This is a genomic window from Mucilaginibacter gossypiicola (assembly GCF_900110105.1).
Lineage (GTDB): Bacteria > Bacteroidota > Bacteroidia > Sphingobacteriales > Sphingobacteriaceae > Mucilaginibacter > Mucilaginibacter gossypiicola.
In genome coordinates this window covers 865,074-922,388 of record NZ_FOCL01000001.1, presented here as the reverse complement: position 1 = coordinate 922,388, position 57,315 = coordinate 865,074, and the positions used below count along the sequence as shown (strand labels likewise).

The 57,315-nt window shown below is 41.9% G+C and carries 62 protein-coding genes (2 of these 62 running past the window's edge); 34 read left to right on the top strand and 28 right to left on the bottom strand.

Annotation, left to right across the window (positions count from 1 at the left end; genetic code table 11):
* Nucleotides 1–1,540: the beginning of a SusC/RagA family TonB-linked outer membrane protein gene (locus BMX50_RS03920; RefSeq protein WP_091207906.1), read on the bottom strand. It extends 1,652 nt beyond the left edge of the window; 1,540 of the gene's 3,192 nt are visible here — the first part of the coding sequence; it begins with the start codon at nt 1,538–1,540; its stop codon lies off the left edge, out of view.
* 1,056 nt (nt 1,541–2,596) lie between these two features.
* Between BMX50_RS03920 and BMX50_RS03915 the strand changes: the two genes are divergently transcribed.
* The 4 genes from BMX50_RS03915 to BMX50_RS03900 all read left to right on the top strand — a co-directional run bounded on the left by BMX50_RS03915 (nt 2,597) and on the right by BMX50_RS03900 (nt 11,397).
* Nucleotides 2,597–5,443, top strand: a complete 2,847-nt coding sequence (locus tag BMX50_RS03915) for a TIM-barrel domain-containing protein (RefSeq protein ID WP_091208603.1) — start codon at nt 2,597–2,599, stop codon at nt 5,441–5,443.
* 89 nt (nt 5,444–5,532) lie between these two features.
* A complete protein-coding gene (locus BMX50_RS03910) occupies nt 5,533–7,122 on the top strand; it encodes a GH39 family glycosyl hydrolase (RefSeq protein WP_091207903.1) in 1,590 nt (529 codons plus the stop codon).
* Between the two features lie 159 nt (nt 7,123–7,281).
* Nucleotides 7,282–8,829 carry a carboxylesterase/lipase family protein gene (locus BMX50_RS03905; RefSeq protein ID WP_091207901.1) on the top strand — a complete coding sequence of 516 codons (1,548 nt, stop codon included), beginning with the start codon at nt 7,282–7,284 and terminating at the stop codon, nt 8,827–8,829.
* An 867-nt stretch (nt 8,830–9,696) separates the two neighbouring features.
* Nucleotides 9,697–11,397: a cellulase family glycosylhydrolase gene (locus tag BMX50_RS03900; protein ID WP_091207898.1), complete on the top strand. Its 1,701-nt coding sequence runs from the start codon at nt 9,697–9,699 to the stop codon at nt 11,395–11,397.
* A 184-nt stretch (nt 11,398–11,581) separates the two neighbouring features.
* Here the strand turns inward: BMX50_RS03900 and BMX50_RS34720 are convergent, their stop codons facing one another.
* Nucleotides 11,582–11,746 carry a hypothetical protein gene (locus BMX50_RS34720; protein WP_208864634.1) on the bottom strand — a complete coding sequence of 55 codons (165 nt, stop codon included), beginning with the start codon at nt 11,744–11,746 and terminating at the stop codon, nt 11,582–11,584.
* A 664-nt stretch (nt 11,747–12,410) separates the two neighbouring features.
* Nucleotides 12,411–13,781: an alpha-L-fucosidase gene (locus tag BMX50_RS03890; protein WP_208864633.1), complete on the bottom strand. Its 1,371-nt coding sequence runs from the start codon at nt 13,779–13,781 to the stop codon at nt 12,411–12,413.
* A 1,531-nt stretch (nt 13,782–15,312) separates the two neighbouring features.
* Here BMX50_RS03890 and BMX50_RS03875 point away from each other — a divergent pair.
* The 7 genes from BMX50_RS03875 to BMX50_RS03850 all read left to right on the top strand — a co-directional run bounded on the left by BMX50_RS03875 (nt 15,313) and on the right by BMX50_RS03850 (nt 19,757).
* Complete coding sequence (locus BMX50_RS03875; RefSeq protein WP_091207888.1) at nt 15,313–15,507, top strand: cold-shock protein; 195 nt, start codon at nt 15,313–15,315, stop codon at nt 15,505–15,507.
* 174 nt (nt 15,508–15,681) lie between these two features.
* Nucleotides 15,682–15,819: a hypothetical protein gene (locus BMX50_RS34420; protein WP_167443317.1), complete on the top strand. Its 138-nt coding sequence runs from the start codon at nt 15,682–15,684 to the stop codon at nt 15,817–15,819.
* On the top strand, nt 15,816–16,133 hold the full coding sequence (locus BMX50_RS03870; RefSeq protein WP_091207886.1) for a hypothetical protein: 318 nt from the start codon (nt 15,816–15,818) through the stop codon (nt 16,131–16,133). The genes BMX50_RS34420 and BMX50_RS03870 overlap by 4 nt, the downstream gene beginning before the upstream one ends.
* A gap of 365 nt (nt 16,134–16,498) precedes the next feature.
* The gene (locus tag BMX50_RS03865; protein WP_091207883.1) at nt 16,499–16,888 is read left to right on the top strand and encodes a hypothetical protein; all 390 of its coding nucleotides are present in this window, start codon (nt 16,499–16,501) and stop codon (nt 16,886–16,888) included.
* Nucleotides 16,889–16,936: 48 nt separating this feature from the next.
* On the top strand, nt 16,937–18,643 hold the full coding sequence (locus tag BMX50_RS03860) for an FAD/NAD(P)-binding protein (protein WP_091207881.1): 1,707 nt from the start codon (nt 16,937–16,939) through the stop codon (nt 18,641–18,643).
* Nucleotides 18,640–19,197, top strand: coding sequence for a DUF1543 domain-containing protein (locus BMX50_RS03855; RefSeq protein ID WP_091207878.1), 558 nt, complete (start codon nt 18,640–18,642; stop codon nt 19,195–19,197). Before BMX50_RS03860 ends, BMX50_RS03855 begins: the two co-directional genes overlap by 4 nt.
* On the top strand, nt 19,194–19,757 hold the full coding sequence (locus BMX50_RS03850) for a hypothetical protein (RefSeq protein ID WP_091207875.1): 564 nt from the start codon (nt 19,194–19,196) through the stop codon (nt 19,755–19,757). Before BMX50_RS03855 ends, BMX50_RS03850 begins: the two co-directional genes overlap by 4 nt.
* 52 nt (nt 19,758–19,809) lie before the next feature.
* Here BMX50_RS03850 and BMX50_RS03845 read toward each other — a convergent pair whose 3' ends face one another.
* Complete coding sequence (locus BMX50_RS03845) at nt 19,810–20,262, bottom strand: low affinity iron permease family protein (RefSeq protein WP_091207872.1); 453 nt, start codon at nt 20,260–20,262, stop codon at nt 19,810–19,812.
* A gap of 124 nt (nt 20,263–20,386) precedes the next feature.
* Between BMX50_RS03845 and BMX50_RS03840 the strand changes: the two genes are divergently transcribed.
* The 4 genes from BMX50_RS03840 to BMX50_RS03820 all read left to right on the top strand — a co-directional run bounded on the left by BMX50_RS03840 (nt 20,387) and on the right by BMX50_RS03820 (nt 22,476).
* On the top strand, nt 20,387–20,542 hold the full coding sequence (locus BMX50_RS03840; RefSeq protein WP_114940841.1) for a lmo0937 family membrane protein: 156 nt from the start codon (nt 20,387–20,389) through the stop codon (nt 20,540–20,542).
* A gap of 45 nt (nt 20,543–20,587) precedes the next feature.
* Entirely contained in the window at nt 20,588–21,256 is a 669-nt protein-coding gene (locus tag BMX50_RS03835) for a flavodoxin family protein (protein WP_091207867.1), read from the top strand.
* 615 nt (nt 21,257–21,871) lie between these two features.
* Nucleotides 21,872–22,255: a TraR/DksA family transcriptional regulator gene (locus BMX50_RS03825; protein WP_091207861.1), complete on the top strand. Its 384-nt coding sequence runs from the start codon at nt 21,872–21,874 to the stop codon at nt 22,253–22,255.
* A complete protein-coding gene (locus BMX50_RS03820; RefSeq protein WP_091207859.1) occupies nt 22,252–22,476 on the top strand; it encodes a hypothetical protein in 225 nt (74 codons plus the stop codon). The genes BMX50_RS03825 and BMX50_RS03820 overlap by 4 nt, the downstream gene beginning before the upstream one ends.
* Before the next feature lie 33 nt (nt 22,477–22,509).
* On the opposite strand, the gene BMX50_RS03815 is transcribed toward BMX50_RS03820, so the two are convergent.
* The 8 genes from BMX50_RS03815 to BMX50_RS03780 form a co-directional block, all read right to left on the bottom strand.
* Nucleotides 22,510–23,676: a bromodomain-containing protein gene (locus BMX50_RS03815; protein WP_091207856.1), complete on the bottom strand. Its 1,167-nt coding sequence runs from the start codon at nt 23,674–23,676 to the stop codon at nt 22,510–22,512.
* 174 nt (nt 23,677–23,850) lie between these two features.
* Nucleotides 23,851–25,077 carry a DUF2252 domain-containing protein gene (locus tag BMX50_RS03810; protein WP_091207853.1) on the bottom strand — a complete coding sequence of 409 codons (1,227 nt, stop codon included), beginning with the start codon at nt 25,075–25,077 and terminating at the stop codon, nt 23,851–23,853.
* Nucleotides 25,078–25,211: 134 nt separating this feature from the next.
* Nucleotides 25,212–26,411 carry an ATP-binding protein gene (locus tag BMX50_RS03805; protein WP_091207850.1) on the bottom strand — a complete coding sequence of 400 codons (1,200 nt, stop codon included), beginning with the start codon at nt 26,409–26,411 and terminating at the stop codon, nt 25,212–25,214.
* Between the two features lies 1 nt (nt 26,412).
* Complete coding sequence (locus BMX50_RS03800) at nt 26,413–27,423, bottom strand: ATP-binding protein (RefSeq protein WP_091207847.1); 1,011 nt, start codon at nt 27,421–27,423, stop codon at nt 26,413–26,415.
* Complete coding sequence (locus BMX50_RS03795) at nt 27,416–27,832, bottom strand: anti-sigma regulatory factor (protein WP_244280841.1); 417 nt, start codon at nt 27,830–27,832, stop codon at nt 27,416–27,418. Before BMX50_RS03795 ends, BMX50_RS03800 begins: the two co-directional genes overlap by 8 nt.
* Entirely contained in the window at nt 27,810–28,220 is a 411-nt protein-coding gene (locus BMX50_RS03790) for an STAS domain-containing protein (RefSeq protein WP_091207842.1), read from the bottom strand. The genes BMX50_RS03795 and BMX50_RS03790 overlap by 23 nt, the downstream gene beginning before the upstream one ends.
* 12 nt (nt 28,221–28,232) lie before the next feature.
* Nucleotides 28,233–29,096: an STAS domain-containing protein gene (locus BMX50_RS03785; protein WP_091207839.1), complete on the bottom strand. Its 864-nt coding sequence runs from the start codon at nt 29,094–29,096 to the stop codon at nt 28,233–28,235.
* A gap of 212 nt (nt 29,097–29,308) precedes the next feature.
* Nucleotides 29,309–29,503 (bottom strand): hypothetical protein, encoded by a 195-nt coding sequence (locus BMX50_RS03780; RefSeq protein WP_091207837.1) that lies wholly within the window; start codon nt 29,501–29,503, stop codon nt 29,309–29,311.
* A 625-nt stretch (nt 29,504–30,128) separates the two neighbouring features.
* Here BMX50_RS03780 and BMX50_RS03775 point away from each other — a divergent pair.
* Together BMX50_RS03775 and BMX50_RS03770 are read left to right on the top strand one after the other, a co-directional pair.
* A complete protein-coding gene (locus BMX50_RS03775; RefSeq protein ID WP_143065079.1) occupies nt 30,129–30,449 on the top strand; it encodes a DUF6799 domain-containing protein in 321 nt (106 codons plus the stop codon).
* Nucleotides 30,450–30,584: 135 nt separating this feature from the next.
* Nucleotides 30,585–30,821 (top strand): helix-turn-helix domain-containing protein, encoded by a 237-nt coding sequence (locus BMX50_RS03770; RefSeq protein ID WP_091208596.1) that lies wholly within the window; start codon nt 30,585–30,587, stop codon nt 30,819–30,821.
* Nucleotides 30,822–30,828: 7 nt separating this feature from the next.
* Here the strand turns inward: BMX50_RS03770 and BMX50_RS03765 are convergent, their stop codons facing one another.
* Nucleotides 30,829–31,404, bottom strand: coding sequence for an RNA polymerase sigma factor (locus BMX50_RS03765; RefSeq protein ID WP_091207831.1), 576 nt, complete (start codon nt 31,402–31,404; stop codon nt 30,829–30,831).
* Nucleotides 31,404–31,583 carry a twin-arginine translocase TatA/TatE family subunit gene (gene tatA / locus BMX50_RS03760; RefSeq protein WP_091207829.1) on the bottom strand — a complete coding sequence of 60 codons (180 nt, stop codon included), beginning with the start codon at nt 31,581–31,583 and terminating at the stop codon, nt 31,404–31,406. The genes BMX50_RS03765 and tatA (BMX50_RS03760) overlap by 1 nt, the downstream gene beginning before the upstream one ends.
* Nucleotides 31,584–32,224: 641 nt before the next feature.
* Here tatA (BMX50_RS03760) and BMX50_RS03755 point away from each other — a divergent pair.
* The 3 genes from BMX50_RS03755 to BMX50_RS03745 all read left to right on the top strand — a co-directional run bounded on the left by BMX50_RS03755 (nt 32,225) and on the right by BMX50_RS03745 (nt 33,909).
* Complete coding sequence (locus BMX50_RS03755; protein ID WP_091207826.1) at nt 32,225–32,596, top strand: response regulator; 372 nt, start codon at nt 32,225–32,227, stop codon at nt 32,594–32,596.
* A complete protein-coding gene (locus BMX50_RS03750) occupies nt 32,556–33,275 on the top strand; it encodes an MBL fold metallo-hydrolase (protein WP_208864632.1) in 720 nt (239 codons plus the stop codon). Before BMX50_RS03755 ends, BMX50_RS03750 begins: the two co-directional genes overlap by 41 nt.
* 64 nt (nt 33,276–33,339) lie before the next feature.
* On the top strand, nt 33,340–33,909 hold the full coding sequence (locus tag BMX50_RS03745; RefSeq protein ID WP_091207820.1) for a DUF4142 domain-containing protein: 570 nt from the start codon (nt 33,340–33,342) through the stop codon (nt 33,907–33,909).
* Between the two features lie 94 nt (nt 33,910–34,003).
* Here BMX50_RS03745 and BMX50_RS03740 read toward each other — a convergent pair whose 3' ends face one another.
* The 3 genes from BMX50_RS03740 to BMX50_RS03730 form a co-directional block, all read right to left on the bottom strand.
* Nucleotides 34,004–34,582, bottom strand: a complete 579-nt coding sequence (locus BMX50_RS03740; RefSeq protein ID WP_091207818.1) for an RNA polymerase sigma factor — start codon at nt 34,580–34,582, stop codon at nt 34,004–34,006.
* Nucleotides 34,583–34,703: 121 nt separating this feature from the next.
* A complete protein-coding gene (locus BMX50_RS03735; protein ID WP_091207815.1) occupies nt 34,704–35,246 on the bottom strand; it encodes a hypothetical protein in 543 nt (180 codons plus the stop codon).
* A gap of 190 nt (nt 35,247–35,436) precedes the next feature.
* Nucleotides 35,437–35,622, bottom strand: a complete 186-nt coding sequence (locus BMX50_RS03730) for a hypothetical protein (protein WP_091207813.1) — start codon at nt 35,620–35,622, stop codon at nt 35,437–35,439.
* A gap of 115 nt (nt 35,623–35,737) precedes the next feature.
* Between BMX50_RS03730 and BMX50_RS03725 the strand changes: the two genes are divergently transcribed.
* From BMX50_RS03725 to BMX50_RS03685, 9 genes are all read left to right on the top strand, one after another.
* On the top strand, nt 35,738–36,853 hold the full coding sequence (locus BMX50_RS03725) for a hypothetical protein (protein ID WP_143065078.1): 1,116 nt from the start codon (nt 35,738–35,740) through the stop codon (nt 36,851–36,853).
* Nucleotides 36,854–36,971: 118 nt separating this feature from the next.
* The gene (locus BMX50_RS03720; protein WP_143065077.1) at nt 36,972–37,259 is read left to right on the top strand and encodes a hypothetical protein; all 288 of its coding nucleotides are present in this window, start codon (nt 36,972–36,974) and stop codon (nt 37,257–37,259) included.
* Between the two features lie 115 nt (nt 37,260–37,374).
* Complete coding sequence (locus BMX50_RS03715) at nt 37,375–38,136, top strand: hypothetical protein (protein ID WP_091207806.1); 762 nt, start codon at nt 37,375–37,377, stop codon at nt 38,134–38,136.
* A gap of 173 nt (nt 38,137–38,309) precedes the next feature.
* Nucleotides 38,310–38,579, top strand: a complete 270-nt coding sequence (locus tag BMX50_RS03710) for a helix-turn-helix transcriptional regulator (RefSeq protein WP_091207803.1) — start codon at nt 38,310–38,312, stop codon at nt 38,577–38,579.
* A 14-nt stretch (nt 38,580–38,593) separates the two neighbouring features.
* Nucleotides 38,594–38,857 (top strand): helix-turn-helix domain-containing protein, encoded by a 264-nt coding sequence (locus tag BMX50_RS03705; protein ID WP_091207801.1) that lies wholly within the window; start codon nt 38,594–38,596, stop codon nt 38,855–38,857.
* Nucleotides 38,854–39,171: a hypothetical protein gene (locus BMX50_RS03700; RefSeq protein ID WP_244280839.1), complete on the top strand. Its 318-nt coding sequence runs from the start codon at nt 38,854–38,856 to the stop codon at nt 39,169–39,171. The genes BMX50_RS03705 and BMX50_RS03700 overlap by 4 nt, the downstream gene beginning before the upstream one ends.
* Nucleotides 39,172–39,395: 224 nt before the next feature.
* Entirely contained in the window at nt 39,396–39,773 is a 378-nt protein-coding gene (locus BMX50_RS03695; protein ID WP_091207798.1) for a plasmid mobilization protein, read from the top strand.
* Nucleotides 39,763–40,743: a relaxase/mobilization nuclease domain-containing protein gene (locus BMX50_RS03690; RefSeq protein WP_091207795.1), complete on the top strand. Its 981-nt coding sequence runs from the start codon at nt 39,763–39,765 to the stop codon at nt 40,741–40,743. The genes BMX50_RS03695 and BMX50_RS03690 overlap by 11 nt, the downstream gene beginning before the upstream one ends.
* Nucleotides 40,744–40,786: 43 nt before the next feature.
* Complete coding sequence (locus BMX50_RS03685) at nt 40,787–41,389, top strand: hypothetical protein (protein WP_091207793.1); 603 nt, start codon at nt 40,787–40,789, stop codon at nt 41,387–41,389.
* A 357-nt stretch (nt 41,390–41,746) separates the two neighbouring features.
* Here BMX50_RS03685 and BMX50_RS03680 read toward each other — a convergent pair whose 3' ends face one another.
* Complete coding sequence (locus BMX50_RS03680; protein WP_091207790.1) at nt 41,747–42,010, bottom strand: hypothetical protein; 264 nt, start codon at nt 42,008–42,010, stop codon at nt 41,747–41,749.
* The gene (locus BMX50_RS03675; RefSeq protein ID WP_091207788.1) at nt 42,010–42,438 is read right to left on the bottom strand and encodes a helix-turn-helix transcriptional regulator; all 429 of its coding nucleotides are present in this window, start codon (nt 42,436–42,438) and stop codon (nt 42,010–42,012) included. The genes BMX50_RS03680 and BMX50_RS03675 overlap by 1 nt, the downstream gene beginning before the upstream one ends.
* 181 nt (nt 42,439–42,619) lie before the next feature.
* Between BMX50_RS03675 and BMX50_RS03670 the strand changes: the two genes are divergently transcribed.
* Nucleotides 42,620–44,146 carry a hypothetical protein gene (locus tag BMX50_RS03670; protein ID WP_091207786.1) on the top strand — a complete coding sequence of 509 codons (1,527 nt, stop codon included), beginning with the start codon at nt 42,620–42,622 and terminating at the stop codon, nt 44,144–44,146.
* Nucleotides 44,147–44,579: 433 nt separating this feature from the next.
* Nucleotides 44,580–46,016 (top strand): TolC family protein, encoded by a 1,437-nt coding sequence (locus BMX50_RS03665; RefSeq protein WP_091207783.1) that lies wholly within the window; start codon nt 44,580–44,582, stop codon nt 46,014–46,016.
* On the opposite strand, the gene BMX50_RS03660 is transcribed toward BMX50_RS03665, so the two are convergent.
* The 5 genes from BMX50_RS03660 to BMX50_RS03640 form a co-directional block, all read right to left on the bottom strand.
* Nucleotides 46,013–48,352, bottom strand: coding sequence for a peptidase domain-containing ABC transporter (locus BMX50_RS03660; protein ID WP_091207781.1), 2,340 nt, complete (start codon nt 48,350–48,352; stop codon nt 46,013–46,015). The two genes, BMX50_RS03665 and BMX50_RS03660, sit on opposite strands and share 4 nt — an antisense overlap.
* A 3-nt stretch (nt 48,353–48,355) precedes the next feature.
* Nucleotides 48,356–49,552, bottom strand: a complete 1,197-nt coding sequence (locus BMX50_RS03655; RefSeq protein ID WP_091207778.1) for an HlyD family secretion protein — start codon at nt 49,550–49,552, stop codon at nt 48,356–48,358.
* Between the two features lie 124 nt (nt 49,553–49,676).
* Nucleotides 49,677–49,907, bottom strand: coding sequence for a hypothetical protein (locus BMX50_RS03650; protein WP_091207775.1), 231 nt, complete (start codon nt 49,905–49,907; stop codon nt 49,677–49,679).
* A gap of 76 nt (nt 49,908–49,983) precedes the next feature.
* The gene (locus BMX50_RS03645) at nt 49,984–50,232 is read right to left on the bottom strand and encodes a hypothetical protein (RefSeq protein WP_091207773.1); all 249 of its coding nucleotides are present in this window, start codon (nt 50,230–50,232) and stop codon (nt 49,984–49,986) included.
* A 104-nt stretch (nt 50,233–50,336) separates the two neighbouring features.
* Entirely contained in the window at nt 50,337–50,585 is a 249-nt protein-coding gene (locus BMX50_RS03640; protein WP_091207770.1) for a hypothetical protein, read from the bottom strand.
* A 532-nt stretch (nt 50,586–51,117) separates the two neighbouring features.
* Here BMX50_RS03640 and tatA (BMX50_RS03635) point away from each other — a divergent pair.
* Together tatA (BMX50_RS03635) and BMX50_RS03630 are read left to right on the top strand one after the other, a co-directional pair.
* Nucleotides 51,118–51,294, top strand: coding sequence for a twin-arginine translocase TatA/TatE family subunit (gene tatA, locus BMX50_RS03635; RefSeq protein ID WP_091207768.1), 177 nt, complete (start codon nt 51,118–51,120; stop codon nt 51,292–51,294).
* Nucleotides 51,295–51,304: 10 nt separating this feature from the next.
* Complete coding sequence (locus BMX50_RS03630) at nt 51,305–51,880, top strand: RNA polymerase sigma factor (protein WP_091207766.1); 576 nt, start codon at nt 51,305–51,307, stop codon at nt 51,878–51,880.
* A gap of 517 nt (nt 51,881–52,397) precedes the next feature.
* Here the strand turns inward: BMX50_RS03630 and BMX50_RS03625 are convergent.
* Together BMX50_RS03625 and BMX50_RS03620 are read right to left on the bottom strand one after the other, a co-directional pair.
* Complete coding sequence (locus BMX50_RS03625) at nt 52,398–52,916, bottom strand: ORF6N domain-containing protein (RefSeq protein ID WP_091207762.1); 519 nt, start codon at nt 52,914–52,916, stop codon at nt 52,398–52,400.
* Between the two features lie 45 nt (nt 52,917–52,961).
* On the bottom strand, nt 52,962–54,179 hold the full coding sequence (locus BMX50_RS03620) for a site-specific integrase (protein WP_091207760.1): 1,218 nt from the start codon (nt 54,177–54,179) through the stop codon (nt 52,962–52,964).
* A gap of 539 nt (nt 54,180–54,718) precedes the next feature.
* On the opposite strand from BMX50_RS03620, the gene BMX50_RS03615 reads away from it, so the two are divergent.
* The gene (locus BMX50_RS03615; RefSeq protein ID WP_091207758.1) at nt 54,719–55,672 is read left to right on the top strand and encodes a hypothetical protein; all 954 of its coding nucleotides are present in this window, start codon (nt 54,719–54,721) and stop codon (nt 55,670–55,672) included.
* A gap of 335 nt (nt 55,673–56,007) precedes the next feature.
* Here BMX50_RS03615 and BMX50_RS03610 read toward each other — a convergent pair whose 3' ends face one another.
* Both BMX50_RS03610 and BMX50_RS03605 read right to left on the bottom strand, forming a co-directional pair.
* Complete coding sequence (locus tag BMX50_RS03610; RefSeq protein ID WP_091207755.1) at nt 56,008–56,898, bottom strand: bestrophin family protein; 891 nt, start codon at nt 56,896–56,898, stop codon at nt 56,008–56,010.
* 44 nt (nt 56,899–56,942) lie between these two features.
* Nucleotides 56,943–57,315: the 3' portion of a D-sedoheptulose 7-phosphate isomerase gene (locus BMX50_RS03605; protein WP_208864631.1), read on the bottom strand. 215 nt of this gene lie beyond the right edge of the window; only the last 373 of its 588 coding nucleotides appear in the window; the start codon falls outside the window, past its right edge; it ends in the stop codon at nt 56,943–56,945.

The window sequence follows — 57,315 nt, the reverse complement described above, 5'->3', positions numbered from 1 at the left end:
TATTGAAATTATGGTTGTAAGTTAAAAAATTGCGTATTACAATATAGAAATTTTGGCCGGCGGAAGAGGAACCGCTGTTAGGACTGGGAGTGCCTTTACCAAAACTATAAGTTGGCGAAAACTTATCTTCCGTATTAAAATCGAAGTTACCGGATAATTCATTTCGCAGCGACAGATCTTTAGTGAACTGTATTTCAGCATACACATTGCCGAATATTTGATTCCTCCTTTTTAGGTCTTTGACAATGCTCGCTAATGCCACCGGGTTGGCAACAGGTTGTACCCAACCGTTGGTGTTTGTAACACCACCCCAGGAGCCGTCACTGTTGGTTACCGGAACATCCGGGGTAAGGCTTAATGCGGTGCTGATTACATTGCTGGCAGTTGAATTTACATTTTCATTAATATGCGCCAATTGAAGGCTGGTTCCTATTTTTAGCCAACTAGTGGTTTTGTTATCTAAATTCAGCCTTAAGGAGTATCTTTTAAAATCAGATCCAAGAGCTATCCCTTCCTGGTTAAAATACGAGGTTGATAGTAAATATTGGGTTCTGGCATCCCCGCCGCTTACAGTAAGTGTATGATTCATCATCGGCGCTTTCCGGAATAATTCTTTTTGCCAGTCGGTACCGGGACCTAAATATTGGGGATTGGCAAATTCGGGCCTGGCATCGAAGCCCCAAACAGCGGCCCGGGCATTAATAAAAGTGGCAAGCTGTGGCAAATCTACTGTTGGGAGCCGCTTGGCTATTTCCTGGTAACCGGTATAAAAATCATAAGTTATCCGCGGCGGTCCGGCTTTGCCCCTTTTTGTAGTGATAACTACTACGCCATTGGTTGCCTGCGAACCGTATATGGCTGTCGCCGAAGCATCTTTCAACACATCTATTGATTCAATTTCGGCAGGATTGATGCTATTTAATGGATTAGAACCGTTACCGGGGTCGGAAACCGGAGGGATAATAATACCATCTATTACGTACAGTGGCGAATTAGAGCCGCTTATTGACGACACACCACGTATTTGAATAGATACACCGCCTCCAGGCTGGCCCGACACTTGTTGAACCACAACCCCTGCAACCTTACCCTGCAGGGCCTGGTCAAAAGTAGTTGGTTGCGTTTGGCGCAAATCGGCTCCCGATATTGAACTTATAGAACCTGTAACGTCTTTTCTTCGTGCCTTAGCATAACCGATAACAACAACCTCGTTTAAATTGCTGGATGTTGAATTGAGCCTAACGTTAATTGCACCTGTTTGTTTAACCGTTATTTCCTGCGGCGAAAACCCTAAGAAGCTAAATACAAGTGTTTTGCCAGGTGCAGCTGCTATCGAATAATTACCGTCTGCGCCGGATGCAGCACTATAGCTTGTTCCCTTAATTTTAATAGTTGCTCCTGGTATCGGTTGGCCGTCGTCTGCACTTGTTACTTTACCCGTAATATTAACGGTTTGTGCGTGAGCGGAAAGACAGAAGAATATGCCCGCCACAATTAATGAAATCTTATATTTCACTCTCTTTTGTAAAATTTTATCCATCTGATAATAGGATTTTAAGGGTTGATAATTGGTTCATTGTTGTTTTGTTAGTAATTAATTTGCTTTTCTCCATTCATAATTATTTGTCATACTTTTTTATACCGACGAGCTCTTTTTGAAACTATCTGATGTTCTGGATGAAAATGATTACCAGGATAATCACATAGATATTGGAATACTGAATGCTTTTATGAAATACAGAGCTGATGGGTGAGTATCTTACTTAAGCGGTATTAAGTGGCTCATAACAGTTTTTCGTAACTGTACGGCAGGAAAATAGCGCAGGTGCTTATAAGTACGCGTTTGGGCATAATGCTTAGTTTAAATTAGGTTACTATTAAAATTGGTTATCTCGTCTTAACCATTGTGTTGGTATCAGACAGGCGGCAGTGATATAGAACAAATGACGCTTTGTAGAAGATAAAATTAGAGGGCTCGACGCAATCGATTGTTTACAAATAGGGATACAAATGTTAATCTTGGTTAGTTTATTGATTTTCAGTTATTTAAACTAATTATGCGTTGGGGTTCAGAAGAAAACAAGCCAAAATGATTAACAAAATGGGCAAAAAAAGGAGCAGGAATTCAATATTGACTTGAGTAAATGGGAACTTTATTGGTAGTGATTTGCCATGAAAGACAATAAATTTATTATGAAAATATGGTACAGGCAGCCCTTGTATCATATTAGAAGATACAGTTAACTCTGACTTTTAGATAATTGACAGAGCCGTTAAGCAGATAGGATGATAAATTGACCGGAAATTTATGCAGATAAAATTAATCTTGTCAGTCGTTTGGTTTAATGCGAACTTACTTCAGGACGCTTTAAGCATTATATTCTTTGTATTGCTTGTTGCTATATATTAGGCTATCTAAATGTTAATGCATCTCTGGTGATTAATTAACATTTGTGTCCCTATTTGTAAACAATCGATTGCGTAACCGCTTTTTACCTTTAGCCCATCGAAAAACGAGAAGATTTTGTAATCGTCTTGTGCTATTATGAACCTGTTTATTGGTGTAATCAATATTATAACCTATTTAATTAATACTATGCTAAAGCGTATACTACTGTGTACTTGTACTTTTTTTTCAGCTGCTTCATTTACGCCTGCTGTTGCCCAAAATGTTTATAAAAAAGTAACCGATGGAATTATTGTTAAACTGTCTAAAAAATCAGCGCAGGATGCCGGCCTGCTCAGGTTGCAGGTTATTTCTGATAAAATTATTCATGTAACGGCAACTCCCGAAAGCTCCTTTTCAACAAGTAAAAGCTTAATGGCAATTGACGGTGCCAAATCTCCTGTTTCCTGGAGTGTTGTTCAAAAAGGTAATCAGTTATTGCTTTCAACATCATCGGTTATCGCACACGTTTTGTTGCCTCAGGGTACGGTGAGCTTTACCGATAAGGCAAATAAGCTTATTTTAGGTGAAAGCGCCGACCGGACATTTGTTCCTGTATCAAATAATGGCGAAAGCTCATATCATATTGTTCAAAGCTTTAACAGTCCGGCCGATGAAGCCATCTATGGTTTAGGTCAGCATCAAAATGGAATCGTAAACTTTAAAAACCAGCATCTGGAACTGTTCCAGAACAATACAGAGGTAGCTGTACCTTTCCTGGTTTCAAGTAAAAATTATGGTATCCTGTGGGATAATTACTCCTTAACTAAGTTTGGTGATAGCCGCGATTATCAGTCTATTTCGGAGTTGAAGCTATTTGCCGCAGATGGGAGTGAAGGTTGGCTAACTGCTACTTATGCTAAAAAGACAGATTCTGCTGCTGTTTTTGTGCAACGGCCGGAATCTAATATCGATTATTCCTTTTTGGAGGATATGAAAAATTTCCCCCAAGGCTATAAATTGGGAGAAGGAAAAGTGAGCTGGACAGGCTCTATTGCATCAGCATATACCGGAAGCCACCAGTTTTGGCTTAAATATGCAGGTTATGTAAAGATATGGATTGATGGTAAGTTACTGGCCGACCGCTGGAGGCAGGGCTGGAACCCAGGCACTGCGGTATTAAATGTCGATCTGATCAAAGACAAAAAATACCCCATTAAAATTGAATGGCTGCCCGATGCAGATGAATCATTCATCGCATTAAAGTGGTTAAGTCCACTAAGTCGGGAGCAGCAAAATAAATATGCATTCGACTCAGAATCGGGCAATCAGCTCAATTACTATTTTGTATATGGAAAAAATGCCGATGACATTATCAGCGGGTATCGTACCATTACCGGCAAAGCTGTAATCATGCCTAAATGGGCAATGGGCTTATGGCAAAGCCGTGAGCGTTATAAAACCCAGGATGAAGTATTGAATACTGTAAAGGAGTTCAGGCGCAGACAAATACCGCTGGATAATATTGTTGAAGACTGGTCATACTGGAAGGAAGACCAATGGGGAAGCCAGGAATTTGACGAAAGCCGGTTTCCTGATCCTGCCGGAATGATCAGCACACTACATGATGAGTACCACACTCATTTTATGATCTCTGTATGGGCTAAATTTTATGAAGGGATTGAAAGTTATAAATACTTTGATAAAAATGGCTGGCTGTATAAGCGAAATATAGCAAACCGTCAGCGGGATTGGATAGGTAAAGGGTATTTCTCCACCTTTTATGACGCTTACAACCCGAAAGCAAGAGAGGCCTTCTGGGGGCTGATGAATAAAAAGTTGTATACCAAAGGCGTAGACGCATGGTGGATGGATGCTTCAGAACCGGATATAACCTCGAACCTGAATATACAAAGCCGCAAAGATTTTATGAACCCTACTTATTTAGGATCATCAACACAATATTTTAACGCATTTCCGCTTCAAAATGCAAAGGGCATTTATGAGGGACAACGCGGAACCAATCCAAATGAGCGTGTATTTCTGTTAACCCGCTCGGCCTATGGAGGCTTACAGCGCTATGCGGCAGCTACCTGGAGCGGCGACATTGCTGCCCGTTGGGACGATATGAAAAACCAGATCCCGGCCGGGATCAATTTTGCCTTGTCGGGTATACCTTACTGGACTATGGACATAGGTGGTTTTGCAGTTGAACATCGCTACGAGCAACCAAACGAAAAAGATTTGGCCGAATGGCGCGAGCAAATAACACGCTGGTACCAGTTTGGCTCATTCGTGCCTTTATTTAGGGTGCATGGCCAGTTTCCGTACCGCGAAATTTATAATGTAGCTCCCGAAAACCATCCTGCTTATCAGAGTATGCTTTATTATGATAAGCTACGCTATCGCTTAATGCCTTATATCTACAGTTTGGCAGGCATGGCATACCATCATGATTATACCCTAATGCGTGGTTTAATAATGGATTACGGGCAGGATGAAAACGTGAAAAATATAGCCGATGAGTATCTTTTTGGTACGGCTTTGCTTATTAATCCGGTTTACAAATATCACGCAACCAACAGGAGTATTTATTTACCAAAGGGGAACGGCTGGTATAATTTATACGATGGTGAATACACAGCCGGAGGGCAAACTATAACGGCAGATGCACCTTATGATCGGATCCCTGTATACGTAAAAGAAGGTTCAATTATCCCTTTTGGTCCTGAAATACAATATACCGGCGAAAAACCGGCCGATCCGGTCACCTTATATGTATACACGGGTAAAGACGCGGAATTTACCATTTATGAGGACGAAGGCATCAACTATAACTATGAAAAAGGCGCCTTTAGTACGATACAATTGACTTATAATGAGGCAAAAAAAACGTTAACCATTGGCGATAGGAAAGGCAGCTTTGCCAATATGATAAGCAGCAAAAAGTTCAAGGTGGTATGGGTTAGCAAAAATAAAGCTGTTCCGCTGCAATTTGAATTGAATAATAAGCAGCAGGTAAAATATGACGGGAAAAAAGTAATACTGAAATTTTAACCTTTAAATCATTTGTCAATCAGCTTAAAACGGAAATAAAGATCTAACAATCAGTTACCTCCTGGTATGGGGAGTATTCAACGATCAATATGAAAAAGAAAATTTTACCAATTATTTTAGGTAGCCTGCTTTTTAGCAATGTTTTTGCCCAAAATAACAATCTAAATAAAACGCCTAACGCAAAAAGGGTAATCAGCCTTGATTTTAAAAAAGAAAAAGGAAGTTTTAATACCTCGTTTAAAGAATGTGTAGGGGCGGGGCGTGCAAATGAGGGTTTACGGGCCGATTGGCAGCAACAGCTGGCTACTGTAAGAAATGAATGCGGTTTCAAATATATCAGGATGCACGGTTTGCTGACGGATGATATGGCTGTTTACCGCGAGGACCGGAATGGAAACCCGGAATATAACTATCAATATGTAGATGCCCTGTACGATTATATTTTGAGTATAGGCATGAAGCCTTTTGTTGAGTTAGGGTTTATGCCTGGCGCGCTTGCGAGTGGTAACAAAACCATTTTTTGGTGGAGAGGGAATGTAACACCGCCCAAAGACTATAAGAAATGGGAAGGCCTGATCAGAAACCTCACTCAGCATTTTACCGAACGCTATGGAACTGATGAGGTTAAAACATGGTATTTTGAAGTTTGGAATGAACCCAACCTGAAAGATGGCTTTTGGACAGGTTCGCAGGATGATTATTTAAAACTTTATCAATACAGTGCGCATGCCATTAAAAGTGTAAACCAGGCCTATAGAGTTGGCGGGCCGGCTACTGCTGGCGCAGCGTGGGTACCCGAAATGATAAATTTCTGTAGCAAAAATTCGGTGCCTATTGATTTTGTCAGCACACATGCCTACGGCGTTAATCAGGGCTTTTTGGATGAATATGGATCAACCGGCACTGTACTTGCTAAAAATAAAGAAAGCGTTAGCGGCGACGTTTGGAATTCACGCAAACAAATAAAAGAATCTGCAATTCCGGGGCTGGAGCTACATTATACAGAATGGAGTTCATCATATACACCAGCCGACCCGATACATGATAGTTATCATGAAGCTGCATACATACTTGAGAAGCTTAAACAAACAGGTGCAGCAGCCAACTCCATGTCGTACTGGACTTTTAGCGACATTTTTGAAGAAGCAGGGCCAAGATTTACACCATTTCATGGTGGATTTGGCTTGATGAACACGCAGGGAATAAAAAAATCTGCTTTTTTTGCTTATTCGTTTTTAAATAAATTGGGTGAAACCGAGATAGCTAACCAGGACAGTTCATCCTGGGCCTGTAAAAACAAAAAAGGTGATGTTCAGGTGCTGCTATGGGATTATACTTATACTTTACCCGATTCTGTTAATAATCAATCTTATTACATCCGTGATCTGCCCGCCAAATCAAAAGGAGAAGTTGAATTGGCTATAGCCGGCATGCCCGGTGGAAAATACAGGTTAGAGGTTTACCAAACAGGGTACAAAGTAAATGATCCTTACACCAGCTATCTTTCGTTTAACAAGCCCGACCAGCTTAGCAAAGCACAGGTAGCGATGCTTAAAAAGCAGAATAATGGTGCTGCAATTCTGAAAGAGAATATCACTGTAAGTAGTTCAGGCATATTTTCAAAAAAACTTCAGATCAGGGAAAATGATGTTTTCCTGATCAATATGATCAAGCTTTGACAGCTATTCAATTCACCGGGTTTCGTATTTACATGAAGCTCATGGTTGATGCTTTTATCGCCGGTGCTGAACATTATTTCACGAAACTATACAACCTTAGTTCAGATAGTTGTGAATCAAAAGGGCTTAAATTAGTTTTAGTCAGTCAACTATGATTTTATGAGACATTTGATTTGTTCATTTACTTTAGTACTTGCTATTACAGTTGTTAATGCGCAACCCGCCCTGGTTAAGGTGAAAGAAGGGTTGCTACAGGGAACAGCTAAAAATGGCCTTTCAATTTATAAAGGTATTCCGTTTGCTGCGCCGCCGGTTGGCGAGTTACGCTGGCGTGCCCCACAGCCCGCTGCAAAATGGGACGGCATCCGTATGGCCGATAAATTTGCGCCGGAACCCATACAGGGAGCAGCCCCTTTTTCAGGAAAAAGTGAAGATTGCCTGTACCTGAATGTTTGGTCGCCGGCTAAGTCGCCGGGCGACAAAATTCCGGTACTTGTATGGATCTACGGTGGGGCTTTTAATTGGGGTGGCACTGCCGAACCTGGTTATAATGGCGAAAAGCTGGCGAAAAAGGGTGTAGTGCTGGTAAGTATCGCTTATCGCGTAGGCCAGCTCGGATTTTTGGCACATCCCGAATTAAGTGCCGAAAATCCGAACCACGTATCGGGCAACTACGGCCTGCTCGATATGATATCTGCTCTTAAATGGATTAAGGAAAACATAACGGCTTTTGGTGGCGACCCTGGCAGGGTTACTATTTTCGGTGAATCGGCAGGGGGGATCGCAGTTAGCATGCTATGTGCAAGTCCGTTAGCTAAAGGATTATTTGTGGGCGCTATTTCCGAAAGCGGTGGCTCATTTGGCCCTACACGCATCACAACTTATCCGGGCGAAAATATGAAAACCCTGCATGATGCGGAAGCTGCAGGTGAGGCCTATGTTAAAGGTGCCGGGGTTTCGTCAATAGCCGATTTGCGAAAAGTGGATGCTGATAAGCTTCCGGGAGTACGCGGGCTGGCATGGCCTATTGTTGATGGCTGGGTAATTCCCGATGATCAGCATAAACTTTATGAGGCTGGCAAGTATAACGATACGCCTGTATTGATAGGCTACAACTCTGACGAAGGCGCCAGTTTCTCGCCGCCTAAAACCCCCGAAGATTATATTACCGCCGTACGGAACCGCTATGGAAAGTTTGCCGATGAACTAATTAAGACTTATCCTTCCGGCACCGGTACGGTTGCGAAAACAGCCCGCGATCTGACTCGTGATGCGGCATTTGGCTGGCAAACATGGAGCTGGGCTACCTTACAGGCAAGTAGAGGCAAATCGAAGGTTTTTTATTATTATTTCGATCAACACCCTGAATATCCCGTAGGTTCCCCTCAAGAGGGTTACGGATCGCCGCATGCACAGGAAGTTGCTTATGTGTTCGGAACGCTTGACGCTTCAAATCCGCAAACAAGTAAAACAGATCTGAATATCTCGGATGCGATGAGTACTTATTGGACAAACTTTGCGAAGTATAGTGATCCCAATGGGCCCGGCTCAGCTAATTGGCCGGCATTTAGCGCTACTCAACCCACGGTTATGTACTTTTCCCAAACTGCGCATACCGGCCCAGTTCCGGACGCGGGGGCGTTAAAGGTATTGGACACTTATTTTAAATGGAGGCGTTCGCCCGATGGTAAAACCGGCGTTCAATAAAGTATAAAATCCAGTTAAAAAGCGGCTGATCATGATTATGGTTAGCCGCTTTTTTTGTAATTTATTTCCTCTGGGTGTGCTGGTAAATGTGTTCACTATCAGTGTGTTTGCCTTAGTTAATAGGCCCTTTATTCAAGCTGCACAAACAAAACACCTGCGTTATGTTAAGCTAAACTACGCTATCTCTAATCCTAACAGATGAAGAAATGTTGCATAAGTAAAATAAAAGCTCCCGAAATCATCTATACTAAAGCGTATCCTACCGTCCGATTTGACAAATCAAGAAAAAGAGCTTTCATAATTAATAAGATTACTCCTTTTTTAGGAAGAAAAGGGTATTTCTGAAGAAAAAAGGCCTGCAAATGCTGTTTTTTGCAAATGGAAACATTCTGCACCCTATTTTTTAACTTTTGTGCTCCGGTAGCAACTTAATTTTAGTACCAAATTAATAAACCAGGGTACTAATTAAAAATATAGCCATTATTCTAAAGGCTGTGATTTGAAGATTTAGCATCTGTTTTTTATTAATTATCCTTTGCCTTTAGGATAATAAATTAACCAATTAAACCGGTTCAAACCTGTTTTTATTCTTGTCTGTGAAAATGAAATTAACGTTAGCCTCTGCTTTGCGCAGAATAGCAACTGCATTATTGATTTTTTTAATAAATGCAGTTGCTGCAAAAAATGGTACTTACACATTGTGCAAGCGGTTAAATGGTTTCTTGTTTACAACCACTCCTAACATCATCTATATAAGCCTGTATGTTAATAGAATACATCTCCTCCTTTTAACCTCGTTGTCTACTACTTCACACTCAATAAACCAATTAATCACGACGATGACATCGTCAATTAAACCAATTTCTTATGAAGAAAAACTTAAATTATTTTTTATGCGTCATTGCAGTATTCGGATTAGCAAGCTGTAAAAAACAGGAGACTTTTAATCAGGGCGTTAAACCGCTTAATACAAATGCGGGTAAACTGAAAGTAACCAGCGTTTCGTACCCGAGCTACAACACCTCGCCGCTTGCGCCCGACCAAGCAGGAGTAACCAGTACTGCAGCCCAACTTGCCGCAAAATTTCAGTTAGGGTGGAATATTGGTAATACACTCGAAGCTACAGGTGGCGAAACGGCATGGGGAAATCCTACGGTAACCCAGGCGCTTATCGACCAGGTTAAAAAGGCCGGTTTCACTGCTGTTCGTATCCCTTGTTCATGGGATCAGTATGCCAACAGCAGTACAGCGCAAATTCAACAATCATGGCTCAACAGAGTGCAGCAGGTTGTTCAATATTGTGTTAACGACGGTTTGTATGTGATATTAAATATCCATTGGGACGGCGGATGGCTGGAAAATAATTGTACTACCGCCGCGCAGGCTGATGTTAACGCCAAACAAAAGGCTTTTTGGGAACAAATAGCTACCCAAATGCGTGGTTTTGATGAACACGTGATTTTTGCCAGTGCCAACGAACCTGCTGTATCAGACGCCACAGGGATGAGTGTGCTGCTTTCGTATCATCAAACGTTTGTTAACGCGGTCAGGTCCACAGGCGGGCACAATAGTTACAGGGTGCTGCTTATCCAGGGGCCCTCTACCAGTATTGACAACACTAATAATTTAATGAATACCCTACCTACTGATCCGGCATCAAATCGGCTGATGGTGGAGGTGCATTATTATACTCCCTTTAATTTTGCAGGTTTAACCGCAGATGCAAGCTGGGGCAGTATGTTCTATTATTGGGGTAGTGGCTACCATTCTACAAGCGATGCTTCACGAAATGCAACCTGGGGTGAAGAGTCAGATGCCGTTGCCGAGTTTCCACTGATGAAGTCAAAATTTATTGATAAAGGCATTCCGGTTATCCTGGGGGAGTATGGAGCAATTCACCGCCAGCAAACGCTTTCTGGAGATGCATTAACGTTGCACCTTGCCGGCAGAGCATACTATCTTAATTACATCACACACCAGGCATTACAATATGGTTTACGTCCATTTTACTTTGATGACGGATCGGCCGGTAATAATGCGTTCAGGATCATTAACAGGCAAACAAATGGGGTAGGCGATCAACAGGGCCTGGCTGCAGTAGTACAGGGAACGCAAAATAATACTTCGTCAACCATCCAGGTTGGGCAGGTTTACCAGATCTATAGCAGGAACAGTTTTAAAGCGTTGGAATTTACCGGATGGGGCACTGCTAATCAAACGCAGGCCGACCAATGGGATTATTTAGCAGGCGCAAATCAGCAATTTAAAGTAGAAGATGCAGGCGGCGGCTACTATAGGTTAACTCCTATGCATGCCACCGGAAAATGCCTGGAAGTTTATGGCTGGAACACAGGTAACGGTGGTCAGGTAGATTTGTGGGATTACAGTGGAGGCGCAAATCAAAAATGGTCGATTCAGATAACCGACAATGGATATTATAAGATCATTAATGCCAATAGCGGTAAGGCATTGGATGTTACTGGCGCTTCGCTTAATAACGGCATTGCTGTTGATCAATGGACTTACTCTGGAAGCCGCAATCAGCAATGGGGCTTTGTGAAAATATAATGTAACTGTTAAGTAGTATTATTGCCTTTTTAGCATGCCTTTTTCCAATGGTTATGTCATTAAATATTGAGGAATATTGACAATTTAAAAAGGCAAAAAAACAAGAAGCTGTTTCATAGCAATTATGAGGCGACTTCTTGTTTTTTAATATCAGCTATCTAACACTGTCTTTGCAAAATAAAAATCAATCGGTATTAAATGTCCACTTTGAATTATCACTGCGCATATCAAATTTTGCGAGTGTCAGCGTACTATCGCCTGAAGATACCAGCACCAGCGACTCTTTTGAATTAGGAATAGTCTTGGCATTATCCGGTAGGCACCATCGGTTAATTGGTCTATTCGCCATAGTTGTTCGGGTGCGCCGGTAAAAGGCGGTAGTGTTATTACTTCAGCTTCGGCCGTGAACGCAATACCCCGTCGGTTCCGTCTATTCCTATTTAATAATACGGGCTGTTTGGATATCCTCCCGCGTCAGGTACTGCCGTGGTTGTCCATTTTTGATGTGGCCGGGACATATAGTCGTCTATTCTGACGCCGATATTTCCGGTAGGCCATGTGTTGGCTACATCTGTTAGACACATCTTTTTAATCTTATCATTGATAAAAAAATGTCATTTCGACGAGCCAGGGTGGGGTTTGTGCGACAGAGGTGAGGAGAAATCTTCTACGCCCTGGTTTTACAAGTATAGTTGTAGAGCCCGATGTAGAAGATTTCTCTTTCGCTCCATTACTCAACCCACCGCTGCTCTATCGTAATGACAATTCTTTAAAGATGTATCCACACGATAGTCTCAAGAGGGGGCGCATTCTAATTATGTTTCGCAAGTTCAAGCGCTCTTCGCTTGAACTACGACCAAGCGTCCAAGCTTACGTTTATAACGTATTACGGGAGCGTGGACGCTTAATGGCGCGAGTTTTTAAGAACTCAATATTAAAATGCGACAGCCCCGCTCTCAAGAGTTTTTTTAAATCTCTTGCACAATTAATTGCTTATTATAATTAGTGGGCTGTTAATTACCTTTTGTTTTCAACACCAAAGTGGTTACGATTGGATCTAATTCTTCCTTGCCCAGGTCGAGATTGATACCGGTTGCATCCTGATGAAATTTAACTTTTTTACCATGTAACACTGAACACATAGTAACAGTCTGTTTAACTGGAGGTAGTTTAATAACAGTTTCTCCCTCAGATTTTTTGAGCAGGTGGATGTATATGTTATTGCCTTTGTAAGTAGCACCATAAAAATCATCAACGGGTTGAAAAGGCCCGGGACGAGTTTGATAGATACTCTCACCATTTTTCGCTAACCAGTTGCCCACTTCTTTCAGCCGGTCCACATGCGTTGGAGGAATAACACCATCCGGGTCTGGCCCAACATTTAATAACATGTTCCCGCCTCGATCAACAGTATTAACAAGCATAGTTATAATTTTTTCCAGCGGCATCAACCGTTGGGCTTTATTATATCCCCAGCTCGTTTCGTTAAGGTTCAGGCATTTTTCCCATGGGAAGGGAATAATAGGGCCTTTAACATCCGCGCCGCCTTCATCGGTCTGGAAATCTCCCACCATTCCTGATCTTGGATTAATAACCACATCGGGGTTATAGCTACGTACCATGGCATTAAGTTTTAATGGTTCCCAGAACCAGGCTGCATCGGCATCAGTACCTTTATGCGCCAGCCAGCCACCATCGTACCACAAAATATCTATTTTGCCATAGTTTTTCATTAGCTCTTCTACCTGCCCATACGTTTGTTTCTTGAGCAGGGCAGCGTTGTCAGGAAGCCCCTTGGGGTCGAAATAACCGGGAAAACGCCAATCCAGTGGCGAGTAATAAATACCTACGTATAAACCCGCTTTGCGGCAGGCGTCTGTATACTCTTTTACAAAATCGCGGTGAGCGGCAGTTTCCCAACTATCAAAATGCTTATAACTTGAAGGACTGTTCCAAAGGGCAAAACCGTCATGATGCCTGCTTACCATTACCATATACTTCATACCCGCCTCTTTCGCTACTTTAGCCCATTCTGCGGCGCTAAAATGCTTCGGATTGAATTGGTCTGCTAATTTGGCGTATTCCTCGGCCGGTATTTTTTGGTTGAACATGGTCCATTCGCCCGTGGCCGGAATTGCATATAAGCCCCAATGTATAAACATCCCAAATTTTTGATCTTCCCACCATTGCATCTTTTCGGGCGGAAGATTAGAGCCCGGCCCGGATACACCTTGCCCTACACCCTTTAATGAGGGGTAGATTTTACCTTTTTCCATTGATTTTCTTTCCGCGTCGCCCATTTCCTGGCTTTTTACAGCAGAAGAATAAGACATGAAAGTTAACGTAAGCCCGGTTGCAATAATTTTTATTTTTTGCTTAAACATAATTTACTTTCAGAATTAGCTATCTATATAATTGACATCACAACCATCTTCGAGTTTATAAAGGCTTTTACACAGAGGTTGTCATATGGTTATCTGGTTGCACGAAATTATATAAAACACTTTTGGCAGAATTATATTAATCAGACTTTCATTGGCATAAATCCGACCCTTTTTTGGTATGCTATAATAACCTTGACAAAAACTCACAGGTACCTGAAGGGCAACCAACCGTCCGGGAATATTCAGTATGATCCCAGTATTGTTTTGAAAAGGCGGTCAGGCGCCTTTTTCAGGGGCCATTACTCTCATAAGGCCCGGTGAGGTTATCTGCACGGTGTATTAAAACAGTGCGCATCCCACCTTTTGACCAGCTGATATTGAAAAGGTGTATCCTCCCGGGGAAAAGCCGGCAACTGGTACTATTACTATAAATGCAAACATTCGAAGCATAACAACATAAGTGCTATCAAGGCTCATGATCAGTTTCAGCAGATCCTGGAGTATATCAGCCTGTCCAGTGAACAAATTAATAGAATTAAAGACACTGCCGATGGATCGTTAGAAAACAGGCTTAAAGAACAACGCGAAACTATAAACCGTAAAAAATCAGAGCTAGCGGTACTGGAAGAGAAATTGCATTCACTGGAAGAGAAATGGATTGGTAATCAAATTGGTCGCGATACCTATGAACGTTGGTCATCGACCTATAATACCGAGATATTTACTATTAAGGCTTATATAGAACGGTATACACGGGATCAAGACCAAGGTTACAAAATTCTGAAGAGCATTTGCATCATCTTGGAGACTTGAAATATGTTTATAATCAGTCAGATACCATTGAAAAGAGAGTTTTTGTTTCAAAGGTGTTCGACAGCAATTTATACTATAAAAATGGCATCTATCGAACACCTACACTAGTGCCTGTACTTGCACATAACGAGCTGATAATGAGAGATAAAGAGTTGTTGATAATAGATAAAAAAAGGGATTTTCCTGAGAAAATCCCTTCGGGTGGAGCCGGAGGGAACGTGAAAAATCACGTAACAGGCTCACTTTCAATATCAATATTTTGGCTTTTTACACTGCTCACTATGTGCTCACCAAATGGCTACTAATAGACCTTATTATGCTACTTAGTTTATTATTATAAATATAGGATATATAGATGTTTTAAGCAACTATTTTAGTGAGAATGTCGACGAAAAGGAATGTATCGGAATGATGTAATAGCTCTATAGAGACCATACTGTTCTCTTGAAATGATTCCTTACCTTGAATTAGTCCTTTTTGGAAGAATCTTTGACGCAATTCGGTACAGTTTTGCCGTCTTTCTTTTTCATTCCTTCTTTAGTGTAGCGGGCAAGACTGAATATTACCCAATATAAGTCGAGGCATGAGGATACATTAGGCTTCAAATTGAAAAAAAAATCATACGTAGTGATCAATTTAACTTTTTGTTAAGTATTTTAAATAAAAAATAAATAACGAAATTTAATTTGTACCTTGCGTACTTATTAAAAAAGATATAATGCAAAAAGAAGGAACTGTGAAATTTTTTAACGCCACAAAGGGCTTTGGATTTATTTCGCAAAATGACAACAGGAGTGAAATTTTCGTGCACGTTACAGGTTTAATTGACGAAATCCGCGACAATGACCAGGTAGCTTACGATGTAGAAGAGGGCCGCAAAGGTCTTAATGCGATCAATGTTAAAGTAATCTAATCATCACAATATCAAATTCGCTGAAGCATCCATTGATAAAATTGGATGCTTTTTTGTTGTTTCTAACCTCGATGGTCACAAATAAGGGTTGAATGTACAAACACAATTTTATGAAATTGTTGAAGTGATTTCCTGGCAAACGCACATTGAAATGGTATTAATCAAAAAACAATCATGAGTAAGGATAAAGGTAGTAAAAACGTAAAAAAGGCTCCCGCAGTAGGCGGTAATAAGTCGACTTCAGATTATCAGGCAGGCAAAAAATCGGCATCAGGCGAGAGTGTAACAATTAATAAAAAGAAAAAAGATTGAAGACAAAGGGACTTATTAACACGCAGGTAATGGAATACTTGTTTGATCTACGGAACATAGCAATAGAACATGGTTTTAAACAAGATAAGCCATGGCAATTGAAATTGGTTAGTAAAGCCGATAAAATAGCGATTGAGAAACAATATCGTGTAAGCGTATCTGTTGAACCAGGTATTGAGCAACTTGCCCGAATGCTAAGCATGGTTGAGACGGCCCTCTCGTTTCCGCTCACAGAACCTATTCCATTGAAAGCTATTCACGTTAACGAATTACAATATCTGGTTGCGTACAACCCGATGGAGGAATGGCGTTAATATCATTGATTTACGATTAAAGCCACACGGAGTGAGGTGTTCTTAATGCCTGTAAAAGAAATAGTTATATTTGAATTCTTGACATATTAAGACCAAAGAGAACTCATTTAAAACCGTAGACTATATCTACATTATACTTGCCATCAGCACAATTGTTTTTTTTGCATTTATGGCCATCCGATCAACTTATGCCATTAAAGTTGCTGATGGTTCCGGCAAAATAAGCTCCCGCTAAACCTACGATAAACCCGAGACCGGTGAGCTGTATCTTTTGTTCATAATGGTTTCAGAATGAATGTTTTTACTTAATTTATAAGAGAAAATATTATTTACTAATATTTTAGGTTACCTGGCTAAAACTAAACATGCTGCATATTGTAGTAGCTGTAAACATTTACAGCAGCATGAACCCACTATTTTTTCAACTTGAACAAGGTTACCCATTAATGGTTATCCCGGATACAGCTGCTCATTTGAATGGCCATACGATAATTACCCATACGTACAGTATTTTTCTCGATATCGGCGCCGGTAATCCTTTGATAAGCAGGAGCAAAGAAAGTACCCTGCACCTCGAACGAATTAACGATCCTGAGTATTTCGGTTACATCACATTTGAATTACCTGGTAAACTCTTCACTTATACTGCAGACGGACAACGGGAATTGAATAATGATGAAGTGCAGGAAGTGATTGAACACCTGAGCGATATCCGCGATAACCCCGCGCTCTGGAACCAACTAAAAGATAATTAGCCGCCACGATTAATATTAGCATTTATCTAACCCCCAAGTCTTAATAAATTGGAAGGTAAAAAACGCATAGCCATACTGGGCGGGGGCCCAAGCGGCCTGTTCATGTTCAAGCGACTGGTCAATACAGGGAACACAGATCTGAGTATTACCATTTTCGAGCGTAAAAATAAATTAGGATCAGGTATGCCTTATAGTGCTGAAGGCGCCAATGATGAGCACATTACCAATGTGTCGGGTAATGAGATACCACCCCTGGTCACTTCTCTGGATGACTGGGTTAAGACGATTTCAAAAGATACGCTGGATAAATACCATATGGATGCCGCCCGTTTTAACGAGTACAAAGTGCTGCCGCGTTTGTTGTTTGGCCAATATCTCAGCGCGCAATTCGACCTGCTGCAAAAACAGGCCCGGGAAACAGGTATAACTTATGATGTGCGTTACAATACCACCGTATCAGATATTATTGATCGGCCTGAAAAAGGGTCGGTAATTATAGAAACCGAGGATGGCGAGCAATCCGAATTTGACCACGTGATCATTTGCACCGGCCATAACTGGCCGAGAAAGCATGAGGGAAGCATTCCCAATTATTTTGATTCGCCGTATCCGCCGGTGAAACTCGCCCTAAAGCTTAACCACCCGGTTGCCATTAAAGGTTCATCACTCACCGCGGTCGATGCTATCCGGACACTTGCCCGGCATAACGGTACGTTTGATAAAGACAAAAATGGCAAGCTTTTTTATACACCGTTCGCCTCACATCCCGATTTTAAAATGGTGATGCATACCCGGAATGGCATGCTGCCGGCGGTACGTTTTCATTTGGAAGATTCGCATCTATCAAATGATAGCCTGCTGAGCAAAGAAGAGATCAAAATACATATCAAAGACAACGATGGGTTTTTGTCGTTGGATTATATTTTTGAACGGGATTTTAAATTGCCAATAAAGGAAAAAGAACCGGGGTTTTATGAGAAGATCAAAGATATGCGCCTTGAAGAATTTGTGGATAATATGATGGCTTTGCGCGAGGAACTCGACCCTTTCCAATTATTAAAGGCTGAATATGCCGAAGCTGAGCGATCTATCAAACAAAAAAAATCCATCTATTGGAAGGAAATGCTGGGGGTTTTAAGTTTTGCTTTAAACTATCCCGCCAAACATCTTTCTGCCGAGGATATGCAGCGGTTACAGCATTCCCTTACGCCACTTATTTCGATCGTTATCGCTTATATACCTCAAAGTTCGAGCGAAGAGTTACTGGCGCTACACCAGGCAGGCGTGTTGGAGCTGATCCCGGTTGGCAATGAGAGTAGGGTAGAACCCAATAATGGAGGTGGTGCCATTTACCACTATATAGACGAGCAAAAAAACGAGCAAAATGTACACTATCAAACATACATAGATTGCGTAGGCCAACCGCATTTAGCATTTGAGGACCTTCCGTTTAAAACCCTGATTGAAAAGCGAACTGTTACGCCAGCCAAACTCAAATTTCAATCTGCAGACGAAGGGCTGAAGGCAATGAACTCAGGTAAGCCGGTTTCGAAGGATGAACGGGGCGATTACTATTTAAAAGTCTCCGGCATTACTATCAATGATCATTTCCAGGTAATGGATGCATATGGAGCTTTTAATGAACGGATCTATATGATGGCGGTGCCCTATATCGGAGGGTATAATCCGGATTATTCCGGTCTTGATTTTAGTGAAGAGGTATCTGGTATTATTATTGAAAGATTAATGGTATGAAGTTATACCTTTTACTGTTAGGAGCCGAAGCGCCTGACAGGGTAGTTGAACAACATGATTACTTTTTTGGCATTGCCGAAAGCTTACCCGACTTAGTGCAAGAAGTCCGGGCGTTCTGGCCGGAGGCGGGTGGTAGCCTGCACATTGACGGCTGGCGGGAAGTAACTAAGGTTGATGGTTTTGCAGTGCAGGTTGTTCCTTTAAACGGTGAAAGTCCTGTATCCACTAACAAACTATTCTTTTTAAATCTTGGCGGCTACACTACGGGAAAGCTGGAAGAACAGCACTACACAATGCTCACGGTACAAAATAGCCGTCAAGCTGCTATCCAATTCGCAAAAAAAAGCCTGTTTTTTAAAACCAACTCGTTAAAGGGCATCGCCACCGCTCATATTGATGAAAAATATGGTGTCGATGTTGATAGTGTTCACAATATTCAGGATTTGCTTTCGCCGGCCCTGAAAGCCAGATACCACATCGTTTTCGGCGATGGAAGCAATATGCCAGAGGATGAGATCCATTTAGGATATTTTAAACTGGATAAGCTTAAATGAACCGTAGGGATAAATTACTTGACTGGATAAAACAACGGCACAAAGGTCAGCTGATCAGGGGTACCGCCGAGCATTACATCGATCATCTTATTGCTGTTGCCGAGTTAGCCTCCATAACCCCTTTGGGTTACGAAACTGGCCTTTGTCATGATCTTTTTGAAGATACCGAAACAACTGAGGCAGAACTCTTTTCGGCACTAATCAGTTTTGATTATACAGACCGTGAAGCGCACCTGATCGTGAATTGTACTGTAGAACTGACGGACGTGTTCACGAAAAAAAATTATCCCGAATTAAAAAAGAAGGATAGGAAAGCGAGAGAGGCTGCACGCTTAGCCGCTATTAGCTCCACTGCACAAACCGTTAAATATGCTGACCTGATCTACAACATCCGTTGGGTACTAAGGTACGATCTTAAACACGCTTTGAAATATCTGTCGAAAAAGCGTTTGCTTTTAGCTGTTATGAAGAGTGGCGAGCCAAGCCTGCACTTGAAGGCCGTGAGCTTGATCAATGATTCTCTTTCCAAATTAACATCAAATAGCTTTACTGATCTGTAAATGCAGGGTAAACAAACGATTAAGAATATCAGTAATCAGTGATAGTCAGATTTTATTTTCTCTTGTAGCGCACCGCTTTTAATTTATGATTTTCACCCGCTGCATCAATAGAATGGGTACAGGTAATATCATCTTCATTTTCAGCCAGATCTGATAACTGTTGGTAGAATTTATGCAGATGGTCCAGTTCTTTTTCGGTAAGGTCTTCAATATCAACCATCCTGTTGCTGGCCCCTTCGTGCGCTGCCAGAAGTTCATTCAGCTTCAGGTGAATGGCTTTTGAATCTTTATTCTGGGATTTTTGGATCAGGAACACCATCAGAAATGTAATGATGGTTGTACCTGTATTAATGATCAATTGCCAGGTATCTGAGTATTTAGCCAACGGCCCGGTTAACAGCCAAATGACGATAGCGGCAATTGCCATAATAAAAGCCGCAGAACTACCGGTAGCTGCCGTCGCCCAGTTTGAAAAGCGCTCGAATAAGTTCTTTTTCTGTTTCATTGAAGGAGTTGTATGCCAACAAAGGAATGAAAGATGTATTTGTTTGAAAATTAATTAATTATAAATACAAAACAATATCGGGTTTTAACAACTTGTTGGTATGAACATTTTAACAATATTAAACATGAACTCTATACTTTACATCATCGCCGTTATTCTGGTAATTGGCTGGGCCATCGGGACATTTGCTTATGCTGCAGGTAGCTTAATTCACATCTTATTGGTTATCGCTGTTATCGCCGTGCTTCTGGGCGTAATCAGGGGGAGATCGGTGGTTTAGGCGAGTATGCTCCAGGCAAATAAAGTTTAATCTACAAATCTACTTATGAAAGCATTAATCATTAATTGTACACTTAAGCGCAGCCCAGATTTTTCTAATACCGGTGCGATGGCGGAGAAGGCTGCAGGACAATTGGAAGAACAAGGTTTTGAAACCGAGGTCATCCGACTGAACGATTACAAGGTTTTGACCGGCAACTCTTCGGATGAAGGAGAGGGCGACCAATGGCCATTTATATTGGAAAAAATCAAAGCCTGCCAGATCTTTATCATTGCCACCCCTATATGGATGGGGAATTTGGCATCCACATCGCAAAAAGTAATTGAACGGCTTGACGCTATCTTCCGGGATGAAGAATTAAGCAGCAAAGAAAACGGCCAATACATGCCCTATAACAAAGTAGGAGGCTGTTTGGTAACCGGTAATGAAGATGGCGCTCATAGTTGTGCCGCACAGGTGCTTTGGGCGCTGCAGGAAGTAGGCTTTACTATTCCTCCAAATGTGAATGCGTATTGGGTTGGAATGGCCGGCGGCGAAAAAGATTACGTTGAGGGCGGTGGGGAACGTTATTTGTACACCAACAAAACGCTTCGTTATATGACTACTAACCTGGCCTGGTTTGCCAAACTACTTGCTGCTAACCCGATAGGTACCAACTTGCTTGAGGAGGATAAAAAAGCGGAAGCCGAAAGCGATGCAGAAGATGACGAATAGCCTTAGACAAGAAAAGAATCGATAATTAAAAAGTTCAAAATGGGCTTTTGAGCGTTCTCTTTTTTCTATTGTGTATTTATTAGACAATAAAAGCAACCTTCTGATTTTAAGTGCGTAATAGGCTTAAAATCAGAAGGGAAGAAGTTAGTGTCATTAAAGCGTTTAGGCTCGGAAATTGAATTATTGAAAAAGCAGGTATATGTTAAAGCAGGGCTGAAATCGGTTGGCTTGGCGGATATAGCATCACTAACTGCTCAAATTAAAAAGGAAACAAACCTTGATTTGAGCCAGGTCACGATGAGCAGGTTGTTTGGCCTAACAGTGAGCAAATTCGGGCCATCCTTATTTACACTACATGTATTGTCGGTTTACTGCCGCTGCGAGAGTTGGGATACTTTTCTACAAGTAAATACTTAAAATTACAAGCTTTAAAAAGCTGCAATTTGATTTATTGGTTTAACAGACTCGTTAATTTTTGAATGAAATTTAAGTAAGGCAAATCGTTTGGCGAGATGCCTTTGCCATCTTGATTAGGCTTTAATTGTTGGATTGCAGTATAGCTACTCCTTTTTAGATTATATGCAACCATTTATATAAATCATTGTTAACCTCATCATGCAACAAGGAAATACTAAAACAAGGTACAACGATAAAGAATTAGATGAGTTTAAAATATTGATTAAAGACAAGATCAGTATGGCACGAGAAGAGCTACAAGAACTGGTTGGAACACTTAGCGCTGCTAACTCAAATGGCGACGATGCCGCGATAGCTGGCAAGACTTTGGAAGATGGCTCAGCTACTTTTGAGAAAGAGCAAACCAATCAACTGGCAGCACGTCAGAAAAAGTTTATTGAGCAGCTTGAAGCCGCTCTGATGCGTATTGAAACCAAAACTTATGGTATTTGCAGGTCCACGGGTAAACTGATTCCTAAAGAGCGCCTGCTTGCTGTGCCACACACTACTCAGAGCATGGAAGCAAAACTTAAACAAGCGTGAGTTCGGCATTTATTAAAGAAGGGGAGGCGCGGCATCTCAAAGATGTCGCGCCTAATCTTGGCGCATTACTGCTATTTTTGCGGATAAAAAATGACGGTACCGTGATTCGCGATGAAAAGATCTATCATAGTGAAAAGTATGGCCGTGATATTTATGAAATGAGCGACGGCCTGGTTTATGCGCTAAATAACGACAATCAGTGGTATATTATCCTGGATTAATTTGCTGCGACTCCCGGTAAGCCTTCATTTCAATTAAAGTTCGTATGATGATTTCCGGTTGATTTCAATTACCAGGTCTTTGATCACCTCACGTCCGCTTAGCCAACGCCTTGAACGGTTTGCCTTGCGGATCTCCTGTCTGTCTTTCAACTCGTGATCTTTTTTATAATAATCCGGCATCAGGTTTTTCATCGCGTTGTGGATGGTTTCCAGACTTCCATTTAACAGCATGCCCGGATCGGTTTTCACCAAATCTGCCAGTGCTTCGGCCATGCTGGCCGCATAATAGGGGCAGTCCCAATCGTGGTTATAGGGATGATCACCTTTTACGTTCACCTTTTGCAGTGGATGCGAGAGGTCTTCTATAATTTCGGTTATACCCGGGCCGAAAACGTTCGAATATTCTTCAATGAAATAATTCCACCAGCGCGGATGTTGCGGCAGATCTTTAAGCAAGGTATCACAAACTAAAACCCGCATTGGAAAGTCAGGATTCGCCGGATCCATGATTACTAAAGAACTGCCGAAATGCCCTTCCTGCTGCGAATGCCTGCTGTAGATCACAAAAAACTGCGGTACATTTACGCATTCGTTTTGCATAGTGGCGGCGAGTATTTTAATATCCTGCAACCTGTCTTCTAAAAAACCGCGTTTAAACAGGATGTGCAGCCGGTCTTCCGACTTCGCTGTGCAACGTTTACTGTTCTCGTTAAAAACATTCCCGTTTGCAGGGCGGCTCATAAAATGATTGCCACTGTTATAGCAAAGTGCCGAGCCTATTGGGTAAGTGCTGATATCGGCCGTATCTCCTGCTTCTGTCTGCTTATTAGGATGAATAGCGCGGAACGGCACATGCATACTTTCGCTATCCATACGGCGGGCAAGATTATATATCCGCTGCTCCGTAGCCGCCAATAAGGGATCACCGCTGAGGGGATCAAAATACACCAATTTTGAGCGGCGGCCTAAATGGCTGGCAATGAATCGGTTTTTTAATAACTGCTGAATAGGGTGCCTCGTGTTTAAAAAGAAATCCCGCAGAGCGTCATTTATGATATATTCATCAAAGGGTTGTTGAAATTGCAACAGTGTATTTTGCTGATGCCCGTTAACCCATTCGCGTAAAAATAAATGCACTTCCTGATCGAAACAGAGATTGGCTGCAACAGCCACCTCTTTTGTTAAAGCGCATAGTTCCATAAAATCTACGTGGGAGAATAAAGACTGAGCAATAAATATAATAAATAAAAATCCGGTTAAGAGATCCTAACTATTTTATTTGGCGGTATTTTTTGCTCCTTTATCGGATACTTTCTTCGTAGGTTTTTCATATAGAGGATGTCCCTATCGGCGATTGCTGTAAACACACATGCGTTATTTAATAAAATCATCTGCAAGTTTCTGCTTAAACAAGCCTTTTTTATAATCCTTGATAAACTGCCTGTAGTCGGATTTTACCTTCGCTGCATAATTTTCCGCATAATCTATCAGTAGTGATTGCCACTCTTCCGATTTCCCAAAAGCGATCAGATCATCAATAATGGAAGAGCCTTGCATGCCGCCGCTCCGCAAATGCGAGGAAGCGGTGAGTGTTGCCATATCACTGATCACCTGGTACATATCCCGGTAATTATTCAATTGTTTAAATTTAATAGTGTCTTTAACCGGTTGCAGTTCCTGGATCACAAAAGTATCGCCGCGAAATCTGGTGGTACTTAACAAGGCTGCGGGCACCTGCTGCATGCGTTTCTGGATATTGATAATCCGTTCCGATTCATTAGGCCAATCCAGCTGTTGTACCGGCAGATAAGGATACACTGACGATTGCATGGACTGCTTCATATCCAGCATCAGGTATTTGTTTTTCGTGTTGGTACTTTTTAAAAGGAACAGGTAACGCCTTACGCCGATACTTCCGGTTCCGGCCAGGCGAAAAACCGTGCTGATAACCTCGTAATTGTAAGGGCCATCATCACTGTTCTGTACCCATTCATTGATATGGGATTTCAGTTCGCTTTTTAGCTTTTTATCCAGCTTAAAATGGCGTTCATCTTCCAGCGAAAGGATGATCTTCCGTTTTTTGCTGATGGTGCGCTTTTTTAGCAAATCTTTCTCATTGCTATGATCTGCCCTGTTCAAAAACTCCTTCACAATTCCCCTTGCTGTACGCGGTTCTATACTGATCGCTTTTGCGTTCAACAATGTATTCGCATAATCGCGGATATACAACTGAGCCATTTTTAAAGCTTTTTCAGGCTTGAAACCAAGATTGTCAAAAGCGATAAAAATACTGGCCGTCATCCGTGCCAGTTCATAGCAAACCGGGGCGAGTACGGCCTCGTCGAAATCGTTCAGGTCGAAATAAACCAGCTTATTATCGCCTTTATAACTGCCAAAATTTTCAATGTGCAGGTCGCCGCAGATCCAACCTAATGGTGAGAGGGGCAGGGGCGAAGCTTTGGCTAAATCCTCATAAAATAAATGACAGGTTCCCCTGAAAAACCGGAAATGGTTTTCGGCCATACCTTCATATTTCAGCGCCACCATTTCGGGCAGGCGGCCGCTATTAAATTCAATTAATCGTTCGGATAATGTAGACATGGATATACCGGTTCAAATGGTAAAGCTGCAACACTCGGTAGGAATTAATGTTTAATAATCCATGGCTTTTTTTGATCGCCTCGGCAGGAATAGAATTGGCTGGTAGCAGTCAAAAACTTTTAGTCAAAGTGCACTCAGGCAACTTCACAATTAGGCAAACTGAAATGAAAAGTAGATCCTTCATTCTCTTTGCTGTCTACCCAGATCTTACCGCCATGGTCGGTCACAATTTTTGAAGTGATGTAAAGCCCCATACCCAATCCGGCGTGGGTTTTACTGACATCTTCGGCGCGGTAAAATTTATCAAAAATGGACGTCATCGTATCGGCCGACATACCAATACCCTGATCTTTAATTGATATGGTAATGTGACCATCACTGTTGAAGGCTGAACTAACTTCTACGCTTGTATTAGTGCGTGAGTATTTGGCCGCATTGCCCAAAAGGTTTGAAAAAACCTGCTCCATCCTTAAGATATCGATCATTACGTCGGCATCATCGCCCAAAGAGCTGCTAATAATATGGTTAGGTAGAATGCTTTGCATAACTGCCAATTGGTCAACGATAAAACTATTAAGCTTTACTTGCTGCATGTTATATTGCAGATTGCCATTTTCGGCCCGCGAGATATCAAGCAGTTGCTGAACCAAAGAATTTAGCTTATTAGACTGCAAGTCTATTTTATTCAATAATCCTTTCAATCGATCGGAAACCGGTTCTTTCGTGCTTTTGGCCATCTGAGTGAAGGCTTTTAAAACGGTTAGAGGCGTCTTAAGCTCATGGCTCGCAATGGAGATAAATTCGGTTTTCTTTTCGTCTATCAGTTTTGTCCGTTTCAATTCCTCTTCCTGCTCTGCGGTTAGTTTGTGCAGGTGCGAGTTTCGTCGCTTTATTTCTTCGTAAGGATTAAGGGGCTGTTCCTCGTGAAAGTATTTTTTAAGTATACTGATCTTAACTGCGTCAAGCTTTAATGACCGCGGTAGTCCCAGCTTCATATCTATAACATAAGCACCATTCTCGCCGCTTAATTCAAACTCGGGCACTAACTTTTGGGCATAATAAAAACCTTCATCGCCTGCGATTAGTTTAATTTCGCTATTAAAGGTTACATTAGCCTTTAAAGCGTACCGCGTTTTATTTTGTTCGATGCCTATAGTGAGCGTGCCGTTGTCGGTGTATTCAATAACGGCCCGGGCCACTTCGGATACAGCGGTGGCAAATGTTGTTTGTGTCGCTACGGTTAATCCAAGCTTTTCGGCAACCTTCATCGACCGCTTGTGAGCAAGCACCAGGTCCATTTCATTCTCGAGCGAAATGCTTACTACTTCTGTCATTTTACTTAACTTTTGCTATGATCACCGACATGTCGTCGTTTTTACGTGCATGGTCTTTATATATGGCGGCGGCTAAAACGGAAAGATCGTATTTGTACATTAACGGATATTTTGCCAGATCGATCCGGGTTTTAATTCCGTCAGAACAAAGCATAACCTGGTTAAATTCATCAGCCGGGTATTGCTGATCGTTCATGGTATTAGGTATATTATGGCCCACAATGCCATTGTACGACATATGGCTTTTGAAAATTACAGGCCCAAACATGCGTGCGGCAATGTTACCTATACCTGCAGATGACCATTTTTTTTCGCCATAATGATAGCCCACCACATTGATTACCGCTCCACGTGTTTTTTTAATACTCGCGTGAATAAAGCGCAATGTTTCGGTAGGGCTGTAATCCGGGAATACTTTGAATGCGGCGGCCGCCTCGTTAATCGCCTTGTTAGCCTCAGGGCCGTGGCCCAAGCCATCTGCCAGCATCATTTTTAAGTATTTGTCTGTTTTTTTATAAACAAAGCCATCGCCGCTTGTTTTTTCGCCCGGCTTGGATACCACTATCGGTCGTATAATTACGTCGTCATCTGCTTTTAATTTTTCCGGGTCGCTGTAAACACGGCTAAGCACGATAGTTCCCCAACCCGGTTGAGAATAAAGTTCAAAAGTGTCCGAAAGGCGTTTCATACTACCTAAACCATGTCCTAAAGTGTTTGTTGTTGAAACCCCGTCAACCATCATCCGGGCTGGGTTAACCATTCCGGGGCCATTATCAATGCTGATCAATTCAATATATGGCGAGCCTGCGTTTGCAAAAGTACCCATCAATATTTCGCCATCGTCGCTGTATTTATACAGGTTTGATGTCATTTCGGCAACAATGAGATCAAGCTCGTTGATGCGGCCTGCATTCATCCCGGCTTCAATTGCCAGCCTGTGAATCTCTTTTTTAATCAGCGAGAAATAGCTGCGGTCGTCCGCGGCAAAACTTATATGTGTAGCATCAACCATTGGCCCATTTTATAATGGTAACAGTTGTGCCTTCGCCAACTTTACTCTTAATATCAAATTCGTTCACTAATCGTTTGGTACCCGGCAAACCCAGACCAAGGCTTTTGCCTGTAGAAAAACCATCACGCATCGCAGCGTCAATATCTGGAATACCGGGCCCTTTATCAGAAAATATGAGCCTGACACCGTTATTACGGCCGCTTGAAACAATCTCTATCTGGCAAACACCGCCGTTGGCATAGCGCATCATATTGCGTACCAATTCGCTGGCTGCGGTAAGCAGACGAGTTTGATTGACCAAGCCCATTTTAATTTTTACGGCGACTTCCTTCACCCGGTTTTTTAAAAAAACAACGTCCTGTTCCTTTAGTACCTGTACGGTGTCTTTACTGAGTGATAATATCATCATCGGTCGATTCTTGATCTATGTCTTCGTCATCTATATCAATCATCGATTTTAGCAAGCTCATGCCACGCTCCATATCTAAAGCGGTATGCACTCCTTTAAGCGGTAAGCCCAGTTCTATCAACGTAATGGCAACCGCAGGCTGCATGCCTACAACTACAGTTTCTGCATCCAATATTTTCGACATACTGGCGATATTGCCAATAATACGCCCCATAAATGAATCGACAATGGTTACCGCCGATATATCTATCAAAACACCCCTGGCATTCGTTTTATTTACCATCTGCACCAGGTCGGCCTCCAGGTTAAGTGCCAGCCGATCATACAAATCAACCTGGATAGTAACCAGTAAAAAATTGCCCAGCCGCAGAATAGGAATTTTATCCATTATAAAGCAATATTAAAATTTAGCGGTAGTATTTGATTTTCTTACTTCCAGCTTCATCAGCTTAAAAGAGTGTGATAAAGCGCTGGCTAAAGTTGCCTTGGTAATGATATTGGAAAGATCAATACCGAGGTGCACTACGGTTTGAGCAATCTCCGGGCGGATACCGCTGATAATACATTCAGCTCCCATTAACCGGGTGGCACTTACCGTTTTGATCAGATGCTGGGCAACAAGCGAATCTACCGCAGGCACGCCCGAAATATCTAATATGGCTATGCTTGATCCGGTCTCTACTATCTCCTGCAGCAGGTTTTCCATTACAATTTGTGTACGAGCACTGTCCAGGGTGCCAATTATCGGCAGGGCAAGTATACCATCCCATACACGGATTACCGGGGTTGATATTTCGGCTATCTCGTCGGTTTGCCTTAAAATAACCTCTTCGCGGCCTTTTATAAAGGTCTCAAAAGTAACAACGCTGAGGTTATCCATCAAGCGGTTTATCTTGAGGCTTTCGGAAAATAAATGCTGTGGTTCATCAACTATTTCTTCCTGCAGTACTTCAAGCAATGCCTCTTTTAATGAAAATACAAAGTTACCTGTTTCGCGGGGGCTGAAACCCTGGCGTGCACGTGTTATGGCTATACCTCCTAAAATTTCAATAACCGGGCTCCATTCGTCAGAATTCAGGTCGGTAAAATTTTCGCTCGATAAATTACTCACCAAAGCGTCAACTAACTCTTCAGATTGACTTCTCAGTTCATCGTTACTGATCAGGTCTTCCCGCAGGCCTTCATCGGCCAGTTGGTTCTTCATCCAGAGTTCAAGGATGTTTTTTTTCTTTTTTTGTAGCAATTGATGTGTTTTAAGTGACATGGATGAAGAATAGGGTAAGTGATTAGTTGACCTTACAACTCAAACTTGGCAAAGTTGAATTAAAGTGGAAAGGTAGATAACCCTTTTCAAAATAAGAAATATAATTTATTTGTTAACTAAAATGATAATTAGGCCGTATGGCCGCATTTCATAATGCATTCTTTCTATGGGTATGTACAAAATAAGTATTTTTTTCTTTATGTGATTAATGCTTAAGCACCTTGCTGCGGCCACATCGGTGGATTTTCCCTCACTTCGTTTAAAAATTCTATCAGCTGCTCTATTTCATCGGTAGCTAAACTTAAATCCCCATCGGCTGTGTAGCTATACACCCGTCCAGGAACATCAAATGTTAAATAGCCCATATAACTTGGTTCATTGTTATGGTTCAATCCTAATCTTTCCATTTTGCTATAAATGGCATCGAATCTGTATAAAAAACATTAAAAGACTATTGTTACCTTTTCCCAGTTGCTAAAATTCATCATTAAATTTAAAGAAGTTTCAGGTTCGACCCAAAACGGGTTAGATCTTCCGAAATCGGCCTTAATGATCAAATAAAGACGCAAACCGTTTAAAATCATCTATAAATTGGTTCGTGTAGAAAACGGGTTTGACTACTATTTTAGGCAAGTTGTCAAAAAATTTGACAACTTTTTTTACGATCGCTCAGAGAACTTAGCGGCAATCCTCAGGATATCGGCCGTGCACGGGCGTAAATGATGATCGAAGAGCATATATTTTTTGAACGAATTTATCATCATTTACATTTTGTTGCGGCGCTTTACTCCGCAAATTCTTATTGCAAGCTATTCGGTCTTGATTTCTCCTGAAAGCGTGCCATTGCATAAATCGCCGACACCACTATTGTTTACTTTCAAGTTACGTTGATAGCATTGCCATCGCTTTTTTCAACTATCAGTTGAGATTTAAAATAATTGATTTGCAGTAAATTATCCTGTATAGGAGTGGTGATTTTGTAAACATTTTCTACTGGTTCCGGTTGTGTTAAAAACTGTAAATCAAAAAATTATGAGAAAGTTATTGATGGCATTAATGGCCCTGTTGTTCAGCGCGGGTGTCATGGCCCAAACGCACATGAAAATGAAGGATGGGGTGATGATGAAAGACGGGAAAATGATGGTTATGAAAGAGGGCAAAACCATGATGATGGATAAGGATATGACAATGTCCAATGGTACGATGGTGACGACTGATGGCATGGTCAAAATGAAGGACGGCAAAAGTATGATGCTGAAAAACGGCCAGTGTGTCAACATGGATGGTACGATTGAGAAGCCGATGAAAATGAAACACAAGAAAATGATGAAGGATACCACCATGAAGATGTAGGAATCCGGTAATTGAGATGCGGGGTTCCAGCCCCGCTTTTAAAATCGATATTTGGGGAGAAAAGGGGCTACGGGTTTCCATGAAAAACCGACGATCCGTTTTTTTCGTTTTTTATATAAAGATCAGCAAAAATTCATGGTCAGCGAAAAAGATGTTGCACTGCGCATCCGGACGATCCGGGAGTCCAAAAATTTCAGCCAGTATTATGTGGCTTACAAACTCAATATATCTCAAAATACATTCAGCAAGATCGAACTGGGACATGTTAAACTGACAGTAGATCGCTTCCTGCAGATCGCCAGGGTATTAGACGTTTCGCCAACTGAATTGCTGTTTTACCAGGATCCGTTCTGCATATTAGCATCTCAATAATGGAAATTCAGGATGCGAGGGGAAGTGCTTGAACATGAAGGATCGTCCGCAATCTTTTAATTGCCCTGAGAAGTCGGGTTTTAACTGTTCCAGGGGGTATCTTCAATTGTTTAGCTACTTCCGCATGCGTGTAACCCTTGTAATAAATAAGATCGATAATTTCCCGTTCTGTATTGGGCAGGGTTGTGGCAATCTTTTTGATGAAGGCCATATCTGCCTTTTCGGAGGCGCTTTCGGGCTGTATAAAGAATTCCTCGTAACCATCCAGCTCTTGATTAAGCAAACTGTTGCGATAAGTACGAGACCGAACCCTGTCAATCGCCAGGTTTCTGGCGATATTGACCATCCACGTGTATAGTCTTCCTTTAGAAGTATTATAGCCTTCAAAAGCTGACCATATCCGGATAAAGGTTTCCTGCAGAATATCTTCACTTATAGCCGTCTCTGGGACGATACGAACGATAATACCGTAGAGAGAACCACTGTACATATCATATAACGCTTCGGCGCCCAGAGGATGCCGCTCCCATATCAGGCTGATCAGTTTATCTTCTGGAAATATTTTTTTCCTGCGTATTGCCATCAGGGTTTTGTATCGGTTGCAGTTTCCGATGTTTTTATAATCGGCTCATTGTTTTGTGCGTCCTTAAAGTCCTTTATGCCTTTACCCAGGCCTTTCATCATTTCCGGTATTTTCTTTCCGCCGAACAGTAACAATACTGCGGCTAAAATTAAGATGATCTCTGGTGCGCCTAATCCCATGATATGTTGTTTTATAGGTAAAAGATAATAGTAGTGATATAGATATATACGCAGACAATATCAGGATAGATTTTTAACCGGTGATTAATATTCAGGTAAATTAAACCTGCAAAGGAAAAAGGACTTACAATATACCCCTTAAAATGTCAATGGCCGACGTGAGTCGGGCATCGCTGTAAACAGCGGCTGCCTCGGGTAAATATTGCAATATCTTCAACAGCTGGCTTTGCTCCAGCCCAGGGTGCTCATTCATAACCATTAACAGGGGAAAACAGTACGGGTATTCGGATGTCCTAAATTAATTAAATATATTAGAAGTTAAAATTAAGTTCGGATTAGGTCATTCCTGTAGCGATTAAGCTACAGCTGTTGCTGATTGGAGGGGCATTACCGCCTGTAAACCGTATGGCACGGTTATTAGCCCATTTAGGTTATCAAAATAATCATTATGAAAACGACCGCCAAAACTACTGTATTGTTAAAATCATTCGACCTGCAATTGCTTGCTTTGCTGAAAAGCGATTTGCAGCAAGTAAAAGCTGTAAAAAAGGCGGCTTAATATATTTACTTACATCCACCTGTGAAGGAAAAGCGGCTTTGGCCGCTCTTTTTAATTAGTGTGATGAAAAACACTGATTAAAATGGAAAACCACAAAAAAATTCTGATCGTGGATGACGATGACGACATCCGCGATATTATCCACCTGATCCTCCAAGGTGAGGGTTATGAGGTCAGCGAACTGGCTGACGGGCACAGCGTCAATAGCACTGTGGATGATTTTCATCCGGATGTGATCCTGCTGGATGTGATGCTGGGCGATATGGACGGCCGGGATATTTGCCGGGAACTCAAATTAGCGCCGGATACTGAAGGTATCCCCATCATTATGGTTTCTGCAAGTCACAAACAGGAAGTTTTAAAAGACGGGGGTTGCCGGGCCAATGATTACCTGGCTAAACCTTTCGATATTGATGATCTCATCCAAAAAGTCGGCTTTTACGCCGCCGCTTAATACGCAATCCATGAAAATCACCAAATACATCCATTCCTGTTTGCTTTTTGAAAAAGACGGTTTTAAACTATTATTCGATCCCGGCAAATTTTCCTTTGCGGAAGGTTTGGTCAAGCCTGACACATTCGTAGACATCAACGCGGTGATTATTACCCATAACCATCCCGACCATTTGGACACCGATAACCTTCGCAAAATCATCGAGTTGAGCCAGGCAACCATCTATACCAATGCAGAGGTTTCCCAGGAGCTTGAGGAAGCCGGCCTGGAAAGTATAATTGTCGAAGAAGGTGAAATGACGCTCGGGCATTTTCTGTTGCAGGTCATTAATGTTAAGCATGAGCCTTTGCTGGATAGCCCGGCACCTGATATGCAGGCTTATGTCATTGATCGGATTGTCCTTCATCCCGTAGATTCCTTTGATGAAAAATTAAATGAATATCAGGGTATTCCCCTGCTGATCCTACCAATTATGGCGCCCTTTACTACCGAACTTGCGGTTGCCGGGTTCGCTGACCGGATCAAGCCGAAAGAGGTGATGCCGGTACACGACGGCTATGCCAAACCTTTCTTTTTAAAACAGCGGTATGAAAATTACACGGAACATTTTGAAAAGAACAATATTAAATTTTACAGTGCGGGAGAGCCGGGTGACGCTGTAGTGATCAGTCAGGAATAAATGCTTTTAGTTCTTTAAGAAGAACTTTTACATATCAAAAACTAAAATTTTAAATACAATCAACATGAAAGACAACACCATTGAGCGCAGAGATTTTTTAAAAAAATCTATAGCATTGAGCGCAGGCCTGACAGTAGCGGGCAGTATGCTAACATCTTTTAATGCCGAAGCAGCAACTGTTGTCGACAATCCAATGGCAACCAACGAAAAAGAATTCCGTATGGGCGTAATCGGCCCGGCGGAATTATCTCTGGCGACCAGCCAAATCGCGGTGAATAAAGCCACCAACAAAAACGCGAAAGAATTTGCGGGTTTTGAACTCGGGGAAGCTATTGCGGTAACGGGCGTGCTGAAAGACCTGGGAACACCAGTACCGATGATGGATGCCAAAGCAAAAGCCACATTGGAAAAGATCAAGTCCACCCCGGCAGGTCCTGAATTTGACAAAGCCTATATCAAGGCGCAATTAGAGAACCACGAGTTTTTACGCGACCTCGCGCAAAACTACATCAGCAAAGGAAAAATGGCAGGTGCAGCTGAAAACCAGGGCAGACACTTGGCCACATTGTCACTTGCGGTATTTAAAGAGCATGTGGCCATAACGAGCCGGATATTAAAAGAATTGGGTGCTTAAAATTATTATTTAAATACTCAGTATTTATAAGGCGGGATAAGGTCCCGCCTTTTTATTTGGTTTTTCCCGGAGAAACTACGGGACCGAGTTTAAGTTAAGCGCTACAGGCAACTATTCGCCTGTCGGACAGGTAGTATTCCCTTAATTTGTTTATTGCTGCGCGGCAACGGGTTTTCACGGTGCCCAGCGGCATTTGCAGGGCCTCGGCGACCTCGGTATGTTTAAAGCCTTTAAAATAGATAAGTTCCAGTACCTGGCGTTCCTTATCCGGCAGGTTAACGACAGCCGAGCGCACGAATTTGAAGTCGGTGGGATCGAATTGCGGGGACGCCTGCACCAATTCGTTGCCATATTCGGCAAGGTTCACGTGCAGCGCCTGCTGCCGGTAATCTTTTTTACGGAGGGCGTCGATGGCCAGGTTCCGAGCGAGGTTGACCATCCAGGTAAAGAGGCGGCCTTTTAAGGCATCATATTTGTCAAAAGAGTTCCAGATTTTCAGGAACAGTTCCTGCAAAATGTCTTCAGCTAAGCTACTTTCAGGAACGATGCGGCTGATCACACCCAGCAGCGAGCCGGCATACATATCATACAGCGCTTTCGCACCCAGATCGGTTTTTTCCTGTATCGCGCGGATCAGCAGTTCTTCGCTGAGTTTGATTTTGCGTCTGGCCATAGTTCACCTTGACCTTTTTCTGAATGGTTATCGGTGGGTCTGGCAAGCCGGATTAATGATAAAAAAGCAGGGGTCTTTATGTTAGTTATAACACGGCTGAGAAAAAGTTGTTTGCCTGATTTTAAACACTTTGGGGCACCGGCTCGCGCGGCGACCGCAGCTTCAGGTTCAAGGGCCAAATGTTATCGGCTTTGGCAGTCAGTTTGCCGCCCCTGACGGTGGCACCTAAAACGATAGCGCCGGATAAGAGCACAATATTTTTTATAATGTATTGGCCGAGCAGGGTCGGGATAAAAAGTGCGCTGAACGTTTCCTGCGGAAAAAACCAGAGCGGCAGAAAGGTGCCGATCATCTGAAGGTAAAGGAGGCCGAGGGTCAGTGTCAGCCAGCGGCGGAACAGCAGGCCCAGCCCAATGGTGCATTCCCAGATGGCCAGTACCGGCAGGGAAACGGCCGGTTTAACCGTGCCGAAAGTAAGTTTGAGGATGGTCCGGCCGGCTATCACTTCTGCCGGGCTGACACCGTGAAAGAATTTGAGTACGCCGAACCAGATAAACACCAGGCCGAGTGATACCCGCAGGATATTAAGGCCGTTGCGTGCTTTCCACTCGACGGAACTGCGCTCCAGGCGGATCAATTGTCGTATCAGCGGCCAGTTTCTCATAGGTGCGTTTAAAAGAACTACGAATAAATGCGCTTGCCGGATGCATTTGCGTAAACAATTAGTCATTCTTTTCTGGAGTACGATTTTATTGAATATATTTAAATTGATATTTCGGTTACGTTCCCGACACCCCGGCCAAATAAAAAGGGCAGCCGTGTACCCGCTCCTCTTGTTTTCCATACACTATCAACTATTTGCCAAAGGCCTTTTTCAGCTGGCCGGCGGCATAAGTTTTGGCGTCCTTGGCCTGCGGCACGACCGCGCCCATACCAAAGAATTGGGTGACCTCGTCATAATTTTTAGTGTCGACACTCACGCCGGCCGCTTTCATTTTATCAACCAGCTTGGTACCATCGTAGACAATGAAATTGGCCAATATATGCTTATAATAAGGTGGCTGGCTTCAGTTGATCGGAACAGGCATAAAAGCCTTCTTCGAGGGCCGTTACAACGAGTGTATCCATATACTGATCCCGCAGTTTGAACAAGCTATGAGATACCTTTTGGAAGCAAATGGCGGCAATATACTTACCTACAGTGATGATACTTATCCAGTAAAAACATTTGGGCACGTGTTGAGTGATCCGATCATCGCAAAGGCATTTGGCGATGACCTGGTTTATTATTTTAAGATGCTGTTTGTTGATGGTAAGGTCGATATTTTTTTTGACGCTTACGTCATCAATAAAACCATCGACGATCTTTCTGACAGAACTGAGGATCGCCAGGTATATCAGCGGTACATAGATTTGGCTGATACCCAGGAATACAAATGGTTTAAGATCCTCGATTTTGATTTGTTAAGGCGGCGGTACAGGGAAAAACGGAATGATGAAAGCTGGCAGGATTTTAACCGAAGATATGAAACACTGAAAACAGCAGAGATACTGAATGCCTTTGATTACACTCAGGCTGCGCCATACCTGCCGGTCTTTGATGTGTTAGGCGATTGCGGTAGTCACAGTATCTGGCCCTTTCACCGTCAGAATAATGCCGCGCAAATTTTGCTGAACCACCTGATCGAAACCCGGCGCGACACTTTTATTGAACTGTTTAAATCGCTTCTCGAAAAACCCTATTTCTATCAGATCATCCGTTATGAGGTGCTTTTCCTATATGTTCAGAAAGCTGGTAATGATTTATTGGAGACCGTTGAAAAAATAATTTTCGGGCATGAGTATATTAATTTTCAATATGTCAGGGTCGGTTTTTTTAACTCCCCGACTGAGGCTAATATTACTATAGAGCGGTGTAAGCGTTACAAAGAATTGCTATCCTCATTAAAAGGGTGGTTCTACCTTTACCTGGGCAATGTTCATTTCTACACCGCTTTGGATCCCGGTTTTCTTAACGACGTGCTGCCCTTCATGCTGGACAGGGCTGGAAAAAGCATCCTGGAATTCAGGTTGGAAGAAGATTTTATTGAAAAGAATTACAGCCTGTTCAACTCAATAGAAATTGCCAGGAAAGCGAGCGGTACGAGTACCATCAACTGGCTTCACTGTGGAACCTGCCAGATTATTTATCGGCCGTATCAGAAGTTTTTGATCAGCTCATACCCAAGTCGATATATCTATTCAGAGGTGAAAATGTATTGGAGCATGTGATGAGTGATAACGAGCAGGGCAGTGAAGACAAAAAAGTAGCTTTTTTATGCATTACCTGTCAAATAATTTTCATAACATAAGTAAAATCAACGCCTGCTTCAAAATTATTCAAAATAAGTTGCATCCTTATTTTGATGGTCTTTTCAAACGCCTTTTAGCAATTAATGATGATGTAGCGCTATTTAAAAAGATCCGCTGGACAGATCAGGGAACGATCATACGTAACGGCGATTCGATTGCAGGAGAGATCGACGAACGGATTTGGCAGAGGATAAAAACATTGGTTCAGGAAATGAAGCCGAAAACCAAGTTCTTTAATCACAAAATATTCATTAACCAACAAATCGATTATTGCCGGAAGAGCGCGATCAGTGAACGGAAATGGGATTTTTTAAAAAATCGCTAATGGCGGAGTGCTTCATAGGCCTACGCACATGACCGCCTAGCTGCATTATCAGTATTCATTCATTAATATTTCATCCAAGCGCTCAAACGCTTATTTTTGAGAAATATACCAACCTATGAGCGCAACTTATTTCAAACCGCGTGATCGTTTCGATTTTGCGAAAGATACCCTTGATATTGGCAACCCAATACAATGGGACAAGTCACATTTTTTAAAGCACTTTTTTAAAAGAGTGTTTGCCATTCCTGAAGACTGCATAGCCAAATTTTATCAACGCCATTTGGCCTATTATTTATCTCACCATACCGATGGTACAGAGGAAATCTTCTTTAAATATTTCTGGTCGCTCATTGAACGGCAGTTAAAAGTGTTGCTGGGCAAAGATGTCTATGACAAGAACCATCTGAAAAATGAGCGGGAAATAGCACGATTGCAAAAGTTTATGACAATGTTGATCTCGCTTGACCGTTGGAATATTCACAAATCCAATGACGCAGTAATAGCACAGCAGGAATCGGAGATAATTGCACTTAAACAAGAGGTTACCCAATTAAAAGCCGACCTTAAGAAAGCGAATTCGCTAGAAACGGAAGGTTATATCAATATACCTGAAGGCTACCGAAGCGCCGTTTTACACCTGCATTTACAAATGCAGGAACTTAAAACTCCTGAAGGGAAGGAACTCATGTTTTCCCAAACGCAAAGCGTCTGGATGAAAATGATCTGCAAGTATTTTCGCGAAGGAGATAAAGAGATCAATTACGAAACCATACGCCGTTATTTTCCGAGTGACAAGCGCGAGCCGGGAGATAAACATGCCGATATTCCTGCAAAATCAAAGCTTTTTACGATCAATCTTGCGAAAAAGAGGAGTTGATTTTTTCTTTTGCAGGGAAAGTAGGTAACTATTTGCAAATATAACATCAAGCTGTCAATCAGTACTTTATAAGCTATTTTAGCTTTCTCTAAACAGCTCCATTTTAACCATGCAGTTCTGCATGGTCAAGAAATCTATTATGTACAGCACACATTTGTTCCAAAACAAATGCTATGCAGATAATCAATCAAGAAGCTTTTAGCCTGTGCATACGCCAGGCGGTGAGGGCAGAATTACAGGAATATTTTAAAACGGGTGGCAGCCAGCCGCTGGATTCAGAAAAACTTTTATCCAAGCAGGAACTTGCCGCCGAACTCGGCGTGTCTCTCGTTACGCTTACCGACTGGATGAAAAAAGGCTTGCCCTATTTGCGCCTGCATAAAAGGGTGTACTTCAAAAAAAGTGAGGTATTGAATGCCATGCAACAAACCATTAACGAATAAACAAGGAGGAACAGATGAATGTGGAACTAATCACCAAAGGGGATTTACTGGAATTTAAAAGCGATCTGCTTAATGAGATTAAAAGAATCATACACCCTGGACAGGCCAATACAAAAAAATGGTTGAAGAGCGTGGAGGTAAGAAAACTGTTAGGCATATCACCCGGCACACTTCAGAATTTACGCATCAATGGGACACTTCGTTTTACCAGGGTAGGCAGCATCATGTACTACAAGTTGGAAGACATCAACAAGATCCTGGAAGGAGAAAATAAATGAAGCTGCAAAAGGAAATGGTTAAAGAGCTGGCAGCTTATGCCAGCTTGCTTAAACGCATGGAGAAAGATAGCAGGGTATTACCAACACACCTTAGCCTGTTTACGGGTTTGTTTGTCTGCTGGCAGCGGAACGGTTTTATCAGCCCATATAATGTGACCCGGAAAACGCTTATGGCTTTTTCCAAAATCGCTTCTGTTGCTACTTATCATAAGTGCATCAGGGAGCTGGATGAATACGGTTATATCCGGTATCAGCCGTCCTATCATCCGAAGCAGGGCAGCCTGGTTTACTGGCCTGAAGCAGAAAAAGGATAGTGCATAAATCTGCGCAAAACTTCGTTTTGCAACATTGGAATAACATACCGCAAGCGGTATGCAGCACATCTACAGATAGCAGGATATATGGTGGAGAGATTTACGACCCGAAGGGAGCGAGTTAATGTTTTTGCTTCACAAAAACCCGGATACACCCCGCAGGGGTGATCCGGTAACTCGCTCCCGTTGGTCGGTTTGGGAAGAAGTTTTAAGAACGTGATTTTATGACAGGATCAACTGAAAAAGATAAATTACAGAAAAACCAGCTGCCCGGCAGGCCAAAGAAAACAGTAAGCCGCAGCGAATTCCTAATGGTACGATTAACGCCGACTGAACGTGTTCTGATCGAAGGGCGGGCAAAGAAAGCCGGGTTGAGATCCAGTGAATGGTTCCGCAGGGCTGCCAAGAGCGCGAAAGTTTTCCCGCGATTTACAGTAGAGGAAACCGGTTGGTTCAGGATGCTGGCCGGGCTTGCCAATAACCTTAATCAGCTGACACACCTTGCCCATGTGGCCGGGCTTTTTTCGCTGGCCCTGAAATGCCAGGCTTTGCTGAAACAGATCGAGGATTTGTTAACAAAAATCAGCAGCCATGATAGGTAAACCGATAACCGGTCGAAGCTTTGGCGGCTGTGTTCGTTATGTGGTGAATAAGCAGGATGCGAAGATCATTGCTGCCGAAGGCGTGCGGATGCAGAACGCAGGAACGGTCACCCATGATTTTAACCTGCAACGGAAGATGCGACCGGAATTAGGCAAAGCCGTGGGGCACCTGGTTTTAAGCTGGAATAGGGAAGATCTCTCTAAGCTAAGTGACGAAATTATGGTTGAGCGGGCAAAAGAATATATGCATAAAGTGGGTATCCGTAATACCCAGTTCGTTGTAGTTCGTCACCATGACAGGGAGCATCCGCATTTACATGTGATTTATAACAGGGTGGATAATAACGGCAACACCATAACCGATAAAAACAATTTTGCGAAAAATGTGAAAGCCTGCAAAGAGATCACCCTGAAGTATGGCTATCATATAGGCGAAAGCAAGGAACAAGTGAACAGACAGGCTTTGAAAGGTAATGAGAAAATCAGGTACGAACTTTTTGATGCCATTAAAGTAGCGCTTAAGCAATCGGGAAACTGGAAACAGCTGGAAGCGAATTTGCAAAAACTGGGTATTGGTATCGCTTATAAATATCGTAGCGGTAGTAATGAGGTGCAGGGCATTTCTTTTGAAAAGGGCGATATCAAAATGAAAGGATCTGCTATTGACCGGAGTTTGAGCTATGCCGGGATTAATACGCAGCTCAACCGGAATCTACAGGCGCAGCAGGAACATGTAGTAAGAAAAGTGGATTCACCTTCATTAGCCGATCAGTTACGGGATGCGATCAGGCAGCATCCCCAGGCTGATCATGTACATGTTCCAGGTGGCGGTAAAGGCATTCTGGAAACTTTGCTGGAACCGCAGTTTGTTGCCGGTCCGCCCGACCCGATGGGGGATGCGGATATAGCCAAAAGGAAACGAAAGAAACATGAAGCGGAACATTCCCAGTCCCAAGGGATAAGCAGGTAGCGTGATTAAAAAAAAGATTATTTAACTATTCAAACTTAGGTTTATGCAACAAGAAGAACTGGAAGAAAAAGTAACGATGCTGGAGGAACTGATACAAGGGTTTATTCAGAGGATAACCATAGTAGAAACCGAGATGCCGGAGTTTCTGAAGAGTTTTTTAAGTCAATACAAAGAAACGTTAGACCGGATAACCAGCAGGATTGAAACGGCTAATAAACGTTATGATGATAAAAAGATCCAGCAACAGATGGATGAATTAAAAGATGTGGTTTCGCGGGTGCCTAAAGTGATCGGTGTCAAAAATCATCATCATTTCGGGGTATGGTCAAAAAGCCTGGTTATCGGGGTAGTGGCAGCTTTTATTATTACAGCCGGATCATTTGGTACAGCTTTGTATCTCAATCATCAAAACGACCGGTTAAACGAGGAAGCTTATAATTTCTGGCTGGTCAGGGCGATGTATCCTAAAACGGCCGAAACCATTATTACAGGTTTAAAGGATGATCCGAATGTTTTTATCGCTAAGGCAGAAAAGGCAATGGAGAAACAGCAAGCTATTGCTGCCGCTAAAGCAGTTGCCGATCAGGCAGACAAGGAGCAGAAAGCGGCGAGGGACAACCTAAAGAAAGTACGTTCAGCCAAGTGAGTACACATTAACATGTTTTCTTTTTGGATAGGAGGGAATGGCCATGCTGCTGCGGCAGACGGCTGCATTACACCACGCGCTTCGCTCCGGGTTCCATTACGCCGCCAGCCTCGCCGCCGCGCGTGCAGGAGTGTATTCGTTCCTCATACACACCTGTCTTTCCCGCCCAAAGGCTATGGGTTAGTCACAGCACCGCAGTCACAAAATTAGCTCCGCATGAAAACAGTCAAGGGTATATAAACCGGCTATCGCCGGCCCTTGACAGTTTTCCTGCTAACAGCTCCGGTTGTTTAAGCGGTGATATGACTGGGTGTGTTAGTGATTATATGGCCAGTCGGCTAAGACGTAGAAGCAAATCTAATTCTGGAAATATCTGCTGTAAACATCAATAATAGCTTTCTTAAGTTCAATAGGCAAGTCCCGTTGCGTTTTCCAAATGAGTTTGGCCGTATTATTACCACAGGAATCTGATTGAACAACGTCAAACAGATCAAAAATTACTTCAATCTTATGAAGTTCAAAGAAAGGTTCAAATCGTTGACCTATAGCGGCAAATTCTTTATCGTTAATAAATGCGAATACCCTATCCTGGTGATTGCTTTTATCAGCATGTTCTTCCACTAACCCCTGTTCTTTAAGATTTCTACTTTTTCACGTTCGCTTTGCAAAAGGCGCTCGTAAAGTTTTTTATTTTCTTCGATGACTTCGAGCCATTTGTCAATAGGATTGAACGTACACGAATAATTCATAACCGCAACATTTGCTGCGCCACTATTGGCACCTTCATAATTATTTTGAATGTTATAAATAGCTTTCTCCTCATCAAAATTCTTGATCGCTTCAACCGGCACTTTAAGTATGGCGGCTACTTGCGAAAGAATATCGTCTTCTATGGTGTCTTTGGCCTCTAACAACGAAACCCGCCTTTGGCTCCAGTCTTCTCCTAATTCCAAAGCCAATGCCTCTTGCTTAATGCCCAGCATTTCCCTGAAACGTTTAATATTACGGCCGTGGTGGATCTGTGTGGGTTTTTCGCTGGTAGTGCTCATAGGATGTTGTTTTGGTCAAAAATAACAAAAATAATAAATAGGTGCCGCTATACTAAAATAGAAATAATAACCGGTAAAATATCCATTCGCATGTTTGAGATAAACCTGTTAAAGATGGTTTAGCATGTTGCGGTTTGTCAACTTCGTATAGAAGTCATTATTCACTCAAATTTTTTAAGCCATGCGAGGTGACGAACATTATGTGCCATGGGAGAACTATCCTGAATTCCTGCTTTTTAATGAAATCCGCGATCCGTATCGCGCGTTACGAGACGCTTTTTGGGGCGAAGAACCAGAAAGGAATAAACGTTTGCTGGAACAACTAAAAGTGTTCGCGCTAAGCGATACACATTACCAGGGTGGCAAAGAAGGCCCTGCTAAGATGGTGCAGGGGGTAAACGAGTGGGTGCGGATGATCGAGATTTGTTATATTTTGTGGCTCGACAGAAAAACCCCGGATGATTGGGATAAGGCCGAAATTGTTGAGGGGAGTGAATTGAGGTTTGCCAGACATACATGGAAATATTTTCCGGATGATTTGTCGTTCTACGAAGAGCGCAATCCATATATCGTTTTCAGACGGATCTTTGGATATATCGGCTTGCAGGACCTCCGTGACTACTTCGATTACTGGCTTTACGCAGCCTTGAGCAACAAGGCATTGACAATAGACGAATTCGAAGGCAATATGCCCCAATTATTTGACGACCTGTTAAAACTCCACTCGGCAGCTTATATGGTTGAGCAACTTGCCATTGGCGCGGTATGGGAAACTCTCACTACAAATAATGGCCATCACCTGTCTTATACCAAAGACGGCAGGAAGGTGATCACGATCATGGAGGATACGGAAAATTATAACCTTTTCGATTGGAAGTTGCCACGGGCTCTTAAACGCAAAAACAGATTAGAGAGGGAATTTAAATTCAAGGAAATGGCCAAGACCCTCGTAACAGAATTTCCATTTATTAAACATGTATGCCACCTGGGTGCTATACCATATGCGGACAGGATTTACCTGTTAATTTTAGTTGATGATCAGGTTGTCATAACAGATGATGAGATATCGGATAAAATTCAATCTGACAGGCTTGGAAAAACCTTTATCGTTCCCCTCGTTTATAAAGTCAAAGATGCTTTAAAAGAAATCAAAACGAATCCACGCTTTTGGGAATGGGTAGTATACGCAGGGACAGTATTATATACCGACCAGGATCTTGTAATTCCGAACCCTGAATATGTGACTGTCGAAATGCATAAGGCGATGTTGGAAAGGTGCTGGAAGAACGCTCATAAAGAGTGCCGCAGCCTTTTAAAACGAGTAGAAACCCATTTGAAGAAAGAAGAATACATGTCTGCACTATCGTTTATGATCAAAGCGATTGAAACTGTACAACGGTGTGCAATAGAGCTTAAGTTGGGATACAACCGACAGGACGGAAAATTTGCCAAACTGCAACAGATAATAAGCCTGTTTACTAATGATTACCAATATATCCTTTATAAGGATACAGATGATGACACGGAGTTTGTTTTCTACAATCTTTTCGATAAAGGATATCCAAAGGCTAAAACGAAAAATTTCAAAGCCGAAAAATCCATTTTGGAAACTGCCTTAAAAAAGATTGAAGAGTACCTGTCGAGAACTGAAAAGCTATATACTCAACAAATTGCATTTCTTGAGTATTCTTTGGGTAAGTTTTCGTGAGCAAATACCCTCAACTAAAATATGACATATTTTAGGATATTTTAGAAACGCTAAAAATAGATTATCCGGGTTTTCATTGTGAAATTTGTAGTGTACCGCCAAGAAACGAGTGGGGCCAACGACCAAGTAGCCACGGCTAAAGCAAACGCAAGGAAGTGAGTGTCTCACGACCTTGCTTGCTTAGCCGAAAACGGAGAGTTAGCAAAATCCCACCAAGGAAATTTTTTTCTTTGAATAAATTCATGACTAGGAGCTTTTGCTGTAGGATGCGACAGTATGTATACTTAAATAGCTCTAAAAATTATCAAAAATCTTCCTTTCCTCGTATTCAGCATTCTTTGAAAGTTTTCCGAAGAAGTTTAATACTCCAAGTTGGAGTTGATTGAAAAAAACAAAAGCCTGTTCCAATTGATAAATATTTACACTACCTATTATGTCGATATATTTATCAAACAACAATGCCGGCAGGAAGCTTGCCGCTATACTTTTTTTGTTCTTTTCTCACAATATCTCCGCACAAACTAAAATCACACTTGAACAAGCTATTGATAGTACGATGGTTCATAACATCGAGATCAGGCAGGCCCGTTTTGATGAGGCCATTGCTGCCGAAGACCTGAAAGCTGCTAAAGGTGCAACACTACCAACTTTAAATGGTAGTGTTGCGGCTTACCGCCTGTTTGGCCGGGCGCTTGATCCAACTACTTACCAGTATAATAATGCTGCGGCTAATATTGCTCAAGGCAGCATTTATGCTAACGTCACGTTGTTTCAGGGTTTTGCCAAAATGAACACTATCAAGCAGGATAAATACCTGGTAGATGCCAATAAAAGCAATGTAGCTAAAATCAAAAACGACCTTACGCTCTCTGTACTTTATACTTACATCCAGGTGCTGACCAATCGCGATCTGCTTGCCGCATCTAAACAACAACTGGTGATAGCTAACGACGAACTTGCCCGCCAGCAGAAGTTTTATAAAGTAGGCCAGAAAACTTTGGCCGACTTATCGCAGGCCAAATCGCAGGTAGCTAATGCCGAGGCTAATCAAACCAATGCCCAAAATGAGTTGGAACGGTCATACCTTACCTTAACCCATTTTATGGAACGTGATGATAAATCGCCATTTTTAGTAGTTGATCCGCCCAAAAATGCGATCGACAAACTCAATACCAGCTATACGAACGATGAGGTGTACAAAACCGCCCTCGAAACTAATCCGGATATTCAAGTAACTGTCAATAAGCGCATTGCTGCCGAAAGCGGGGTTGATGTTGCCAAGGGTTTAAGATATCCCAGCCTCTCTTTTGGAGGTGGATTGAATACCAGTTACTCCAGCAGTCAAAGCACCGTAGTGGCTACACAAATTACGGGCGCGGTGCCTATCGGCGTGGTTCAAAATACCAATGCTGCGGTTGTAGCGCCGGTGTATCAAACCCGGAATGTATCCTTTGGAGATCAGATCACTAATAATTTTAACCAGGCAGTAGGTTTTACACTAGCTATTCCAATATCTAATGGTAACGGTGCTAATATCAATGTACGTAAAGCTAAACTGAATTACCAAAACTCGCTGGCTACCGAACAATTGGCAAAAAACAATATGCGTAAAACCGTAGCCGAAGCCGTGTGGGATGTACATGCTACGCAGAAAAAATATGCCTCGGCGCAGATAACTTTTAAATCGGCTGCGGATGCTTTTAAAGTGATGCAGCAACGCTATTCGGTTGGCTTGGCTAATAGTCTTGAAATCAACGTATCTGAAAATGAACGGAACATAGCCGAATTTTCCTTGATCCAAACCCGTTACGAACTGATCTTAAAAAGTAAGATCATTGATTATTATTTGGGTAATAAAATCAGCTTTTAGTTTTCTGCGGATGCTTTCGATTTAACGCTTTTTCGTGGTTTGTTTTGCCTGGCCAGGATCACATCTTCGGTCGGGAATTGCTTTTGCCACATCTTGAAATACTGGCCTTGCTGCGCCATCAATTCATGGTGGGTGCCTTCTTCAACCAGTTTGCCGGTTTGCAATACGATTATCTTATCTGCATTCATAACGGTGCTTAGGCGGTGCGCTATTACAATGATGGTTTTTTGCCTTTCGCGCAGCAATGCGATCGCGTTCTGTACATGCGATTCTGATTCCGAATCGAGCGATGAAGTAGCTTCGTCAAGGATCAGGATTTCCGGGTCACGGTAAAGCGCGCGGGCTATGGCTAAGCGCTGCCGTTGGCCGCCTGAAAGGTTGGTGCCGTTCTCGCCCAAAAAGGTATTGAAGCCATTCGGTAAACGTTCAATAAAATCGGTAATTTCCAGCTGGCGGCAGATTTGTAATACCCGTTTCAGATCAGGCTCCAGATCGCCTATCGCTATATTTTCGGTTACATTGCCTGCAAACAGGTGTACATCCTGCGGTACAACGCTCACCATGCGGCGAAGGCTCTCGTTAGTAACATATTGGATATCAAAATCGCCAATGAATATCGAACCCGATTGTAATGTGTAAATATTTTGCATGAGCGATAGGAGGGTTGTTTTACCCGAACCGCTTTCACCAACAATAGCGGTGATCTTGCCTTTGGTAATGTTAAGGTCCAGGCCCTCAAATACCGTAGCCCTGCTACCATACCTGAAATGCACATCTTTAAAATGGATATTGCCTATCATATTCGGTGTAAGCTCAGCCCGGTTTTCGGCAGGCTCCTGTTCCATATCCATGATTTCGAAAAGGCGGTCGGCTGCAATGCGGGCATCCTGAAGTGTTTTATTCATGCCGATAAGCCCTGCTACCGGACTCATAAAATAGCCGATGATGGAATAGAACGACAACAATTCGCCGGGAGTAATGATCTTATCCAACACAAAAGCCGAACCTGCCCAAAGCAGTATCACCGTAAAAGAGGTAGAAACCAGACTGCTGAAATTACCAACCCAAAGCGAGTTGGTTGCCGAACGAAAAACCGTTTTCAGCATATTGATAAAACGGGTTTCGGTTTTAAAGTTGGCAAAATCTTCCAGTCCGAAGCGTTTAATAGTAGGGATGGCGTTTACCGATTCAACAAGTTGGGTTTGCAGGTCGGCAGCATCTTCCATCAGTTTACGCTGGGTGGTTCGGTTCAGCCTGTCCGATAATTTGTAGATCAGCGCGAACAGCGGCACAATGGTGAGCATAATCAACGCTAATTTCCAGTAATAGGTAAACATGAGCGCAAATGAGAAGATCAGTATAAAAATGTTTACCGCGAACATCACCAGCACCTCGTTAATAAACGATCGGATCTTTACCGCGTCGTTTATCCTTGATATGATCTCGCCAACGCGCATGCTGTCAAAAAACTGCTGCGGAAGCTTAAGGAGGTGTTTATAATAGCCAAGTATAAGCCGGGCATCAATCTGCTGACCTGTTTTAAGGGTGATCAACGTGCGGGCGTGGTTAATAAATACCTGTAAAAATATGATCACCACCATCACCACACCCATCAGGTTAAGCAGGTTGCGGTTATCTTCCGGCAAAACATTATCTACTATCTTTTGCAGAAAGATGGAGGTGGAGAGGCCTAATATAGTATAAACAACTGCGCCCAACAAAACCTGTAGCAGCATGCCTTTATGAGGCTTCAATAATTGCGAGAAGCGTTTTTCTACCGATACCGTTTTATCGCCGGCAATAAACTGTTCGTTCGGCGCAAGCAGTACCAAGATTCTTGTCCAGATCTTTTTAAAATCATCATGGCTTAATTGGTGCAGGTATCCATCGCCGGGATCCATCACTTCGATAAAAGAATCGGTAACTTTATAAATCACTACATAATGCTGCAACTGGTTACCCAACAATACGTGGGCTATGGTTGGTGTAGGAATCTCGAATAGGTTTTCGAAGGCACCTTTTACCCCCTTGGCCGAGAAGCCCATTTGGTTAGCCGCTTCTATCAAGCCTAAAAGGTTAGTGCCTTTTTTATCGGTTGATGCCAGTTGCCTGATCCGGGCAATAGGCATACTGAGGTTATAATAAACGGCTACCGATGCCAGGCAGGCCGCGCCGCAATCCATAATATCATGCTGCCTGATCTGTACCCGTTTCTTTAAACGTTTACTTTCGGTAAGCGCCTGCCATTTTTGGTACAGCCTGTTATTATTGATCCGCTTAGCAAGGCGATTGTACCAGGCTTCGGTACGGTTTAAAAATTGATCGAAATTTGCCATAACCTATAATTGGGCCGTGCTTTTAGCCGGGAGCCTGCCGGGGTTTAACCAATCGCTGGTTTTGTCATATAATAATTGGAACAGCGTACGGCGGGTAACATAAAAATTGGCCTGTAAACTCATGCCTTTTTTTATGCGGCCCACATAGCCATTTTTCAATTTCAGTTCGTTTTTATCCAACAGGCACCTCACCTTAAAATACGGTTGTTGCCCGTTATCGGTAAATATATCGTTAGATACTGTGAGCACCTTGCCGGTAAGCAACCCCCACTGGTTGTAATTAAAGGCATCAACCTGGAAATTCACTTTAATATCCGGCCTGATCAGGCCTACATCTTTTGGCAGTACATAAATCTCAGCTATCATCCCCGTTTCCGGTGAGATCTCGGCCACTATTTCGTTAGCGGCAATTACACTGCCGGATTGAATGCCGCGCAGGTTTTGCACGGTTCCGGTAACGGGCGCGCGCAGGGTATATAAGTCTTTTTCCTGTTCGATTGATTTTCCTTCCGACTGCAGCTTGCGCATTTGCGCTTTGAGGCTGGTGTACTCGGCCAGCCATTTACTACCCTGGTCATCATAAATTAATTGCAGCGCGCTCAGTGCGTTTTGATAGGCCAGATGAACAACATCATATTCAGAAGCAGAGATAGCTTTGTTTTTAAAGAGATAGCTGTAACGCTCCTCATTACGACGGGCGGCAGACAGGTTGGCGTTGGCATCACGGGCTTTTTGTTGCAGAAGTACATATTGCTGGCCATATAATTCTGATGTGAGGGAAGGCCTTTTATTCCACTGATTACGCTTTACTATATCGGCCAGCACCTGTAAATCGGTCAGCTGCGCTTCGAATTCGGTTTGCTGGGTGTGAGCGGCAAGGTCCTGTTGGTTTATGGCAGCGGCTTTTAAAGTAACTAAAACCTGGCCTTTGGTAACATGCATGTTTTCTTTCAGCAGCATGGTATCTACCCGGCCGGATACGAGCGGTTTGATCTCATTATGTTCGGTTGACGATTTGATAGTACCCAAACTTTTTACGTTGATATTAACCTTGATAAAAAATATGGATACTAGGGCAAGCACCGTAAAACCCAAAACCATTTTATAGATAATATTGGTTTTAGGATCATATTTCCGGAAATGGTACTCGGCAGTGGACGATAAGAACCCTGCCGGGAAAACTTTATTATTGTTATCCATTATAAATTCCCCCTTAGGGTTAGTAGTTTAATAGCAAAGCGGTGTAAAGTGTTTTGGTTTACTCCCAAATCCTCTAACTAAAAATGGGATAGCCGCGACCATCCCATTATATATTGTATAGGTTTTAACTTAAATGTGTTCCGTTTAAAAAAGCATCAAAATTAAGGTTGATACCTTTGCCGGCTTCAAGTTTATAATCCTGGTAATTATCGCCTTGTTGCCACTTAAATTCTATCGAAAGCAGGCTGTCTGCCCCCGCGCTTAAACTCATGCTTGCACCATTGGCCGCGCCGCCGTTTACGGTGGTAAGCTCGGCTACACTCAATTCGCGCATATTGGTTGTGTTGGTTTTCATGATAGATGATATTTACTTTAAAAAATAAGCGCGGGCATTAATTAAAATGCCCGCGCCAGGTATATAATTGAAAAAATTATACGCTTTGTGAACCGAAGTTCAGAATACCGCCCAGGCTTGATGTAATGCCGTTACCTAATGTAAAGGAGCTGGCTTGTGCCTGGTCGCCGTTTTGGCTGCCTTGTTGAAATGACAGCAGGTTAGATATTCCTAAAGAGCCTAACAAGCCGCTTTCGCCGCCAGATGTATTTGCTCCACCTAAACCTAAAAGTGATCCACCGTTTACTTCCTGTAATTCAGTGTGATTTAATTCCTGCATTTTCATAGTGTCAGTAATTTATAGTGTTGCCTACTCTGTTATAAGGTTTTCGGCTGTCCCTTTGTAATCATAATTACAGCAATGCTGCAAGGTTTTCAATTCAATAAAGCTTAAACGCTTTTTGAACCAAAGTTTAAAATGCCGCCAAGCGATGACGTAATACCATTACCTAACGAGAATGATGTAGAGCTGCTTTGATCGCCATTTTTCGACGCGCTGCTAAATGATAAAAGGTTGTCGATACCCAGGCTACCTAACAGGCCGCTTTCGCCGCTTGATGTGTTTGCACCGCCCAGGCCCAAAAGTGAACCACCATTTACTTCTCTTAATTCCATTTCATTCAAATCTTGCATTTTCATGGTTATGTAGATTAGTTTTGCCTACTCTGTTAAAGGTTTTCGGCGATCCCTTTATTATTGTTTGATGGTATTAACGACGATAATTGCATGATAGATTTAATTTATGGTTAATTAATAACAACCAAAACGAGTGCTTTTATCGCTATTGGTTGTGCTCTATTTAAAACATAATAAGAAAACGATGTGTTAGACGCGCATGCAAGCATTGCCCAATTACCTATAAATTAAGATTATCACAGGAAGAAAAATAGGGTGAAATTCAATGTTTAGACATTGAATTTCACCACTGGTGGTTGTTAGAAAGTTTTGTTATTGATTATATGATTCCTCTTTTCAATATGTCAAATCCTCAAAAAACGAAATGATTGGCGGTGCATTTAATAGTTTTCTCAAATCTATCCCGTTCATATTTGCGTAAGTTCGATAACACCCTTATTTATTTAAATAATCATTACATTAAAGTATAAGTTTAGAGGCTGGTTAGTTTTAACTCCGGCTAATAAATATCCATCTACCTAAAAAAACAAACACCATGGGATTAGGCGCACCAGAGATCATACTGATTTTAGTAGCTATACTGCTATTGTTCGGCGGAAAGAAAATACCTGAAATGATGAAGGGCCTTGGGAAAGGCATGAAAGAATTTAAAGAAGCGCAAAATGGAGAACAGGCAGAAACGGCTTCCGAAAGCCCCAAAACGCAACTTTAAATAAAGCAACATGGGACATAAAAGAAAGTTGACCTTTCCGGAAGGGCACCTCATTAAATTGATCAGGGAGCGTCATCCCGAGGGGGCCAAAGCTCTTTATCATATGTATAGCGGTTCGCTATATGGTGTAATATCTCGCATTATTACTGATGAAGTTCTTAGTGAAGACGTTCTTCAGGAGTGTTTTATCAAGGTATGGCATAGTTTTGATTCATATGATGAGAACAGAGGCCGTCTTTATACGTGGATGTCAAATATAGCTCGTAATATGGCGATCGATCAACTTCGTTCAAAGGATTTTAGAAACAGTCAGCAACACCAAAGAATTTCAGAATCCTACGAAGAATTTTATGAAGATGAAGTAAGCAGTGTAAATGTAGATATGAGGTTTTTAAGAATTGGTGCCAATAGGTTGCCTGATAAAGAACGGTGTATCATAGATCTCATATACTATCAGGGTTATACGCACTGTGAAGCAGCTGAAGAATTACAAATCCCACTGGGTACTATTAAAACGAGAATTATAAGAGCTATTAAGCGTCTTAGGCTTCATTATGCCCTTGAATATTTGCCAAAGGCATCTTAATTATAATTCAATTGACTGCTTTGATTATTGGGATAAAATCCTTTAGATGCCTTCAACATATAAATATCTGTGTAAGATAAATCTGCCAGCCGCCCTTGTTCATAATCCTTAGTATGGTTACTTTTCTGAGGATTTATTCAGTGCAATATTAGTATGGATATCCTACACATTGATAATCACCAGCCTAAAAAGTAATCTATTTACCGAATTCAGCAAGTACTTAATTAAATTTAAAGGATGCTAAACTTATAGATAAGCCATAAAACATACATATTTCCCTTTCTACTCTAAAAAGACGTAAGGAGAATCGAAACATTGAACAAATCCAGTCTTTTTAGGGTCGGATGGAATTAACCAATTTATGCCCCGCAAATTCTCCTGATAGATGATGGCGAACTTGATAATATAATTTTTAGGGTGGTTATCAAAAAACTATTTATCAATGCTGAATATAAAACGCTTTAAATGCAAGGGACGTAATTTGCGCCCCCTTGTATTTAAAGCGTTTGGGAGTTAACTAACCGTTCAACTTGAAACCGATCGGCTCACGCGGCTCATTCTTCTGCTGTATCAATTGTTTTAATGCCTGAAAAATGGACTGAATATCATCGTCATGATGAATGACCAGCTTTTCAAGCTGTTCGAATTTAAGGAGAAGGTCCTTGTGAGAAATAAGCATCTCCCGGAATTTAACAAATACTTCAATAATTTTGATACTCATAGTAATAGCCTGCTTGCTATTTAACACGCTTGAAAGCATGAGTATACCATGCTCTGTGAAAACGTAAGGAGCGTACCTTCTGCCGCCTCTCTTTGAGGTCGCAAATTGCGACCTCAAAACATCGAATTCTTCGTTGGTGAGACGAAACATAAATTCTGGTGGAAATCTAAGGGTATTTCTATTGACCTGTTCAATCAGCCTTTTAGTTTCCACTCCATACATCTCAGCTAAATCTTTGTCCAACATAATTTTGTGCCCCCTTATCAGGTATATTTTTTCAGCAATTTCTTGATCGCCAGCTTTCAACTCTTTCATGAAATATTTATCTATCGAATTAATACAATATTTGCTTTTGAATATTTAGTGAGATTGTAGCTTTTTTCTGAGTACACCCATATCCTCACCAACTTTCAAATCCAAAATCCTCGCATAGTGTTGTGTAGTCTTGATATTAGTGTGGCCTAACATTTTAGAAACGCTTTCAATTGGTACACCATTCAATAGGGTGACCGTGGTTGCGAAAGTGTGCCTGGCAATATGAAAAGTCAGATCTTTATTTACATTACACAAATCTGCTATCTCTTTTAAATAAGCATTCATTTTTTGGTTGGTTAATATGGGTAATAGCTTATCCTCGATTTCACATTGTGGATGATCCCGATATTTTTCAATTACACTCAATGCATAAGGCATTAGTGGAATACGTGAGGGGGTGTCAGTTTTTTGGCGACTCGTAAAGATCCATTGCTCACCGTCGTGGCCCTTGACAATTTCAGAGCGCCTGAGTTTTTGCACGTCGATATAAGCCAATCCAGTATAACAACTGAATAAAAATATATCCCTGACCTGCTCAAGACGAGCACTAACGAAAGATTTCGAAGCCATAATTTCCAACTCTTCCTTTGACAGGAATGGCCGATCAACTTTTTTAATTTTGATTTTGTAGTTAAGAAAGGGATTGACAGTAATCCAACCACTCGCCAAACAGATGCGAACAATCTTACCAAAATTCTTGATATATTTTAAGGCTGAATTGTTGTTGCATTTACGAACCGAACGGAGATAGAATTCGAATTCGCTGATAAACCTGTGATCAATCTGCTTGACTCGGATATCGCTGATTTTGTATTTCCATTGCATAAAGTCCTGCGTGTGCTTTAGCGTTGTTTCATACCGGGTAACGGTAGCAGGAGCAAATTCCTCATTCACTAACGCGGCTACCTTGCGGTTATGTTCCTTAAATACATCAACCAGCATAACTGGCTTCTCTGTTTTGCCCAGGAAGCGATTTTTAATTTTTTCCGCAGTAAGCTCTTCACCACAGTCCTTTAAGTAGCGGATCGTATCATTGACCTTTAGTTCCACATCATTGAGGGCCGAGTTCAATTTGTAAACTGCCTCCGTTTTGCCTTTAGCTCTTTCTTCACCGGGATTCCAGAGCTTTGCCTGAATTTTTTGACCGGTCGCTAATTCGGCGCGTTGTCCATCGCATGTGATCCGTATATAAACCGGAACTTTTTCTTCTTTTGAATTTGCTCTCTTTTTCAGATAAAAGAGAACAGCCACATTTTTGATCATAAAAAGCTGTTAAAAAGTTAAACAAATTTATCTTTACAGCATAATTCTCACAAGATGTTCACTTGCTGAACATCTTGCTCTTCAATTAGTTACAAGCATTCTGGTGAGCACTTTTTTTTAAATTCGGTGCTCACCAGAATGCTCACCAAAATGGCCGTTCAACGGTGAGTAAACGACACCAAAATGCAACAAAAAACCCCTCAAACGTAGCGTTTGAAGGGTTTTAGTGGTGTTTGATACCGTTTTCGTGGAGCCGGAGGGATTCAGGTCGAACACCTTTTACCAATTCTGTTTTTTATTAATGCATTGAAAAACAGATTGTTAAATAAAATAGCTGTATAATTTCTAATTAAATTTTAAAGGATAAAATCTGTTGATAATACGGTTTTATCCTTTTCATTTTTAAATTCCCACCTATAAAAAGTTCGACTATCGAACACATAATATATAATGATGATAATGGCCATAATACGAAATCAAGAATTAATTTTCTTGAAGGATAAGGAAGTGTTTGCATTCAAATTGGGATCTACCGTTATATGATTATCTTCGATGAACCAACCGAATTTCAAATGACGTTATTGATACAAACGCCACCACATTCCGAACCATTAATAAGTGATAATGTGCTCAAGTACCTAATACCCGCATGCGTATCCTTGTTTGTTTTTGGGCTGGGAATATTTGCGACCTGGTTCAAGCTAAACTTAGAAAGGAGGCGTCAATATCGACAATTGAAAGCCTTGTTCTATACTTGGGTACCGAACCTCTCAGCACCTGTCGAAGCTTTTGCTTTATCTTGTTCGGACTTGTCTGCAAGACTAATTGCATCCGAACGTCTTGCTGCGGAAGCCTTTGGATTTTTGTCGTTGAACACTGATAAGTTAGCAGCAATTGATATTCATCAACTTGTGAAAGCTTTTATTTATAATAGTACCGGCGAAGAGGCCAGTAATAATGAACAATTGTTTTATCTAACAAGTAATCTGGATTATCTACACAGGCTTGGCCCCGAGATTGAAGCAAAATATCAAGAGCACTATGCGAAGGCAAATAACCTTATGAATGATTGGAATACCGCATTCATGACGCTCACAAAAAATACAACTGCATTATTCAGTGAACTAACAATTAAGAGTCAACAACGTCAAACCCTGGAAAATCAACTACGTGATAATGCTGCAGCTTGGCTATTGATTTCGGCTCAAAATCCTCAAAATACTACATTAATATATAACAATCTGATCACACCGAACACGACAGCTTTGAACCAATATTTTCAAACTGCTCCCTCACAAGACACTCAGGTTAATGACCTCATGGCTGCTATCAGCGTAATTTCGGTAATCTATATGCAATGGCGAACGAGCCATGAAGGATATGCTACCGTCTTTAATAATTATGCAGGGAAACTCCGGGATACATACAAGCGGTTGCAAGCAGCTGTAGATCACTTTCAAACAAATACCGCTATCAAACCTATTTGCGATTGATATTCAGTGATTTTAACTATTATTTATTTTGTAAGTTATCCAACTTTCTAAGTTGGTCCCGAAATCTTAAAGATGCTTTTAAACTCCCATATATTTTTAAAATTAAAATAGCAGAAGGATAGTTACCAAAAAACAAACTGTTATCCTTTGCCATAATGGATCTTGGGACTTTTTCTTTTTGATCCTTCTTATGGTCAGGCCATGTTGCTCACCTAATTTTTTTGACTCATTATAAGTTTTTATTCTTTTCCTTTTCTTTTTTCTCATTAACGATAAGCCAAGGTTCTTCCAGTAGAATTCAATGGTTTCTAATTAAATTTCAGGAAATATTTATATTACATGATGTAATAAATTTCCGGCTGTGACGGTTGAACAGGAGCAGCAGGTTTTCCAATCATTTCCCGCAAATTGCCCTCAATAGTTCTGCTCAACGTTGTCATTGGGGTATCGGTCGGTTTATTTTCAAAAGGGTCCTGCATAAGGATCGCAGTACGTTCGATGGCAATGAATAATACTGGAATGGCAAAAGTGAGACAGATCTCTATAAATTTTGATTTATCCTCAAGTCCGAATGGAAGCAAAGTCATGAGCACATAAATTAGAAAATGGATCATTACGCTATAGGATCTCGGGAAAACAGTATTTTTAAGTCTTTCACATTTACCCATTCCATCACATAGTCGTGCTATGGTCGAATCAATTTGAACTTGCTTATTGGCATTAATGTTGAACTTTTCAGATGCATTAGCCAACAAATCAGCATGTTTATCCAGCAAATGATTTGGCAGGTTATTCGTTTTAACCTGGTTAACCGTTACATATTCAGCCACTGGTCCGGTAAAGGGGACTTTCCGAAGATTTTCAGTCAGTGCAAAACACCATAATATTTGTTGCTCTGCAAGTTTTGCCACCAATTCTTCACCATCTTTGGTTTTAGGAAAAAATTGTTTTGCCTGCCTGATCAGTGTGCGGCTATCATTTACTATACCTCCCCATATTATTCTCGCTTCCCACCATAACTGATATGATTGAGACGTACGGAATGCAAGTAGCAATGATAATAAGGTTCCCACAAAGGCAGAGACGGCCAGTGGAATAGAAACTTCTTTCAATAACCAGTAATGATCGAAGGTGCCAGCCAAAATCGCATAAGCGGCAACAGCAATGATGTCATATTTGATCAGGTTCAAAAAATAGGTGATCGAGATTCTTTTTTTTAATAGCATGGTAGATTAAAGTTTTAATTAAATTGAAAGTAATTTAACAATAATTATTTTTCACCCGAAGCAAATATCCGGTCAACAGCGCTGCATAAAAGATGACCGATCAATATATGCATCTCCTGTACCCTGGCAGTAATATCGCTATTTACATTTAAGGTAATATCACAAACAACGGATATCATGCCACCGTTGGCACCCGAAAGACCTATCAAGCGGCATCCCCGGTTCTTGGCTTCTAATAAACCAGAAACAACATTCTCGCTATTCCCGCTTGTTGAAATTCCTATCACTAAATCACCGGGCTGCGCCAGTGCTTCAACTTGCCTGGAGAAAACTGCCGGGAAACCATAATCATTACCTATCGCGGTTAGAGCTGATGTATCGGTAGTCAAAGCGATTGCAGGTAAACCCCGCCGCTCT

Coding starts and splice junctions, on each gene's coding strand:
- BMX50_RS03620 (WP_091207760.1), bottom strand. CDS start 54,179: ATGATCAAAAATGTGGCTGTTCTCTTTTATCTGAAAAAGAGAGCAAAT.
- BMX50_RS03690 (WP_091207795.1), top strand. CDS start 39,763: ATGATAGGTAAACCGATAACCGGTCGAAGCTTTGGCGGCTGTGTTCGT.
- BMX50_RS03685 (WP_091207793.1), top strand. CDS start 40,787: ATGCAACAAGAAGAACTGGAAGAAAAAGTAACGATGCTGGAGGAACTG.
- BMX50_RS03660 (WP_091207781.1), bottom strand. CDS start 48,352: ATGGCAAATTTCGATCAATTTTTAAACCGTACCGAAGCCTGGTACAAT.
- BMX50_RS03735 (WP_091207815.1), bottom strand. CDS start 35,246: ATGAGAAACTGGCCGCTGATACGACAATTGATCCGCCTGGAGCGCAGT.
- BMX50_RS34720 (WP_208864634.1), bottom strand. CDS start 11,746: ATGGCGAATAGACCAATTAACCGATGGTGCCTACCGGATAATGCCAAG.
- BMX50_RS03795 (WP_244280841.1), bottom strand. CDS start 27,832: ATGATGATATTATCACTCAGTAAAGACACCGTACAGGTACTAAAGGAA.
- BMX50_RS03670 (WP_091207786.1), top strand. CDS start 42,620: ATGCGAGGTGACGAACATTATGTGCCATGGGAGAACTATCCTGAATTC.
- BMX50_RS03775 (WP_143065079.1), top strand. CDS start 30,129: ATGAGAAAGTTATTGATGGCATTAATGGCCCTGTTGTTCAGCGCGGGT.
- BMX50_RS03650 (WP_091207775.1), bottom strand. CDS start 49,907: ATGAAAACCAACACAACCAATATGCGCGAATTGAGTGTAGCCGAGCTT.
- BMX50_RS03845 (WP_091207872.1), bottom strand. CDS start 20,262: ATGAAACAGAAAAAGAACTTATTCGAGCGCTTTTCAAACTGGGCGACG.
- BMX50_RS03665 (WP_091207783.1), top strand. CDS start 44,580: ATGTCGATATATTTATCAAACAACAATGCCGGCAGGAAGCTTGCCGCT.
- BMX50_RS03835 (WP_091207867.1), top strand. CDS start 20,588: ATGAAAGCATTAATCATTAATTGTACACTTAAGCGCAGCCCAGATTTT.
- BMX50_RS03905 (WP_091207901.1), top strand. CDS start 7,282: ATGAGACATTTGATTTGTTCATTTACTTTAGTACTTGCTATTACAGTT.
- BMX50_RS03810 (WP_091207853.1), bottom strand. CDS start 25,077: ATGTCTACATTATCCGAACGATTAATTGAATTTAATAGCGGCCGCCTG.
- tatA (WP_091207829.1), bottom strand. CDS start 31,583: ATGGGATTAGGCGCACCAGAGATCATCTTAATTTTAGCCGCAGTATTG.
- BMX50_RS03610 (WP_091207755.1), bottom strand. CDS start 56,898: ATGCTATTAAAAAAAAGAATCTCGATCACCTATTTTTTGAACCTGATC.
- BMX50_RS03655 (WP_091207778.1), bottom strand. CDS start 49,552: ATGGATAACAATAATAAAGTTTTCCCGGCAGGGTTCTTATCGTCCACT.
- BMX50_RS03890 (WP_208864633.1), bottom strand. CDS start 13,781: ATGTTTAAGCAAAAAATAAAAATTATTGCAACCGGGCTTACGTTAACT.
- BMX50_RS03715 (WP_091207806.1), top strand. CDS start 37,375: ATGAGCGCAACTTATTTCAAACCGCGTGATCGTTTCGATTTTGCGAAA.
- BMX50_RS03875 (WP_091207888.1), top strand. CDS start 15,313: ATGCAAAAAGAAGGAACTGTGAAATTTTTTAACGCCACAAAGGGCTTT.
- BMX50_RS03910 (WP_091207903.1), top strand. CDS start 5,533: ATGAAAAAGAAAATTTTACCAATTATTTTAGGTAGCCTGCTTTTTAGC.
- BMX50_RS03700 (WP_244280839.1), top strand. CDS start 38,854: ATGAAGCTGCAAAAGGAAATGGTTAAAGAGCTGGCAGCTTATGCCAGC.
- BMX50_RS03755 (WP_091207826.1), top strand. CDS start 32,225: ATGGAAAACCACAAAAAAATTCTGATCGTGGATGACGATGACGACATC.
- BMX50_RS03625 (WP_091207762.1), bottom strand. CDS start 52,916: ATGAAAGAGTTGAAAGCTGGCGATCAAGAAATTGCTGAAAAAATATAC.
- tatA (WP_091207768.1), top strand. CDS start 51,118: ATGGGATTAGGCGCACCAGAGATCATACTGATTTTAGTAGCTATACTG.
- BMX50_RS03840 (WP_114940841.1), top strand. CDS start 20,387: ATGAACTCTATACTTTACATCATCGCCGTTATTCTGGTAATTGGCTGG.
- BMX50_RS03770 (WP_091208596.1), top strand. CDS start 30,585: ATGGTCAGCGAAAAAGATGTTGCACTGCGCATCCGGACGATCCGGGAG.
- BMX50_RS03745 (WP_091207820.1), top strand. CDS start 33,340: ATGAAAGACAACACCATTGAGCGCAGAGATTTTTTAAAAAAATCTATA.
- BMX50_RS03675 (WP_091207788.1), bottom strand. CDS start 42,438: ATGAGCACTACCAGCGAAAAACCCACACAGATCCACCACGGCCGTAAT.
- BMX50_RS03615 (WP_091207758.1), top strand. CDS start 54,719: ATGATTATCTTCGATGAACCAACCGAATTTCAAATGACGTTATTGATA.
- BMX50_RS03785 (WP_091207839.1), bottom strand. CDS start 29,096: ATGTCACTTAAAACACATCAATTGCTACAAAAAAAGAAAAAAAACATC.
- BMX50_RS03900 (WP_091207898.1), top strand. CDS start 9,697: ATGAAGAAAAACTTAAATTATTTTTTATGCGTCATTGCAGTATTCGGA.
- BMX50_RS03805 (WP_091207850.1), bottom strand. CDS start 26,411: ATGACAGAAGTAGTAAGCATTTCGCTCGAGAATGAAATGGACCTGGTG.
- BMX50_RS03630 (WP_091207766.1), top strand. CDS start 51,305: ATGGGACATAAAAGAAAGTTGACCTTTCCGGAAGGGCACCTCATTAAA.
- BMX50_RS34420 (WP_167443317.1), top strand. CDS start 15,682: ATGAGTAAGGATAAAGGTAGTAAAAACGTAAAAAAGGCTCCCGCAGTA.
- BMX50_RS03705 (WP_091207801.1), top strand. CDS start 38,594: ATGAATGTGGAACTAATCACCAAAGGGGATTTACTGGAATTTAAAAGC.
- BMX50_RS03765 (WP_091207831.1), bottom strand. CDS start 31,404: ATGGCAATACGCAGGAAAAAAATATTTCCAGAAGATAAACTGATCAGC.
- BMX50_RS03695 (WP_091207798.1), top strand. CDS start 39,396: ATGACAGGATCAACTGAAAAAGATAAATTACAGAAAAACCAGCTGCCC.
- BMX50_RS03915 (WP_091208603.1), top strand. CDS start 2,597: ATGCTAAAGCGTATACTACTGTGTACTTGTACTTTTTTTTCAGCTGCT.
- BMX50_RS03850 (WP_091207875.1), top strand. CDS start 19,194: ATGAACCGTAGGGATAAATTACTTGACTGGATAAAACAACGGCACAAA.
- BMX50_RS03780 (WP_091207837.1), bottom strand. CDS start 29,503: ATGGAAAGATTAGGATTGAACCATAACAATGAACCAAGTTATATGGGC.
- BMX50_RS03725 (WP_143065078.1), top strand. CDS start 35,738: ATGAGATACCTTTTGGAAGCAAATGGCGGCAATATACTTACCTACAGT.
- BMX50_RS03865 (WP_091207883.1), top strand. CDS start 16,499: ATGCTGCATATTGTAGTAGCTGTAAACATTTACAGCAGCATGAACCCA.
- BMX50_RS03855 (WP_091207878.1), top strand. CDS start 18,640: ATGAAGTTATACCTTTTACTGTTAGGAGCCGAAGCGCCTGACAGGGTA.
- BMX50_RS03800 (WP_091207847.1), bottom strand. CDS start 27,423: ATGGTTGATGCTACACATATAAGTTTTGCCGCGGACGACCGCAGCTAT.
- BMX50_RS03640 (WP_091207770.1), bottom strand. CDS start 50,585: ATGAAAATGCAAGATTTGAATGAAATGGAATTAAGAGAAGTAAATGGT.
- BMX50_RS03815 (WP_091207856.1), bottom strand. CDS start 23,676: ATGGAACTATGCGCTTTAACAAAAGAGGTGGCTGTTGCAGCCAATCTC.
- BMX50_RS03645 (WP_091207773.1), bottom strand. CDS start 50,232: ATGAAAATGCAGGAATTAAATCACACTGAATTACAGGAAGTAAACGGT.
- BMX50_RS03750 (WP_208864632.1), top strand. CDS start 32,556: ATGATCTCATCCAAAAAGTCGGCTTTTACGCCGCCGCTTAATACGCAA.
- BMX50_RS03790 (WP_091207842.1), bottom strand. CDS start 28,220: ATGGATAAAATTCCTATTCTGCGGCTGGGCAATTTTTTACTGGTTACT.
- BMX50_RS03740 (WP_091207818.1), bottom strand. CDS start 34,582: ATGGCCAGACGCAAAATCAAACTCAGCGAAGAACTGCTGATCCGCGCG.
- BMX50_RS03710 (WP_091207803.1), top strand. CDS start 38,310: ATGCAGATAATCAATCAAGAAGCTTTTAGCCTGTGCATACGCCAGGCG.
- BMX50_RS03825 (WP_091207861.1), top strand. CDS start 21,872: ATGCAACAAGGAAATACTAAAACAAGGTACAACGATAAAGAATTAGAT.